The organism is Campylobacter troglodytis (assembly GCF_006864425.1).
GTDB classification, from domain to species: Bacteria; Campylobacterota; Campylobacteria; order Campylobacterales; family Campylobacteraceae; genus Campylobacter_D; species Campylobacter_D troglodytis.
The window spans coordinates 1-40,663 of record NZ_QHLI01000024.1 but is presented as its reverse complement, the minus strand read 5'-3'; the positions used below and the strand labels follow the sequence as shown (position 1 = coordinate 40,663).

Sequence of the window (40,663 nt, the reverse complement as noted above, 5' to 3'; positions counted from 1 at the left end):
AAAACAAATCATCGATTAAATTTGCAAGGCTTTAAATTCAAGCTTTTTTAAAAGATTTAGCTTTAAAATTAAAGCTTGAATTTAAAATGAAAGCTTTGAATTTGCAGAGTTTGAATTTAAAAACGCAATCTTTGATTTTATAGAATTTAACTTCAAAGCAAAATGTTTAAATTTACAGCATTTAAACTTCACAACAAATCATTCAAATTCGCAAGGCTTGAATTCAAAAAATCAGCATTTAAATTGCAAGGCTTTAACTTCAAGCTTTTTTGCAAAATCGAGCTTTAAATTCACGGTAATTAAACTTCCAAACAAGATCTTTGAATTTACAGAACTTGAATTTAAAAGCAAAATGTTTAAATTCTCAAGGCTTGAATTCAAAACAAATCATCGATTAAATTTGCAAGGCTTTAAATTCAAGCTTTTTTAAAAGATTTAGCTTTAAAATTAAAGCTTGAATTTAAAATGAAAGCTTTGAATTTGCAGAGTTTGAATTTAAAAACGCAATCTTTGATTTTATAGAATTTAACTTCAAAGCAAAATGTTTAAATTTACAGCATTTAAACTTCACAACAAATCATTCAAATTCGCAAGGCTTGAATTCAAAAAATCAGCATTTAAATTGCAAGGCTTTAACTTCAAGCTTTTTTGCAAAATCGAGCTTTAAATTCACGGTAATTAAATTTCCAAACAAAAGCCTTGAATTTGTAGAGCTTGAATTTAAAACAAGACAGCCAAATTCACAAAGCCTAAATTCAAAAGCAAACCGTTTAAAATCGCAAAACTTAAATTCACAACAAATCATAAATCAAAAGCTCAAGGCTTTAACTTCAAGCTTTTTTGTAAAATTTAGCTTTAAATTTAAGGCTTGAATTTAAAATCAAGCCTCATCTAATGAAGCAACAAATGCCATCTAAAAGCCAACTTAAATCTAAGAATTTTCCATTTTAAATCCACAAAAATTCATAAGAATGAGGTTTCCACTCTAAATTCACAAGAATTCACAAGAAACCACAAAAATTCACAAAAATAAATTTTCCACCTTAAATTCACAAGATCTCACAAAAATTCAAAAGAACTCAAAAAAAATTCACAAAAATTCACAAATTTTGCCATTAAAACTCAAAAAAATTCAAGTTTTTTAAAATTTTAAGCTTACTTTAAGGGGGGGGGGGGTAAACTTATATGAATCTTAAATTTAAGGAGTAAAAATGAAGAAGCAAATTATGGCTTTAAGTTTGGCCGGTTTATTTAGCACAGCTTTTGCTGAGCAAAACGGCTTTTTTGTCGGTATTGGTGGTGGTTTCTCAGGTATGAGTGAGAACTACGAGACCACTGATTATGTAAGGCAAAAGGCACCAGCAGGAACCATCTATGCCTCAAAGGTTGAGCAAAGCGTCTCAGGAGGATCATTAAATGTCATAGCAGGTTATAAAAATATGTTTGGTGATAATCAGGGTGCTAGATTTTACCTAAACTACGACTACAACCCAGTTACAGTTGAGATCCAAGAAGCAGGATCAGGAACAAGGCTAGATGAAAGAAGTGCTTCTTATAATGTCATAGGGCTTAATGCGGATTATCTTTACAATTTTAGTCAGAGCTGGGGCTTTTTTGTGGGTGCAAATTTGGGCGCCATTAAGTGGAGTGAGGAGCTTTATAAATTTGATCCTGGTCTTTTAGACGCTATGGACATGGAAATGGACTATAAGGACAGCTGGGGCTTTTATGCAGCAGCACAGCTTGGTGCTAGATATATCTTTGGTGCTACAAGGGCTCACAGCGTAGAGCTTGCGGTGAAGGTGCCTTTTACAGACTTTACAACACAATATCAAGCTCCAAATGGAGAAAAAATGGCTGAGAGAAAGCTAAGTAATACCTACAACGCAAGCCTTCGCTATGTGTTTAGCTTTTAAGCCTTGAAGATTTTTAGCTTTAAAGGTTTTAAGCTTGAAATACCCTTTCTTTTGAATACTAAGAATCCAAGCCTCTTGGCTTGAATTCTTGCTATACTGAAACCTCACATAAAAACTTCCTTGTTGCACTGAAATCTCAAATAAAAATTTCCTTGTCATACTAAAAATTTACATAAATTTTAAAGCTTAAAAAAATTGATTTCATAAAAACTTTCTACATAAAAACTATTAAATCTTTTTATCTTAGTTTGCTAAGTCTTAAAAAGCCTTGTCTTGCAATTTGTCGCGACAAAAGAGATAAAAATTCACAAAGCCTCCTTTGTTATTTTTTTGATGACAAAGGATATGAAAGCTAACCCCCTCTATCATATTTTTATGACAAAAGAAGGCTCGAAAAGTCTTTTATGTAATATTTGGATCACAAAAGATATGAAAGCTAATAAGGCTCTGTCATTTTTTGATGACAAAAGAGATAAAATTCACAAAGCCCCCCCTTTTTTTATTACATTGAGTCCGTGTTAAATACTTCAAATTCTTGTAATATTTATTGTGGTAAGTAAGGCTTTTAGCTAGATCAAAAGCCCTTAAAGCGAGCTTTCTATGATAAAATGATAGATTAATGTGGCTAATTAACACCGTTTTAAACAAGGTCAAATTTTTGTTTAAAATAAGGCTTTTTTTAAAGTGTTGATTTGTCATTAGCCTAGGGGCGAAGAAACTGTCAGTTCAAGGCATTTTTCTATAAATTCGTGGATACTTAGCACGCTTAGTATGACAAAGTGGTGTTTGAGTTTCTTTGTCCTCATTTTTAGAGCGACAAGGGAAGGCTTAAAATACTTAGTAACACTTAGTATGACAACTCTTGCCTTTGTCATTCTAAGCGAGCGTGAAGAATCTCTTTTTGAATTTTTATCATTTCGAGTTTTCGTAGAAAACGAAATATCTCTTTTTGAATTTAGAGATACTTTGCAATGCCTAGTATGACAAGGGAAGGCTTGAGATTCTTATCATTTGGCTTAGAATGACAAACATTACACTTCATCTAAAATCAATAGTATTTTAAAATATAGCCTAAAATAAATAAGATTAAGACAAAAAATTTGCAACAAATATGCTAAGATTAATTTATAAAAAAGCCCAAGAAAATCAAGATCTTAAAATATAAAAGCTTTAAATTCAAAGGAGTAAAGTTGGCATTAAAACTCAAAGAATTCAAGCTTTTTTTAAAATTTAAACTTGCTTTAAGGGGAAGATAAGCTTAACGGCAGGTGAATTTTTGTGTTAAAAGCGATACTATTTATAAAAAAGCCTAAGAAAATAAGCATCTTATAAGGATAAAAGTTCTAAATTCAAAGCAGGAAAGATAAAAGAGCTTTTTTAAAATTTAAACTTATTTTAATGGGGGAGGGTAAACTTATATGAATCTTAAATTTGAAGAAGGATAAAGCGATATGAAATTTAAGGAACAAAGATGAACTTTAAATTTAAGGAGCAAAGATGAAACAGCAAAATGCAGTTCTAGCGGCAGCCTTTTTGATGGCTACCTCTGCCATTGGACCTGGCTTTTTAACCCAAACAGCAGCCTTTACAGCCACCTTGCTTGCAAGTTTTGCCTTTGTGATTTTAGTTTCTATTGTAATTGATCTTATAGCTCAGCTTAATATCTGGCGCATTATAGTTTTAAGTGGCAAAAGAGCACAAGTTCTTGCAAATGAGTTTATTCCGGGTGCTGGTTATCTTTTAAGCTTCTTGGTTTTTAGCGGTGGCTTTGTTTTTAATATAGCAAACATAGCAGGAGCAGGACTTGGACTAAGTGTGCTTTTAGATTTAGAGCTTATAACTTGTAGCCTTATAAGCACCTTGCTTGCTATTTTTATCTTTGCCTTTAAAAGAGTGGCAAATTTAATGGATAGGGTTGTTATCGTGGCTGGGTTTTTAATGATCATTCTAACAGCCTTTGTTGCCTTTTCCTCAAAGCCTCCTGTGCTTGAAGCCTTAAAACAAAGCATAATGCCTTCACAAATAGATCTCATAGCCATAGTAACCCTAGTAGGAGGCACTGTGGGTGGATACATAGTCTTTTCAGGAGCTCATAGATTAATTGATACAAACAAGCAAGAAACTCAAAGCCTAGCAAGGATAGATAGATCGGCAATAAGTGGAATCTTACTAACAGCCTTGATGAGAATCTTACTTTTTTTGGCTGTTTTGGGCGTTTTAAATCAAGGCTTTGTCTTAGATCCTAAAAATCCAGCAGGATCAGCCTTTGAGGGCGCACTTGGGGTTTTGGGAGCTAAATTCTTTGGCGCTGTGCTTTTTTTAGCAGCCCTTTCTTCGATCATAGGGGCTGCTTATACCTCGATCTCTTTCATAGTATCATTTAACAAGCTTTTTGAAAGGCACAAAAGCTTAATTATCATTTGTTTTATACTGGCAAGTTTTTTGATCCTGTTTTGGCTTGAAAAAAGTCCAACTCAGCTACTCATACTTGCAGGGACCATAAATGGCTGGATCTTGCCTCTAAGCCTTTTTATAATGATTAAAATAGCAAACAAGCAAGGTCTGATTAACAAATACAAACACCCTAAACTGCTTAGTTTTTTGGGCTTAATTGTAGTGATACTAATGAGCTTTTTGGCACTTTATACTATGATAAGGCTTTTTTATGTTTAGTATCCATCATAGCGGATCAAATGCCATCTTACTTCGTTTCAAGCAAGAAATTTCAAGCTCTGTGCACTCTCAAGTGCTATCTTTAGAAGTTAGATTAAAACAAGCTTTTGAAAGTGGCAAACTTTGCGGGATAGAGGAGCTTGTTAGTGCTTATGCTAGCTTGCTTATTTATTTTGATCCCTTGCTTTTAAACATAAAAGATTTGTTTGAATTCTTAGAAGATGCCAAAAAGAATTTACAAGTAAAAGATCAAGCATCAAGGCTTTGCTTAGAGCTTCCTTGCTGCTATGATGAGGAATTTGGGCTTGATTTGGATTTTGTATGTAGGCACTGTAAATTAAGCAAAAAAGAGCTTGTAGCCTTACATAGCGAGGTTTATTATCTTGTTTATATGCTTGGCTTTATGGCTGGTTTTGCCTATTTAGGAGGACTTGACAAAAGGCTTTTTACCCCAAGACTGAAAGAACCAAGAGCTAAGATACAAGCAGGTAGCATAGGCATAGCAGACCGTCAAACTGGGATCTATCCTATATCAAGCCCAGCAGGCTGGCAGATCATAGCCAAAACCCCCTTGAAACTTTTTGATAAAACAAAAAAAGATCCCACCCTTTTAAAGCCCTCAATGCTTGTTAAATTTAAACCCATAGACAGGCTTGAATTTAAGCACATAGAAGAGGAGATAAAAAGCGGGGTTTATAAGGAGAGAATTTATGAGTATAAGGGTGATTGAGCCTTCTTTAAATTCAAGCTTACAGGATCTAGGCAGGAAGCATTATGCGCATCTTGGCATATCAAGAAGTGGGGCTATGGATGAGGATGCCTTGATACTAGCAAATATCTTGCTAGGAAACAAGCTAAATGAGGCTGGGGTAGAGCTATGCTTTAAAGGCGGTGCTTATGAGTTTTTAGATGATCATTTTTTTGTTTTAAGTGGGGCTGAATTTGAGGCTAGTTTAGAGGATGAGAGAATTCAAACTTATAAGGTATATAGGGCAAGAAGGGGGGATATTTTAAGATTAAAGTTCGCTAAGATGGGCTTTCGTGGGTATTTATGTCTGGCTGGGGGCTTTGAGGTGGAGGGCTTTTTGGGTTCAAAATCAAGTGATGAGGGTATGGGAGTAGGGGCTTTTGAGGGCAGAAATTTAAGAGCAAATGATATATTGTTGGCTAAAAACTTCTTTGAGCCCTTTAATGTAGAAAAAAGACAGATCACAAATCCTCTTTTAAATATGCCAAAACGCCCTCAAATACGAGTTTTGCTAGGAAGTAACGAGGATGCCTTTACTCAAAAAGGACTAGATACTTTTTTAAACACAGTTTATACAGTTTCTACAAAAAGCAGCAGGATGGCTATATACTGCGAGGCTAGCTCTTTAATAGAGCATAAAAAAGAAGCTGATATAATCACCGAAGCTGTTGTCTTTGGCTCTATACAAGTGCCTAAATCAGGCCTTCCCATAATCTTAATGGCAAACAGACAAAGCACAGGAGGATACACAAAGATAGCAACCGTCATTCAAAATGATCTAAGTTTCTTAGCACAAATGAGCTTAGGGGCTAAATTTAGCTTTAAAAGCCTTGAATTTGAAGAGGCTTTAAGCTTGTATAAAGCAAGGATGAGGGTCTTTAAGGAACTAGACGGTTTTGTGAATTTAAATTATGAAGAGCTGATTGTGTGAGAAAAATATAAGTGCTTTTGAATTTAAACTATGAGGATTTGACTGTGTGAGAAGTTTGTAAGCTCTTGTGAATTTAAAATCTAAGCATTTGATACTCTGAGAAGTTTATAAGCTTTTTTGAATTTAAAATGTGAGTGTTTTAAATTTAAAAACTAAACATTTGAATTTGAAATGTGAGTATTTGAATTTAAAAACTAAACATTTGAATTTAAAATGCGAGTGTTTGCTGATGCGAAAAAATTACTGCTTATCATTTTTTCTTGGTGTGAATTTGAGGGTTTTGACCTAAAAGACTTGTGCAAATTTATGCTTTAAAAAACCCTTTGTATTTTAATTTGTCCTTGTTTTTATAATTTTATACTTGCTAATTTACAAAACTTAGTTAATTTTGTGAATTTTATCTACACTAAAAAAAGCTTAAATTCAAGCCCTTGCAAAAAAATAAGCTTGAATTCAAGGCTTAAATTGAGAGCTTGAATTTAAGTTTAAAAACTAGCTTAAAATAAGATTTTTAGAAAAGAAAAAACCTACAAGGCTTTTAAATGAATATAAGTTCAAGCCAAGGGATAGAAGTTAAAAACTCTTTTTAAAAAGGTATTAATTTTAGATAAAAGGCTGTATTTGTCATTATAAGGGTATGCTAAGAATTCACAAACTTATAGAAAAATGCCTTGAATTTATACACTCTTTGCCCCTAAGAGTTATAAATCAACAATGTTTTGAAACAAAGCCAATGAAAAAAACCTTTCAAAGAATTCAAAGCCTTATAGATGCTAAATTCAAGCTCAAACAAAAAATCTAAGCAAAAACATATAAAAGCAAGTTCCCAAAAAGATACTAAGTAGGGCATTTTTAAACAAAAGTTGCATTAAAAGCACCAAAAAACAAGCCAAAAGCCCACTAAATCCTCCCCTAACAGTGCTAAAATCAAGCCCAAAAAGGGTGTAAAATACCAAAACTACCATTATGAGTAGGGGCATATTTTTTTGAATGAAAGAAAGATTTTTGCCTTGTCTTTCCTTGCGAAAAAGCAAATAAGGAGCTATCCTAGGAGTAAAGGTCGCCAAAAAGCCCATTAATACATACAAACCAAGCTCAGACATAGCGTCTTCCTAAGAGCAGTAAAAACAAGGCTAAAATTAGACAAGTAAAGAGCATATAGGACTTTGCTATGAATAAAAAGCCAAAAAGCCCTATGATTGCGCCAACTAAGAAGAGCTTAAAATTTGGATTTTGCCTATAAGCATCGTAGGCTATGACTATGAAAAGGGCATTGAGGCTAAATTCAATGCCTGAGTAATCAAAATTAAATCCCCTTTGAAAGCACCATCCAAGGCTAACCCCAAGCAGCCAGTAGCTTTGATTAAGAGCGCAGATTAAAAAAAAGCTAAGACTTCTTTTTAATCTATCCTTAAAAAATCTTTCCTTGTAGGCACAAAGTAGGGCAAAGCTTTCATCACTTAAAGCATAGATGACATAATACCTTAAAAAATTTAGCCCTCTTAGCTCGTTTAATAAACTTAAAGTATAAAAAAAATGCCTAAAACTCACCAAAAAAAGACTCACAAAGACGCCCAAAAGCCCCTCATTCATAGCTATAAACACTACCAATAAAAACTCAGCCGACCCACTATACACAAAAAAGCTTATGGCAAGGCTTTGTGCGAGGCTAAGCTCATTACTAGCAGCTAGGATCCCAAGTGCTACTCCAAGTGGGACATAGCCCATCATCACAGGCAAGCTTAGTTTAAAAAGTTCTATATATCTCATCTTCTAGCCTAAAAAATAGTAATTATATCTTAAAAAATTAAGCTTGTTAAGATCCTTGTTAATTTTTATGCATTATAATTTTAGGCGAAGCAAGTGCTTTAATTTATTTTGAAAGGATGAAAAATGAGTTCAGTTACCTTTAAAGGAGAAGCCGTAAATCTCAAGGGCAACTCAGTTGAAGTTGGCAGCGAGGCTGCAAGGGTTACATTAAAAGCACAGGATCTAAGCGACATAGTCATAGGAGAAACAGGCAAAACGCAAATTCTACTTACTATGCCAAGCCTTGATACCTCAGTTTGTGCTACTCAGGTGAGGGATTTTAACAAAAAAATATCAAGCTATCCTAGTGCTGAGGCCATTGTGATAACTCAGGATTTACCCTTTGCTATGGGTAGATTTTGCTCAACAGAGGGCATAGATAATATAAAGGTCGCAAGCGATTTTGTCAGCAAGGAATTTGGCGAGAAGTATGGAGTCTTAGTAGATAGCGGGGCTTTAAAAGGACTTCTTGCAAGGGCTGTTTTTGTTGTCAAAGACGGCAAGGTTGCTTACAAAGAGGTGGTAAATGAGATCACAGAGCTTCCAAATGCAAAGTCCTTGGATAACTTTTTTGGTGTGGGTCATAGCTGCGGTTGTGGTTGTGCTCACTGAGTGCGTGGCTGAATTTATTCAGCCCCCTTGTTTATTTTAACTTATGGGTTTAGTTGAATTGAATTTATGCTCATCAGTAAGCTTTTTTAACTTTTTTAACTTTTTTAACTTTTTTAACTTTTTTAACTTTTTTAACTTTTTTAACTTTTTTAACTTTTTTAACTTGCCTAGCTCAGATCATTCTAGTTTTATATTCACCTTCAATTTGCTTGAATTTAATTTTTTTAAAAAGAATTGAATTTTATCTTTCTTGGCAAGGTATCTTGTGATTTCAAAGAAAGATCTTTTTGTCTTTCTCGTAGATTCTAATATTTTTTGATGGCTAAAAATTGCTATGCAATCATTTTAATACTCTTTTGAAAAGGAGCTAAACACAACCCCCTTTTTTAGAAATTTATTTTTGTCAAAGAACTTAAAAAGACTTTACAAGCTTTAATATCACTAAATAAACGCTTTTTAGGCTGAATTTTTTACAAAATTCACAAAATAACAAAAAACACTCTACTTTTAAAAAACTTGCTTAAAAAGACAAAATCTAAGGCTTGTTGTAAAAATGAACTATTCTTAAAACTACTGCTTAAATTTCGATAATTTAACATATGACCTTGCAAAAGCTCATTTAAATTTGACTCAAGACAACTTAAACGGATTTTTTCTTATCAATCTGCTTTAAGTTTAATTTAGCCATTTTAAAACTTCTTTTAGCCAAGCCAACCTTTTAATCTAAAACTAAGTTGAAAGCTTAAATATAACTTTTTTAAATTTAAGACAGTTGCTCAAAACATCACAATCTTTTTAAAGACAAATTCAAGGTGCTTAATCTACTCCTCGCTTGTTATATTGATGCTTTTTAGGAAAAATTCACCGTATTTGCTATTTTGATCTATGTATTTGCAAGTTTGAAGCAAGGAGTAGTTATTTTTCAAGCAAAAAAGCAAGAGCTCAAGCACAAAAACGCCATCCCTTGGATCTATATGAGGTGGGCATTCTTTGGCATTTGTATAGTGTCTATGAAGCCTTTTTATAAGCTCGTTGTTTCTTGTTTCTACTATCAAGGTTTCAATTGGAGCCTTAAAAAACATCCTTTGTTCCTTGATATTTATAGAGGTATAAAAAAGATCAAGTCCGTAAATTTTCTTGCTATAAGAGTCAAAAAAGTAAAGAGATTTTGCCAAATTATCCCTAAAAGTTTCTATTACTAGCTCTAAAATTTGAATTCTTTGCTGCTTTGTGTAGAAATTTCCTATGCGAGAAAAGGCAAATTCAAGCAAGGACTTGATGGAATACCACTCACTCACACTAAAAGAAAAATCCCTCATCTTCTCTCCTCTTTTCTTGCGGTAAAGATCCACAAGAGGATCATTGTTTTGCTTGTAAATAAGAGGCACTATGAAGTCTCTGTAGGCTGGATTTGGAAAGCTTGGATGTATGATTAATGAGCCCTCATCTTCATTTTCATATATATACTCAACACTTGCCTTGTAGCTTTCATCTATCATTCTTAGCTCAGTAGTATGCACACTTTCAAGCAAGGAGTTAAATTTTTTCTCATCGCAGTGCCAAATTTCTTGAGGGTATCTAAGTGTCTTTGCTATGGCTGTTTTTGCGTTTAGGCTTAACTCTTTTTCAGAGCTTAGCCAAGACACAACAGTTCTTCTATCTTTTTGTAGCATCTTTGCAAATTTGGCTATGCTAAGTCCTGATCTATTTATAATCTTTTCAAGTCTTTGTTTGCTGTTCATTGTTTTCCTAAAAATGTAACTTTTAGTAAGATAAATTTTACTGTAATTATAATAAATTTGTAAAAAGAAGATCAATTTTTTGTATAAAAAATATACATTTTGTCAAAAATACCTACAAGATAAAAATAAATGGGTGTTTTTTTTAGAATTTGATGAAAAATTCAGCCTTGTAAAATATAAACAATTTGTTTATTATATTTTAAAAATATTTTTTCAAGGAGGTAAGATGAGTTCGTATGATGAAACCTACAAGCTCTCAATAGAAAAGCCAGAGGAATTTTGGGCTGAGGCAGCCAAGAAGGTGCATTGGTATCACGAATGGGATAGGGTTTTGGATGATAGTGGTGAGCATTATAGGTGGTTTGTTGGAGGTTGTATGAATACTTGCTACAACGCACTTGATCTTCATATACACAACGGCAGAGGCGATCAGCTTGCTCTAATCTATGATTCACCTGTTACAGATACTAAGAAAAAATACACCTACAAACAATTAAGAGACAGAGTAGCCAAAACAGCTGGCATACTAGCTAGCAGAGGGGTTGTCAAGGGCGATAGGGTCATCATTTATATGCCTATGATACCAGAAGCGGTGATTGCCATGCTTGCTTGTGCTAGATTAGGAGCCATTCATAGCGTGGTATTTGGAGGCTTTGCAGCACACGAGTTAGCGATGAGAATAGAAGACGCCAAGCCTCGCATAGTAATGACAGCAAGTTGCGGCATAGAAATAAGCAAGATAGTCGAGTATAAGCCCATTTTAGATGAGGCCATTAAAAAATCCCAGCACAAGCCAACCACCTGCATAGTATGGCAAAGACCACAGTATCAAGCAAGTATGCTTCCTTGGCGGGATGTGGATTGGGAAGCAGAAGAAGAAAAGGCTCATCCAGCAGAGCCTGTGCCTGTGATGGCAACAGATCCTCTTTACATACTCTACACCTCAGGCACCACAGGCACACCAAAGGGCGTGATTCGTTCAAATGGGGGGCATTCTGTGGCTATGAAATGGTCAATGGATAATATCTACAATGCCAAAGAAGGAGATGTCTTCTTTACAGGCTCTGATGTTGGCTGGGTTGTTGGACATTCTTACATAGTGTATGCCCCTCTTATGTGCGGATGCACAACCATTGTATATGAGGGTAAGCCTGTTAGAACGCCTAATCCAGCAGCTTACTGGCGACTTATAGATGAGTATAAGGTAAATATCATCTTTGCTGCTCCAACTGCCTTTCGTGCTATCAAGCAAGAGGATCCAAAGGGTGAGCTAATTAAAAAATACAATCTAGACTCCCTTAAAACAGTCTTCGTAGCAGGTGAAAGATGCGATAGCGATACCCTTAAATGGATAGAAAAGATCACAAATAGACCTGTAATTGATCACTGGTGGCAAACAGAAACAGGCTGGGCTATAGTTGCAAATTTTATGGGGCTTGATCCTATGCCTGTTAAGCCAGGAAGTCCTACAAAACCAACTCCAGGCTTTAATTTAAAGGTGCTTGATGAGGAAGGAAATGAATTAAAGCCAGGCAAAAAGGGTGCTTTGTGCCTCAAACTGCCTTTGCCTCCTTCTTGCTTAATGGGAATTTGGGAAAACGAAGAAAGATACCGCAAGGGCTATTTGGATCATTTTAAGGGCTATTATCTTACAGGAGATACAGGCTACATAGACAAGGATGGCTATGTTTATGTACTTGGTAGGATGGATGGGATCATAAATGTAGCAGGGCACCGCTTATCCACAGGAGAAATGGAAGAGGTTGTCTCAAAGCATCCTGATGTGGCTGAGTGTGCTGTAATAGGCGTAAATGATGAGCTAAAAGGAGAAATCCCCTTTGGTTTCATAGTGCTTAAAAAGGGCATTGAAAGGGATCACGAGGGCATAATCGAAGGTGTAGTTTCTCTTGTAAGACACGAAATAGGTGCTGTTGCCTTCTTTAAAACAGTAGCCATAGTAAAGGCCTTGCCAAAGACAAGAAGTGGTAAGATTTTAAGAAAAACTCTGCGTGAGATCGCAGATGGGGTGGATTATGTAGTCCCTGCTACCATTGAGGATATGGCTGTTTTGGATTCTTGCAAGGAAGCCATCACTAAGCTTGGCTATCCACACGCTAAAGCCTAAATTAAGGAGCTTAAATGATAAATTCAGCAGGTAAAAAATTTAAAGAAGCACTCAAAGAAAACTCCCCCTTACTCATAGTAGGCACACCAAATGCCTACTCAGCCTTGCAAGCTACAAAGATAGGACACAAGGCTATTTATATCTCAGGATCAGGCGTAGCAAGTGTTAGCTACGGACTTCCTGATCTAGGCATAGTGGGGCTAGAGGATTTTTGCATAGATGTGAGAAGAATTACCTCCCGGGTGGATACTCCCTTATTAGTTGACTGCGATACAGGCTTTGGTGGTGCTTTTAACATAGCTAGAACCATAAAAGAGCTCATTAGAGCCGGTGCAGCAGCTACTCACATAGAAGATCAAGTAGCTCAAAAAAGATGCGGACACAGACCAAACAAAGAACTAGTAAGCACAGGAGAAATGTGCGATAGAATCAAGGCTGCAATGGATGCCAAGATAGACGGCGACTTCGTGGTAATGGCAAGAACAGATGCCCATGCCATAGAGGGACAGCAAAAAGCCATTGAAAGAGCAATTGCTTATGTAGAAGCAGGAGCTGAGATGATCTTTGCTGAGGCTGTGCATACCTTGGAGGAATACTCAGCCTTTGTCAAGGCTGTGAAGGTTCCTGTCTTGGCAAACATCACTGAATTTGGAAAAACCCCTTATTTTAGTGCCGAGGAGCTAAAAGGTGTAGGCATCTCAATGGTTCTTTATCCTCTTTCAGCCAACCGTGCTATGAGCAAGGCGGCAAATTCAGTGTATAAGTCCATTTTGGCAAAGGGACATCAAAAAGAGGTGCTAGATCTAATGGAAACAAGAGAGGAGCTTTATGCTATGCTTGATTATTACAGCTTCGAGCAAAAGCTTGATGAGTTGTTTAAGAAGTAGGGGTATTGCCACACTGTCATATTAAGCGTAGCCAAGATTTTCAAGTCTCGCATTGTAATTATAAGATAAACAAGTCTAAATTCTAAAATGCTTGAGAGCTTTTGACAAGCCTTAATATGACACAGTATAAAATTCAAATTTTAAAATCAAAATAAAGGAGAAAAGATGAGCGTCAGTGAAGCGAGTAAAAAGACAGGAGGCTTAGCTGGGATCATAGCCGGTCAAAGTGCGATTTGTACTTGCGGGCTTGGAAATGGGCTAAATTATTATGGCTATGCCATTGAGGATTTGGCTAATAACTGTGAATTTGAAGAGATTGCATACTTACTTCAATATGCAAAGTTGCCAAATTCAAGCGAGTTAAAAGCCTACAAAAAAGAGATCATAGCTCAAAGGAAGTTGCCAAAGGCTTTAAAAGAGATCTTAAAACAAATTCCAAAGGGCATTCATCCTATGAATTTAATGCAAATGGCAGTTGCAGCCCTTGGCACCATAGAGGGTGAGAAGGATGATTTTAGCGATCAGGATGAAAAGATCATTCGTTTGCTTGGAATTTTACCCAGTGTGCTTTGCTTTTGGCATAATTTTGTAGAATTTGGCAAGGAAATAGACTTTGAAAGCAAAGAAGATAGCATAGCTGGATATTTTTTAGAAAAGCTACAAGGAAGCACACCTAAGGCTGATTTTGTAAAGGCTATGCATTGTTCTTTGATACTATATGCAGAACACGAATTTAACGCCTCAACCTTCACAGCAAGAATTTGCGCCTCAACAAGAAGTGATATATTTTCAGCCATAGCAGCTGCTATCGGTGCTTTAAGAGGACCCTTGCACGGAGGGGCAAATGAGGCTACTATGTATTTAATCGAGCAGTTTGATAGCGTTGAAGCAGCTCTTAAAGAGGTTAATCACAAGCTAGAAACAAAGCAGCTTTTAATGGGCTTTGGGCATAGAATTTATGGCACAGGAGGGGATCCTAGAAATGCCTTGATTAAGGAGTGGAGCAAGAAGCTTGGAGGAGATAAGCTCTTGTTTAAGGTAAGCGAAGCCATTGAGGCATTGATGAAGGAAAAAAAGCCAAATTTACCTCCAAATGCAGACTTTTACAGTGCCTCAGCTTATCATTTCATGGGCATACCGACAGAATACTTCACCCCCATCTTCATAATGAGTAGGGTTTCAGGATGGAGCGCACATGTAAAAGAACAAAGGGCTAATAACAAAATAATTCGTCCAAGTAGCGAGTACATAGGGGTAGCCCCAAGAGCCTTTGTAAGCATAGATAAAAGATAAAAAGGAGAAAAAATGAGTGGTGATATGGGAATCTTAGAGGCAAAAAGACCTGAATTTGACGAGCTTTTAACAAAGATCGCTCGTTATGCGGCTGAGTATGAGATTAAAAGCGATCTAGCCTTTGAAACGGCTAAATACTGCCTTATGGACACCATAGGTTGTGGGCTTTTAGCATTAAAATATCCAGCTTGCACCAAGCTCTTAGGACCTAGCGTTGAGGGTGCTGAATTTAGACCACTTGGAGCGAAAATTCCGGGCACAAGCTATCAGTTAGAGCCTATTCGTGCGGCATTTAATGTGGGTGCTATGGTTAGATGGCTTGATTTTAACGACACTTGGCTTGCTGCTGAGTGGGGACATCCTAGCGATAATTTAGGTGCGATTTGGGCTGTGGCTGATTATATTAGCCGTAAAAATGTAAGCGAGGGTAGGGATCCTTATAGGGTATTTTGTGTGCTAAATGCTATGATCAAAGCGCACGAAATTCAAGGCATTCTAGCATTAGATAACTGCTTTAACAAGGTAGGCTTAGATCATGTGCTTTTGGTTCGCATAGCAAGTACGGCTGTGGCTGCTCAGCTTTTAGGATGTAATTTTGAGGAGATTAGAAATGCCGTCTCACAAGCCTTCATTGACGGAGGTGCTTTAAGAACTTACAGACACGCACCAAATACAGGCTCAAGAAAGAGCTGGGCTGCAGGGGATGCTTCAAGCAGAGGTGTAGATCTTGCCTTAAAATCAAAAAAGGGAGAAATGGGCTATCCCTCAGCTCTTAGTGCTAATTTTTGGGGCTATCACGATGTTAAGATGAAGGGGCAAAAGCTTACAATTCCTCAAGAATTTGGTAGCTATGTAATGGAAAATGTGCTTTTTAAAATAAGCTTTCCAGCTGAATTTCACGCTCAAACCGCAGTTGAAGCAGCCTTGAAACTGCACAGCGAGGTTAAGGATAGATTAAATGATATTGAAAAAATCATCATAACAACTCAAGAATCAGGACATAGAATCATAAACAAGGTAGGCAAGCTTGATAATCCAGCAGATAGGGATCACTGCATTCAATATATGGTGGCTGTGCCTCTTATCTTTGGACGCTTGGTGGCTGATGATTATGAGGATAGTGTAGCAAGTGATCCTAGAATCGATGCTTTGCGTGAAAAAATGGTAGTTGAAGTAGATGAGCGCTACACAAGAGAGTATTTAGAAGCCGATAAAAGAAGCATAGCTAACGCGGTTCAGATCTTTTTTAAGGACGGATCAAAAACTCAAAAGATAGAGGTTGAGTATCCTATAGGTCATAAAAGAAGAAGAAGCGAGGGCATCCCCTTGCTTGTTAGCAAATTCAAGGCAAATTTAGCAACCCGCTTTAGTCAAAAACAGTGCGAAAAGATCATAAAGCTTTTTGAGGATCAAGAAAAGCTTTTAAAGACGAATTTTAATAGATTTAGCGATCTTTTTGTCTTGTAAGTCTTGTCGTGCATTTTGCACGACAAACTCTTCCTTTGTTAAAATCATTCTTTTCTAAAATTTATCATTTTAAGCTGCCTTGCTATGTTAAGATGGACAAGATTTAATGCCATAAAAGCTCTTTTATTAAAAATATGGCTTAAGACACTTTAAAAAGATTTTCCCTTATCAACTTTAATAAATTTTGATAAAAATTTTGTCCTAAAATTTTTGTCTTAATTGCTTTTCTTTTAAATGAAGGACAAAATTTTCTCTTTTGTGCTTCTAAATTTGGCAAGTCTAAATTTCGCAAACTGCTACTACGCAGTTGCAAGAGTATGAAGTAAAAATATTCATAATCTCATTGATATGATTTAGTCCCTTTGCACAAATTTTCATTCTTGATCTTAGAACTAAATTCACTCTCTTTCAAATGTAAGGTAGAAAAATTCCTTTGCCGTGAAACTGACCTGAACTAGCATTTGTAAGGTCCCCAGAAATTCACAATTTCGTTGATGTGGTTATGCCCCTTTGCAAACTCGAATTTGGCGTGCTTTACCCTAATAATGTGCCTTTGCTCCTTCTTGTAAAGTTGCGAGCAAAACGAAGCAAAAAATCCACCAAGCCATCATAAGCTTTCCAGTTATCGCTATAAATTGTGGTGTTTTCTACATCGGTAAAGTCCCTTATGATAGGCAGCAGCTCTTTGGCAGAGCAAGTGTTTGAGTGTATAAACGTAGCCGTTGCGTTTTAGCATTCCTTCTCGCAAAGGGACGAATGCATAGCACGAAGTAAAAACAAAAATGTTTTTTAAATGCTCCTCATCCACGCTTTTCTCTTACTCTTTTTGCACCTTCTGCTAGCAGTTGCAAGACGAAACGAAGTAAAAAATAACTTTCATCAACTTCGATTTCACCGCTCATTTTCTAAAGAAACTTCGTTTTGCTGATTTTTTCGCATTCTTTTGCCATTAAGATTCTACTGTGTTTTATGATTTTATGGACACTTTGGCTAGAAATTCCACTTAATTTTGCAATTTTAGAGGCTTTTAATATCAAGGTTTCCTAAAAAATTGCAAGTAAAACAAAGCAAAAAAATAGAATAAAATTTACCTAAATTTCTTTTAAGACAATTAGAGAATGAACCATATATTTGTTTTTCATCTAACTCTTTATACCTTAAAATGATCTTGTATCAAATTAAAATATCTTAATCCTTTATTTTTTCATCGCTGCAATAATAACTTAAAGCTTCTTTATGTTGGTTTAAGTTAAAGTTAGCTAAAGATTTATTAAAATTGATAATAAAAAATTCTGTTAGGTTTGATTGAGCCTTTACTTTTAATCAAGCAGATCAAAAAGGCTAGTTTCTTTTGTATTTTTAGTGAAAAGCTCTGTAAAATCGCTGTAATTAGCCTTTACAAGACAGTAACGAAAGTCAGTAAAGCCTCGCAACTCGCTTAAATCCTTGTAGGCAAAGTCGCAAAAAAGGCTCTCACGGTTTGCGATTTTAAAGCCTTGAATGTTTGATAGCACCTCGCTTAAAAATGCAAAATGCCGCCCGTCTTGTACCACTATAAAAGCACGGCTACTTTTTCCAAAGTCTGTGATGAAATTTTCCTCATTTACAAAAAAGACCTGATAAAAATCAAGCTTTTTTTCATTTAATATAAATTTTTTGCCTTTAAGCAAGATAAAATTAGCAAAATTTGTAAAAAGATCTGAGTAGGCAAAGCAAAGTTTAAGTTTTAATATTTTATCATTTTTTAGTTTAATTTGAGAGTAAAATAGTGAGCCTTGAGGGCTTTTTGCCAAATTCTCACCCTCAATTGCCTCATAGCTAGCACAAAATTCAAGCAAGTACTTGCTATTATCAAAGGCAAAAAGGCTTGAATTTTTGGCATTTATAAGCAGATCAAAATCCTCGTAAATGTCTCCGCCAAGCTTTGCCACGCCAAAAGCCTCGCAAAGATCCATTTCCAAGCCCTTGCAAAGCAAAAACTCTAAGTTTTTCTCCTCGCTTAAAAATCTCAAAAGCTTGAAAATAGACCTTTTAAGTGAATTTGTTTGAAGATAAAACACCTCTTTATCGACTATTTCGCAATCTTTTTCACTTACAAGGACGAAGGCACCGCATTTTGTGGCTTCTTTTAGCTCCTCCTCATCGTTTGAAAAAAAGGCGTAGCCTTGTTTTAGCTGTGAAAGCTTCCTTGCAAAGCCTAAAACGCTAGAGGGTGAGCCTTCATTAATGATTTGCGTTTGTAAAAGCTCGTTTAGGCTTGATATATTCATAGTTTAAGCCTATGCCTAACCCACGAAAGAGCCACTTTCTACAAGCTCTTGAGGACTTATAAGCACTATTTTGTCGCCACTTTTGGCTGAAAGTATCATTCCATCGCTTTCAATCCCAAAAATCTTGGCTTTTTTAAGATTTGTTAGTACGCAAACTTGCTTGTTTATCAAGCTTTGTGGCTCGTAGAATTTGGCAATTCCTGATAAAACCTGCCTTTGTTCGCCATTTTCAAGCTCTAAGATAAATTTTAGTAACTTCTCGCTACCCTCAACCCTCTCGCAGTGCTTAACTGTGGCTATTTGAATGGTAATTTTTTTAAAATCATCAATTTTGATTTTTTCGCTTTTTTGGGCTAAATTCACTGAATTTTCGTGGATTGCCACACTAGGCTTCGTCTCGTTCGCAATGACACCTTTATTTTGTGAATTTTTTTGTCTATTTTCGCCTAAAATTTCATTGTTTGTTTTCAAAAGCGGCTTTTCAACCCTCACAAACAAGGGATCACACGCAGCTTTTGCCTTAAAATTTATTAGCTCATCCCCTAAAATCAGCCTTTTGTAATTTTGTGTATTTAGATCAAAACCCAAATTCTCGGCGATTTTCGCACAAGATTTTGGCAAGACAGGGCTTAAAAGCAAGGCTACACGAGCTAAAATGTTCGCACACAAGGCTACAAGGGCATTTGCCTTGTCTATTTCGCCTTTTTTGATTAAGCCCCAAGGCTCATACTTGCTTATGCTTGAATTTGCAAGGCTTAAAGCCTTGAAGAGCTCTTCTAAATACCTATTTGTTTGCAAGATCTCTAAAAAATTCAAAGCATTACTTAAAAATTCCTTGCACTCAGCAAGTTCTACACCAAAAAATTCACACACCTTGCTTGAATTTATAGTGGAATTACTATACTTTGCTGCCATTCCTATGAGTCTGCTTTGCAGATTGCCTAATTCGTTACAAAGCTCGGAATTTATACGACTCATCATAGCCTTTTCGCTAAAATCCCCATCATTTCCAAAGGGCACCTCACGCAGGATAAAATACCTAAAAGCCTCCAGCCCATAGGCATCTGCAAGTTCTTTTGGCTTAATCACATTGCCCTTGCTTTTGCTCATCTTTTCCCCATCCCTTGTCCACCAGCCATGTGCTGCGATATGTTTTGGCAGCGGCAAACCCACGCTCATTAAAAAAGCAGGCCAATAAATAGCGTGAAATTTCAATATATCCTTGCCTACAAGGTGCAAGTGTGCTGGGAAAAAGCGAGTATTAGCCCCTTTGCTTATGTAGTCAAGCGAGGAAAGATAGATAAAAAGGGCATCGAGCCAGACATAGATTATGTGTTTATCGTCATTTAGGGACTTTGGCAAGGCTATGCCCCAGTCAAAGCCCGTGCGGGTGATGGATAGATCCTTTAAACCTGTGCGGACAAAATTTACAAGTTCTTGCTTTTTATTTTTTGGTAAAATGGGATCACAGTCCTCATACCATTTTAAAATTTTATCCTCATAACGACTTAGTCTAAAAAAATAGCTCTCTTCTTTTAATAAATTCGTCTCTTTGCCACAGTCCGGACACTGTTTATCTGACACCAGCTGAGTCTTAGTAAAAAAGCTTTCACAAGATATACAGTAGTATCCCTCATACTCGCCCTTGTAAATGTCGCCTTTTTCGTACATTGCCGTGAAAATCGCTTGCACGGCTGCTATGTGGCGAGCATCCGTGGTGCGTGCGTAAATATCATAGCTAATGCCAAAGTCATCCCACAAAGCCTTGAATTTAGCACTAATCTCATCGGCATATTTTTTGGATGTGTAGCCTCGCGTTTTTGCTGCTTGTTCGATCTTTTGTCCGTGTTCGTCTGTTCCTGTAAGAAGTAGGGTTTCTTCGCCTTGTAATCTATAAAATCTTGCCATAGTATCGGCTATGATGGTGGTGTAAGCGTGTCCTAAGTGAGGCACATCATTGACATAGTAAATGGGGGTTGTTAGATAACGCATCTTTGTCCTTGTTTTATGATAGTGTGTGAATTTTAGCGTATTTTTGTGAATTTTTAGCCTCTTAGTCTTGGAGGATAAAGCATTTTTGTGTGGTTTATTTCTTGCAATTTTAGATTGTGCTTAGCAAAAGTGAGTTTTAGTTCAAGTTTTAGTTTTAAAGATCACGGTTTTAGCTAAAAATTCAAGAAAACTTGAATTTAAGCTTAAATAATCTTTTGTGAAGCCTTAAATTCAACAAGCAAGCTTGAATTTAATTTTATTTTGCGAGGCTTTAAATTTAAAATATAAGCTTGAATTTAATCTTAAATAATCTTTTATAAATTTGTAATTTTAAAAAGTAAGCTTGAATTTAAGCTTTTGTTGCGAAACTTTAAATTTAAATTCACATTTTTGCAAAAGCTGTATTTACTAGTTCCGTATTCTGTTTTAGCTTAGACTTTGCAAAAGTGAGTTTTAAACTTTAAATACCACTGTTTTAACTCAAAATTCAAGCAAATTTGAATTTAATCTTAAATAATCTTTTGCGAAGTTGCAAATTTAAATTCACATTTTTACAAAAGCTGTATTTACGAAATTATGTACTCCGTACTCCGTAATCCGTCATCAGTACTTATACCCAACTTGCAACCAAAACTGCCTTCCCACTTCATAGCCAAGGCTAGGTGCATAGCTAGATCCTGCATAATCTGCTTGATTTATGGTGGTGTTTTTAGAATCAAGGACATTAAAGATGTCTATGTTAAAATAAATGCTATGTTGCCCATAGATCTTCCTTGCATAGCCAAGTCTTAGATCATAAGTAAAAGCAGAGGGTATCTTATATTTGCCATATTGCTTGTAGGCTCTAAATTCAGGCCTATACTGAGAGTAGGCAAGGCTTCTTGTGCTAGGATTAGAATTAGCATTTGAGATCAAGGCTATAGCGTCATAAGAGGAGCGAAATCTAAAAAAATTATTCAAGCTTATGAGATTTTTGCCAAATTCAAAAGAGTGCATAGTGCTTAGCCTTGCTGTGTAGGGCTTTGCAAAGTTACTAACAGGTCTTTGTGAGCTGTAAATTAGCTTTCCATCATAAACTATAAGCTCATCTTCCTCTCTACTTGCTATTTCATTATAGGATAGATAATTTCTCTTGGTTTGAGTAAAATCAAGGGCAAATAAAAAGAAATGATGAGTGCTAAAAAGACTTAAAGGCTCGGTGTTTTCAGCACTAAGGGTGATGATCTTGCTTGTTGATTTGCCCTCATTTGTGTAGGTGTAGTAAGTGCTAGCATAATTGCTGTCAGCTTCTAGGTTTCTATAATCTGATCTAATTCTTCTTAAATCATCCTTACTTTGTCTGTAAATGTATTTTGCTCCCACTTTAAGGCCTAAGATATTTTGCTCTAAGCCAGCCATAAACTCATCCACAAAAGGAACTTTAAGTTTTTCAAATTTGGTGGAGTTCTTGTAGCTTTCATAGCAATTTGTCCTTGAAATTTTATTTCCATTTGCATCATAATACACCCACTCGTTATTTGTAGCGTTTCTACCTGTTAGGGCATTTGTATAGCTTGTGCTTTTTCTTTCTCTTCTAGCGTAGGCTGGGCATTCTTGATTTATTTCGTCCCAAGACTTATTAGGGCTATCTCTATAAAGGGTTCTTTCTAGGCTTTCTATGCCGTCATTTAAAATTAAGGCTGTGATGTTTCTTCCGTAGTAGCGATTAGCCCCTAATGTTACTGTGCTATCAAAGCCATTTTGCCAAGGTGCTACGTAGGTTAAGGCAAAGCGAGGTGCGACAGTAAGCTTTGACATAAGACCCTCGTAATCAAACCTCACCCCAGGTCTTAAATTCAACTTACCAAAGTCCGAAAGCTTAAACTCCACATCATCTTGCAAGAAATAAGCAAGGCTCTTGCTACTTACTTTGATCTTCTTGCTAGAATCAAAGCGGCTTAGACTGTTGAAATATTGCCCATATTTCCAAACAAGATATTTGCGTCCATCATCCATGGTTTCTATCTCAAAGGGGGACTGATCTTGTGAGTAGGCAAAGGCTTCAAAGCCTCTTGGATCATAAGCTCTTGCAGTGTCGCACCAGCTCATATCCGTAGTTTGACAAAGGGCTTGTTTGGCTTGGGTCATAAAGGTGGAGGTTTTAACTGCGCTGTCGTAGGGCTTTGAGTATTTAAAGCTTGATCTTTGATAGCTTAGTTCTAGCCCTGTGCTTATGGTGTGGGTGCTTGGTCCTAAGTTAAAGGGGATAAACTCTTGCGAAATGGTATTTGTGATGGTTTCTTGCAAGGACCTACTTGGAGCCCAGCCTCCGCTTCTAACCCAGGTAGCCCAGTTGCTCCATCTTTTAGAATCTGAGATCTGCCAGTACTTCGTGGCATCAAAATTCGTCTGGGCTGAGTTTTCAAGCAAGGAATAGCTTATGACATTGCTTAAATATCCCCAAGCATTGTACCACTCAAGCTTTGAGGAGGCTTGATGCCCTCCTGATTTGAAATTATAATAATCCCCCCTTGTTCCAACTATAAATCTAAAATCATTTTGAGGAGCATACAAATAAGAAAGATCAAGCCTTAAATTCTCGCTAAAATCCCAATAGCCCTTTATGAAGTAATTATAAATCTCTCTTTTTTGATCCTGCTTTGCGTATGAGGAATCAGCAGGATCAACAGGAGAGGACTGTGAATTTCCAGAGCTACTCTTATAGCTATCATCGCTACTTCTTAGAGGGATGATGCTTTTTGTGCTAGAAAAGGAACCTATGAGAGAAAATTTATCATTTATCTTACTTTCAATGCTAGCCCTCATTAAATGCTTGGTGAAATTTGGCTGATTATCATCGTCATAGGAGTTTAAAAACTCGTCTAGATCCTGATTTTCATAAAGATGATACTTAGTTAGAGATATTTTGCCCATCTTAAAATGCCTAAGATCAAGCCCTCCATCAGCCTTGCCATTGGTAATTTGATAGCTTAGATCTGCTGAAAAAGGCTTTGAAGGTCTTTTGGTAGTAGCCTCTACAACCCCTCCCATAAAGCCCCCATAAGCTGCACCTATGTTGGAATCTTGCACCTTAATGCTTTCAAGCAAACTTGTATCTATGGCAAGTCCTTGAGAACGGCCTGGTGCTTTGGTAGTCCAAGAACCAGAGCCTGCTGGATCTAGATCATTATTCATATTAACCCCATCAAGCATAAAATTGTTTTGATAATGAAGTCCTCCGCTGATTGAAATCCTTGCTGGATCTATTTCTCCTGGAGTGCTTGATTTAAGCTGGGAATTGTCAAATTGCACATTTGGCAGGATCCTAAGCATACTTCCAAGATCCCCATTTCCACTAGGGCTTGTTTTAAGAACTTGCTCATTTAAACTTAGCCCTGCTTGATAATGCTTGTTTTCATAAAGATTTGCCTCTATAAGACTGGCTTCAAGCTCATATTTAAGCTCACTGTTTGAGGCTTCATTTTGGGCTAAATTTTGAGAACTACTATCTGTGGGGGGGGGGGTTAGACTGTGAATTTGATATATTTGCTAGGGCAAAAACTGCTGATATGCTAAGAAAAAAGGCTTTTTTCAAGGATCTTCCTTTAATGAGTTGCGGTGAATTTCTTTTGACATTATAAGAATTTAAATTTAAAATAAAATAAATTTATTATTAATAGTTATCAATAGTAATCTTATAAGCTTATGTTAAAATTCAAGGCTTTTTAAATTTTTTGTGAAAGTAGGGGGGAGATAAATTACAGCTCTTAATTTTCTTTAAAGTGAGAAAATTTGTAACAGTTTTATCTTCTTTGCAACTATTTTAAGCTTGATCGAATTTGGCTTTTGAAACATATAAGCTAAATTTAAAATCAAAAATAAGCTTTATTTAAAAGCATTTTTGCGAAAATAAGCAAGATTAAGAGTGAAATTTAAGGGCTATGAATTTTAAAGCTTTTATAAACACTCACAAGCTTAAAATTTAAAAGTTTCTTTTTAAAATTCAAGCTTTCTTTTTCAAGTTAAGCAAAGACAAAGAATTTTGCCTTTTAAACCGCCTTTGTGAATTTATACAAAGAAAAATCCTAAAAATTCAAGATTTGCTTGTGAATTTTATCAAAAACTAACTGAGGGCTTGAAGTTTAAATTTTTAAAAAAGCATTGCCTTGTCCTTTTAACCATTTTTGGCGAAGGGATGCATAAATTCAGGCTTAATTAAACTTAAATCAAAGGACTTTTAAGTTAATTCTATTAAAAACAAAAATCCGCTTCCAAATTGTCTTACAAAAATTTTAAGGAATTTTGAAGTATTTTTTACTTCGCTTCTCCCCCTCACTTTGCAATAATACCTTGATTTAAATGCAAAAAATTGCCAAACTTTGTCCAATGCCTAATCAAAATTTGTGCAAAATTTTCAAAAAAATTCACATTTTGATAGCCAAAGAATGCAAAAAAATATCTAAAATGAGTGCTGAGATTGAAGTTAATGAGGGTTATTTTTTTACAATGCTAGGCTCGCAACTGTGTAGTAGAAGGAGCAAAGGCTCATTACAGGATCAAGTGTGTTAAATTTGAGTTTGTAAATGAATGAAATCACACAAGTGAGACTGTGAATTTTTTACTTCGCGCTCTTGCAACTGTAAGCAAAAGGGGGCTACGCGAAATTGAAGCTTGCTAAATTTCGTAAAATTAAAAAAGAAAATTTTATCCCTCACTTAAAAGCAATATAATTAAGATGAAAAATTTAAGGCAAAATTCTCATCAAAATTTGCTGAAATTGATAAAAGAAAATCCTGTTAAGTTTAATTGAGCCATTTATTAAAATTGATAAGTCAAAATCTTATTAAAGCATATTGAGCCAAAATTATAAAGGAAAAACCGCAAGAATCAAATTTATTTGATGAATTAAAAGGTGCTGAAAATTTTTGATTTTTGTTTGTAAAAAATTCACAAAATTTCATTTAAAAACATCAAAATAAGGGCGAAAATTCACTCTCAAAGCCCAAATTAACTCAAAAATTTCACAAATTTCAATGCCAAAAATGTTAAAATCAAAGCGTTTCCGAGGGCGAAGTATTTTGAGTAAGAAAGTGCTTTTATGGGATTAAACAACTTAGTTTATTAGGCTCCGCAAAAGTGCTTTACCGGCAAAAGATAAGCCAGATACGCTAAAATTAAGGTGTTGATTGTGTTATAAAATTCAAACACAGTTAACTAGCCAAATAACGTCAAAAATTCACTAAAATTCACAAAAAATGCTAAATTTTCGCTAAAACTCAAAGCCCCCGTCTGTCTTACCCTTTGACATACTATCATAGACAGCCTTTACATAGTTGCTTCTTGTTTCACAGTTAAAGATACTCTCGCACTCATAGCAAGAATTTGAGTTTTTACTTGCCTGGCATTCTTGCAAGAGGGCTTTTTTTTCATCTAGGGCTAGCTCAAAGCTATCTTTTTTAATGTTTGCTATCATTTTTTATCCTTGTAAATTTGAATTTTAAAAATATAAATTCACCCTTGAAGCTTGAATTTTTAACATTTGAATTTTCATCAAGCAAAGGTGAATTTTTCAAGCTTGAATTTAACACAAACAAAGTGGCATTTTTCAATAAAATTTTAAAGTTTGAAATTTTGCCAAACAAAGATGAATGTTTCAAGCTTGAATTTTCTCCAAACAAAGGTGAATTTTTAAAGCCCACTTTTTCAGCCAAAAAATTCAAGGCTTGTGTTAAATGGACTGAGTTTTTTTGCAAACCAAGCTTAAATTCCACTTTAAAAGCCTTGAATTTTTCATTTTTATCCCACCTTGTAAGCTGTTTTTAACTTGTCTATCTCATAAGCTGAGCCAAAAAAGCAAGGCGTGGTAGCGTGAAGTTCTTTAAATTCAAGCTCCAAAAGGCTATCACTCACTCCGTCAGTAGTTTTACCGCCCGCATTTTCCACTACAAAAGCCATAGGCAAAACCTCAAAAAAGGCTCGAAGCTTGCCATTTGGGGACTTGCTAGTAGCTGGGTAGCTAAAAAGCCCACCACCCTTGCATAAAATCTGATGAAGATCGCTTACCATAGCCCCGCTATAACGAAGCCTATAACCCTCGTCAAATAGGGCTTTGATGAAGTTTGCGTGCGTTTTGCTCCACTCCCTTTGAGTGCCTCCACACGCGTTTATCTTGCCTTTTTGCGACATTTTAAGCTCTTTGATAAGGGCAAATTCCTCATTTTCTAGTAGTCTGTAAAGTTTTGGCAAGGAATTTGGCTCGCAAATGACAAGTTCTAAGCGTGCGGAGTAAATGCTATATGCCGCAGCTCTTAAATTCTTTGCACTTGCCTTGCCCTCGTAAATGCCAAAGATTGAGCCAACAGCGAAATTCACATCAAACAAAGACGAACCATCAAGCGGGTCGTAAGCTACGACATATTTTCCGCTTGAATTTAGCTCTAAAAGCTCACTTTTTTCCTCGCTTATGAGTGCCTTTATCTCGCCGCACTGCCCTAAAATTTGCGTGATTAGCTCATCGCTTTTCAGATCAAAGCCAAGCTGGGTGTCTCCTGTGGCATTTTGGCTGCTCTCATAGCTAGTATCAGGAAATTTCATCAATTTTGAAATCTCCACAACCGCTTGTTTTATGTGTTTGAAAATGTCTTGCATATACTCTCCTTTTTATAATATATCCTTTAAGGGTGTTAATCTTAGTGCATAAATTTGTTATTTTAAGCCTTTTGAAAGGGGGTTGCTTACTGTCTTGTAAGCAAGATCCCTTTAAAAGAGCTTTTAAATAAAGCTTGTTTTAAGCCTTGAAATACTTAGGCCTGATATTTTAGCCACTAAAATAAAGAGTGATTTAAAAAAGCCTTAAATTATATCCTTAAATAAATTTGGCTCAACTTCTTTTTTCTCCGCATTTAATCTAAACTCATCCCTTATTTCACCCTTTCTTTCAAGCCTATCTTGGATCATATCAAAATAGGGCTTATGAAGCTCACAGCTTAGCCACTTGCGTTTAAGCTTCTCGCAAAGCATTATCTCCCCACCACTTCCTCCAAAAAGCACAAAAACAGAGTCTCCTTCTTTGGTGCAAGATTTGATAAACATTTGAGTTAAATTCGTAGGAATTTGACAAGAATGAAAGGTCTTGTCCTTGCTTACATTTTTAACCAAGTCAAAATAAAACCAAGAATAAGGCATCCTGCCCTTGCATCCTTTTGCCATCCTTTGTATGATTCGTTTATCTTTTAGATTTTGATAGGGTAGGGCGATCTCATCCTTATAAAACTTGCTTTGCTTTGTCTTTGTGGCGTGCAAGATGCTTCTGTGGGCTGTGGTGAAACGTTTAGGGCTGTGTCCAACATTTGTATTATAAACCCAGACATAATCTTGCACATCATAAGCTAGTTTGTCAAGGCAAAGCACACGCAAATAGGCATTTTGCTTTGGATAGTTCATCATAAAAAGATTGCCACTAGGCTTTAAAACCCGCATGCATTCACTCGCAAGCTCACAGTACCAAGCTATATAATCATCCCATTTTTGAGTATATTTACTGCCATTATAATTTATGCCTACATTATAATCAGGATCCCCCCAGATCATATCAATGCAGTTTTCATCTAGGCTTTTTAGCACTGTTAGGCTGTCTTCATTGTGAAGTTTAAAATTCATCTTATCTCCTAAAAGCTCCTGTGAAATTTGTGTTAAAAACCTTGAAATGACTCTTTATTAACATGATCTTAACAAAATATTTCTCATTTTAGAAAAATGCGTAAATTTTATGGCAACAAACCTTGAATTCATAGCTTTTTTGCTAGTATCACAGACTTAAAATAAAAAATTCAACACTGTTTTAACAAAACTAAAAATTAAAGAAAGCTTATATTTTAAAAGCATCTTGTGAATTGTGTATTTTTGCACTAAATTTTTAAGAAATACAAAAGGCTTTTTAATAAAATTATAATACAAATGAGTTAAAATAAGCTAAAAATTCAAGGAAGGCTATGAAAAAGGCTTTTTCATCTTTTGCTATCTTTTATGCCTTGCTTTTTGTTTGTCTTTTTTTGACAGCTTGTGTGGATAAAACCCAGAGCACAGAAGCACTTAAAAAGCAGCTTTTAATGCACACCCAAAAGGCTAGATTTACCAAGAGGGGCGAAAATAAGATCATCATCTTGTCTTATCTTAATCCTATCTTAAAAGGGGAGTTAAAGAGGGATTTTTTTCTTTTAAGTTTGGCTCCAAAACAAGCTCAGGCTTTGAATTTAAGCGCCTTTATGGATGAGCAAGAAGCAGTAATTACACCACTTGAAGAAGAGGATGAGTTAAGAAAATACCTCATAGATAGCACCTACTCAAGCCATTTTAAGCTAGATTTCCCATTTAAAAATGTCCCAAAGCTCACAGTTAAGCTTTGCTTTGAGGCTAATTGCCTTGAATTAGACTTTCAAAAATACTCGAAATCTTTGTATTACCGTTCAGTAGATGTAGATACACAATATAATTAGAAAGCACCCTCTTTGCGTAAATTCTACTCTCAGTAAAGGTAACTAGCTCCATAGACAAAAAAGGCTCGTATTTGCCTGGCTTAAAAAGACCGTTTTTTAGCATCTTGTTTGTAAAGCCTATGCCTCCGTTGTAGGCGTAGGCTATTAAAATAGGGGATTTTAGCTGTTTTTCAAGATAATCTAAGTGATGATTTGCAAAGAAATAAGCCGTCTTTGGCTCAAACATATCATCTTGATCAAAATTTGCAAGCTTTAACTCGTTTTTAGCGATGGCATTTGCCACAAAGGGCATAAACTGCATCATCCCAAGTGCATAAGAGGTTGAAACCGCTGTGGGGATGAAGCGGCTTTCTTGTCTTGCTATGGCTAAAATTAAAGCCTGTCTGTTTATGTCATAGTCTTTTATATACTCGTAATAGGGCATTATGAAGTAATTTTTGTTGAAGTTGTGAATTCTTTCAAGTATAAAGGCATAAATTGGCAAGGTATTTGGAGCATTGAAGTTTTTAGCCATCTTTTCAAGCTTAGCCTTATCTGCTTTTTGAATTTCTTTCAACAAACTTTGCCACAAAAAGGGATCTCCCATATCAAAGCTTGCATCTTTTTTATTCTTCATCTCTAAAAATGTGAAGCTATCTAGCTTTTTGTTTTTTAACTCCTTAGCCCAAATGCTATAAATATTTAAAGAAGAGCTATTTGCAAGAGCGTCTAAGTCCTTTTCATTTCTTGCTATTTGATAGATCCAAAACAAGGCATTGTCCTTGTCATATCTTTTTTCATAGCTTTGATATGCCTTGTTAAAAAAGCCAAGTGCTATCTGATCCTGCTTGAAAATTAGGGCATTTACCCCAAGATAAAAGGCAGCCTCGCCCTTTGGCTTTTGAGGATCTATTTGTAAAAAAGAGGCCTTGAATTTAGGATGGGTGTTTTTAATGATCATATTCCTTGCAAAGTCTTTAAAGGCATTTTCTGCGGCTAGTTTATCTAAATAAGCCTTGTCTAAACTTAGATCAAGTTCTTTATAATAGCTCCAAAGCTTGAAAAAATGCGCTGTGTTGCCATTTTCTATTATATAATTTAAAGGAGATATGCTGTTGTAGGCATTTAGCAAGATGTTTAAATTTGCGTGAGAGGCTTTTAGCTTGTTTGCTAGCTTTGTCCTTGTGGCATTATCCATTCCTATGATAAAGGGCAAGGAATTTAGCCTAAATACCTGACAAGTAAGATTTGCATCAAGTATGGTTTTGTTTGTGTAATTATAGCATTTTGCATATCTTTGATCTGCCACAGCCTTTCTTGGAGCAAGAGCGTCCATACTTTTTTTCATCTTTCCTGCATATCTAAAAATATGTCTATGAAGTCCTTGGGCTTCTTGTTTGGAGATCTTATTTTGCTCTAAGAGCCTATGTATGTAGTAGTCCTTAGCCAAGGAATTATCCTTTTTTTTAAGGCTTTCTAGATCATATATGGCAGCATTTGCAAAGACACAAAGCAAGATTAAAGAAAGAATTTTTTGCATTATAAGCCCCTTGTTAAATTTGAGATTAGTATGTTGATAAACTGTAAGATTATGATGATTACAAGCGGTGCTAGATCAATGCTACCTATGCGAGTAGGTATAAAGCGAACAAGACGGTAAGCAGGTGCTGCTAGCTTGTAAAGAAGCTGGACTATGGGATTGTAAGGATCAGGCTGCACCCAAGAGATCAAAGCAGCTATGATGATGATCCACATATAAACATTAATCAAGATAGAAATCACCGAAATGATAGACAGTAATAAAGAATCAACTACAAACATTTACAACCTCGCTATTTCTTTGATAAAGGATCTTATTAGAGGATAAAGCTTTTCTAGCTCTGGTCCGTGAGCTCTACCAGTAAGCACCAAGCGCAAAGGCATAAAAAAGCTCTTGCCCTTAAGTTTTGTCTTAGCCATCAAAGCCTTTTTAAAATCCTCATAATTTTCAGCTAAATTCATCTCACAAAGGCTTTGTGAGATTAACTCTCTTTCCTCTTTAAATTCATCAATTTGCTTTTTGCTAAAAATAAGCTCTAATTTTTCTCTAAGCTCGTTTATGGTACTTGCCTCTTGGGTGTAAAATCTCGCCAAAGGGGCTACATTTTTGCCTATAAATTCAGGGCATATCTTTGAATTTTTATTTATATTATTGAAAGGGCTTGAATTTTTTTCAACTATCCTTGAATTCTTGTTTGAAGGGCTTGAATTTTTGTCTTGCTTGTCTGTGATGCTTGAATTTTCTTTACCCTCAAGGCTTGAACTTATGTTTAAAGCCTCGCTTTCTTTTTGTGTAGGGCTTGAATTTTTATTTATTTCAGGGCTTGAATTTTTTTCAACTATCTTTGAATTTTGGCTTAAATTGTCGCTTGTTTTGCTTTTAGAGTTTGTAATTTCGTTTATATCTTGTGCAAGTAAATTCTTGTTATTTGCCTTTGTAGGGCGCAAATTTTCACCATCTTTTTTGATGGAATTTGAATTTTTTAACTTACTTACACCGTTTAAATTCTCAGCCCTAAAGCCTAAAAGCTCGTTTAAACTCTCATCATCTAAGAGTTTGAGATGTTCTCTATTAATTTGCAAAAGCTTTTTCATATCAAAGCGAGCAGGGGATCTTGATAGCTTTTTTATGTCAAAAAACTCCACAGCCTCTTCAAGAGTAAAGATCTCTTTTGGGGTTTTATTGCCAAGCATTATTAGATAATTTGCCACCGCACCTGGCAAGATGCCTTGCTCTAAAAGCCATTTTACGCTTGAATGAGCCTCTCTTTTGCTCATCTTTTGCCCCTCTTCATTTAAAATGATGGGCAAGTGTGCGTAAATCATAGGGCTTTCATAGCCTAAACTCGCGCGGATATGTTCTTGTTTTGGGGTATTTGAGGTGTGATCCTCTCCTCTTACAATGCAAGAAACCCCCTCTATCATATCATCAACAGCACAAGCAAAATTATAAGTAGGGGTCTTATCCGCACGCATTATCACAAAGCTATCTATGTTTTCAGGCTCAAAATGAAGCTTGCCTTTTATCAAGTCTATGAATTCCATAGCTTTTTTGGGCTTTTTAAGGCGAATCACAAAGGGATTGTCATTTTCAAGCACCTCACTGTCGCTTAATCCTTCACAAGCTCCATCATAGCGGTAAGCTTTGTTTGCCTTTTTTGCTGCTTCTTTTTTTTGCTCTAAAACCTCGCTCGTGCAAAAGCAAGCAAAGGCTTTTTTTTCAGCTACTAGCCTTAAAGCCATTTGACGGTGTTGCTTTAAATTTGCACTTTGAATATAAAAATGCTGCCAAGAAAGCCCAAAGATCCTTAAAAGTTCTTTGATCTCCTCGTCCTTGCCCTTGATATTTCGCTCTTTGTCCGTATCTTCTATACGCAAGATAAAGCCCTTGCCTTCTTTTTTAGCACTTAGATAGTTAAAAATAGCCGCTCGTAAATTGCCTATATGCATATCCCCTGTTGGAGAGGGTGCAAATCTATACATTAAATACTTGTCCTTGTTGTGAAAATATTGCGTGATTATATCAAAAAAAGGTTAAGGCTTTTAAGCTTAGTTTTAAATTCAAGCCTTCGCTTTTAAATTCACATTTGTAAATTACATAAAAAAGCCTTGCTTTAAACTCAACTTTTTGCTTTTAAATTCAAGCCTTTTAAAATGCGTGAAAAGTTTTTTTAAATTCCAGCTTTATTCTTTAAATTCAAGCTTTTTAAAATATATAAAAGAGCCTTGCTTTAAATTCAAGCTGTCGCCTTTAAATTCACATTTGTAATTTGCATAAAAAGTTTTCTTTAAATTCAAGCTGTCGCCTTTAAATTCGCACTTGTTATTTGTGGCGGAGGGCAGAATGCGGATTACGGAAAATGGAACACGGAATATGGACGAAGTGGCTTGAATTTAAATTCAAGCAGATTTGATTTATTTGTCATTTTGAGTGTAACGAAAGGGCGGGTTGGGTAGCCGAAACAAAATATCTCTTGTCATATTGAGCGTAGCGAAAAATCTCTTGTCATATTGAGCGTAGCGAAAAATCTCTTGTCATATTGAGCGTAGCGAAATATCTCTTGTCATATTGAGCGTAGCGAAATATCTCTAAAATTTATTTGAGCTTCTTCGCCTTGCTATCGCAAGGCTCGCAATGACAAGGTAAAAACTTGCAATGAATGAGTGGGCTTGAATTTAAATTCAAGCAGATTTGATTTATTTGTCATTTTGAGTGTAACGAAAGGGCGGGTTGGGTAGCCGAAACAAAATATCTCTTGTCATATTGAGCGTAGCGAAATATCTCTTGTCATATTGAGCGTAGCGAAATATCTCTTGTCATATTGAGCGTAGCGAAATATCTCTAAAATTTATTTGAGCTTCTTCGCCTTGCTCTCGCAAGGCTCGCAATGACAAGGTAAAAACTTGCAAGGACGAAGTGGTTTGAATTTAAATTCAAGCAAGTGCTAACAGACTACGGATTACGGATTACAAAACACGAAAATCACTGTTTAAATTCAAATAGCTTCAAGAAGCACTGAATAGCAGGATGTCAAGCCTTGCTAAGTTCTTAAAAAATAAATTTGCAAATTTTTTAAAAGAGCTTGTGAATTTTTGTAACCCTTAGTAACTACAAGCACAAGTTTTTTCACAAAAGAAGCTAGAACACGAAATAATTGCACTTTTATAGCTAAAATAAATTCAAATTTAAATAATAAAGGACCTTCGATGAAAGAAAAACCCACCGTTAATGCCCTAGATAGATCCTTTGTAGGACATCCAAAACCCCTTTTCTCACTCTCAATGACAGAGCTTTGGGAGAGATTTTCCTTTTATGGCATTCGTCCCTTGTTGGTGCTTTTTATGGCAGCTGCCATCTTTGAGGGAGGACTTGGCATCGCAAGAGAGCAAGCTGCTGCCATTGTAGGTATATTTGGAGGCTGTTTATACCTTGCTACCTTGCCAGGAGGATGGCTAGCTGATAATCTCTTAGGACAAAAAAAAGCCGTGCTTTATGGTGCCATCATCATAGCCCTAGGGCATTTATGTATAGCCTTGTCTTTATTTACTCAGGCTATGTTCTTTTTGGGGCTTTGCTTCATAGTCATAGGCACGGGGCTTTTTAAGACCTGCTCTTCTGTGATGGTGGGTATGCTTTATAAGGACGAGGATCCTAGGAGGGATTCAGGCTTTACTATCTTTTATATGGGTATAAATTTAGGAGCCTTTGTTGCACCCTTGCTTTGTGGGACGGTTCAAAAGGAATTTGGCTGGCATTTGGGCTTTGGCATAGGTGGGCTTGGGATGTTGTTAGCTGTTTTAATATTTTATTTTAAAACCATTAAAGACTTTAAAGAATTTGAGCAAGGACTAAGTGCTAAGGTAGATGCTCCCCTTAAAATCAACAAATTCGCCCTTCCTTTGATCTATATCTTCTTAGCTATCTTTGTAGTACTTTTCTTGCTTTTTTATTTTAAGCTTATCATCATAGATCCTGTATCCTTTTCAAAGAATATGATCCTAATCATAGTCCTTGCCACAGGGATCTATTTTTGCTATCTATACTTTTTTTGCAACTTAAATGCCAGCGAGAAAAAAAGTCTTTTTTTGCTGGTTTTATTATATCTAGCAGCGGCCTTGTTTTGGTCAGCCTTTGAGCAAAAGCCAACCTCTTTTAATCTCTTTGCCCAAGATTTCACAGATAGGATCTTTTTTGGCTATGAAATTCCAGCAGCCTTTTCTCAGTCCTTAAATCCGCTTTTCATCATAGCCTTTGCCCCCTTGATGAGTATGCTTTGGATCTATTTGGCAAAAAGAAACTGTGAATTTAGCTCCTTGACTAAGTTTATCCTTGGCATCATAGGTGCTGGCATAGGCTTTGTGATTATGATCTTTGCTGCAAATGCTGTGCTTAAAACAGGACAAACAGTTTCTGCTTGGTGGCTTGTTTCTAGTATATGGTTTTTAACCATGGGCGAGCTTTGCCTTTCTCCTGTGGGGCTTTCCATTATGAGTAAGCTAGCACCCTCTATCATAAGAAATCAAATCATGGGACTTTGGTTTGTAAGCTCAGCCCTTGGAAACTTCATAGCAGGACTAATAGGAGGTGGGGTTAGGGCTGATAATATAGAGCATTTGCCAGAGCTTTTTATGCAATGTGCCCTTGTGCTTTTTGCCACAGCCATTGTGCTTTTTGTCATAGCCAAGATAATGAGTAAATTTTTAGCCTTGAAGGGCTGAGCTTTTGTAAATTTGTGAATTTGTTTTTGCAAATTATGTTTTAAGGCAAAGCTTTGTGAATTTTATTTTAGGGGCTGGGACTTGTGAATTTATAAATTTGTGGCTTTGTTGTAAAAATTTGTGAATTTAAAGCTTTGTTTTGTGAATTTGTGAGTTTATGGCTTTGCTTTTGTAAATTGTATGTTAGGGCGTTGTGAATTTATAGATCTAGCTTTGAGAGCTAAATGTCTTGCTTTGAATTCTTGTAAGAGGGCTTAAAATTTGGCAAAAATATTGTAGAGATAAAATCAGTCCGAATTTAAGCTTCGCTGTAAAGCTTCAAGTATTTTGTTTTAAATTCACAAAAGCGTGAAGGTTTAAAAAAATTCACACTTTTGTGAATTTTTGCAAGCTGACCCTTTTAATTTTGCAAAAAGGGTTTAATTTAACTTAAATTATCCTAAAAGCCTTTTAAGTCCTAATTAAAGCTATAAAAAATAAAACCTTGTTTTCAAATTTCGCATATACAAAGGAAGTTTAAGTTAGTGCTATGAATTTGTAGCTGTATAAAAGGATGTACACTAAAGCATTTATGCTCTAATTAAAGCTTTACTCTGCAAAAGAGTTCTTGTCCTACAAAGTAAAATCTAAAAAGCCTCCATTTGTCATATAAAGCGAAGTAGGGGGGGTATACAAGGTGTAGCAAATTCAAGTGCAAGGTTTTTTGCTTAAAAGAGAGAAAATTTAGATCTAAAAACTCAAAGGACACAGTTTATATCAAGTTTCACTAAAATTGATAAGAAAGATTCACTTAAGATTAGTCTAAAAAATTATTACAAATACCACTTAATGTAAATTTAGCAAATACCATCAATTTTAATTGAACTATATATTTTATGCCTTGAATTTATGGTTTTTGCTTATATGCGGTTTTGAAGCTTAAAGCTAAGAACTTCCCTAACTAACAGCCAAAATGCTACAAAAATGATATTTTGCCACGCAAAGGCCTTTGCATAAGAATATTTTTATGCTTTTTTTAAACTGTGAATTTTATATTTACGCATCTGCTACACAAACTCGAACAGATGAAATAAATGATTTTAAGAAGGGACATTCTAAGGAGATTAAGCAGTGTTTTTGAATTTAAGTAAGAGTTAAAGATTATTGTTAAAAAAGTATTGATTTTAGACAAAATTTGTTATGCTAGAAGAAGCTAGGCATTTTCGTAAGAAAATTGTTATAAACTAAAAGCTTTGAGCATCTTTTTATCTAAAACAAAAATACTTAAAAATTTCCCTAAATTATATCTATGAAATTAAGACAAAAATTCAAGCAAAAATGTGAATTTGTTAAGCTTTTGTGCCACAAAGGGCTATGACAAAGCAAGATTGTTGCAAAAGTTTAGTTAAAGCTAATAGCAAAATCGCAACTTAGAGTTTAGGCTCCAAGTTGCTAGTTTTCTTAGAAGGAGTAGATATATCTAAAGCCCATTTGATAAGGCTGAGTTACCTTAGAGGTTATCCCAGCTGCCTTGGCTTCTTGATTTAAAAAGCCTAGTCTGGTGTAAAATTCCAAGCTGTGATTATTAAAAGAACTTGCCCTTAAACCAAAATTCATAGCCAGATCAAAGCCTTTTGGCTCACTGCTTCCAGCACCTCTCCTACCTACTGAGTGGGTAACATAGCCAAGGGCTAAACCAGCAAAAGCCCCATACTCTAAGTCAGCATCTTGGGCGAAATTATATAGCACATCTACATTGGCATATATGTTTCTAGTTGTGATTTGAGGGTTGTTGTCGCCCTTTGTGTATTTTGTGCCTAGATCCAAGCTTCCATAATATCTTAGTCCCATCACACCAACATCTGAATCATAAAACTGCTTGTAACCAGCCAAAAGTCCATACCTAAAGCCTGTAAAATTGCTACCATAGCCAGAAGGAGTAGCTGTTGCATAAGCAAAATTACCACCTACAAAGGCTCCTGATTCCTCAGCCAAAATAGAACTTGTAAACAAGGCAGAAGCCAAAGCCACACTAGTTAAGATCTTTTTCATTTTTTTTCCTTAAATTAAAGATGATTTTCTCAAAATTTTAACCTAAAAATTTAAACAAAATTTTAAAAATGAGTAATTTTTTAAGGGATTTTAAAAGAAGAAAATAGGGCAGATAACTAAGTCAAAAAATATCATTTAATTAAATATATGATAAAAAATAAAAACTTAATTTAAAATTATTTAATTTTTTAGGAAAATCATAACTTTTCTCAGTGCATAAAAATCAGCAAAATGATCATAGAAATTCTTTGCTAAATTTTATGGATAAATTTAAAACACTCAAAAGGTAAAAGCTATTAAAATACTATATATTAAGCTTTAATGAGTTTTAAAAGAGGGCGAGGAGTTAAAATATAAAAAAGTTTGAAAATTATAGTTTTCAATACAAAATGACAAATTCAAGTCAATTTTACCTTTAAACTCATTTTTATGTGTAGCTTTTAAGTTATATTTTATATTGTATTTTTAAGCTTTTTTAAAATTATTGTTTCGCTTGATTTGAGAGATTTTTATAAAATTTATTTGCCTTTTTGAATATTTTTTCATAGCCCTTTTTTGAATTTAAGCTCTTGTTTTTCTATGCTTTTTTATGGCTTTTTTGTAATATAGTTTTCAATACAAAATGACAAATTCAAGTCAATTTTACCTTTACAAGTTCTTATGTTTTGTAAAAAAAAGCCTTTATGAAACACTTAGTTCTTAAAACTTAGACAAGCTCAAATTTAAAATCATCACGGTTTAGACCTAATCCACTCGGATCGCCCTACTTTGTCTAAATTCACATAAAAAGCTTTTCAAGCTGAAAATCAAAGCCATATTTTAAGCATTTATTAAATAAAAGTTTGAAAATCACACTTTTTTTAATCATTTTTCTACAAACTAAGTGTTTATAGCCTCTTTGTTATAAAAAATATACTAAAATATTTAATAGTTTTCAAAAGAAACTTAAATTTAAGATTTAAATTCAGGCTTTGAAAGAGTTTTGAAAACTAATTTATTAAAAAACGCATTTTGCGTTGTAGATTTGCAAGTGTGGGTTAGTGTTTCGCACGGACACCACGTCGCCTGCTGTTGTAGGCTAGAAGTGACGAATTGCCAGTATTTTGGCGTTACAAAAATGCTATATATTAAGGTAAAAAGAAAGGAAAAATATGAAATACCCTCTCGACTGCGAAGCATCTTTCAGCGAGTCCCTACTCTTTTGGCTGTGCCGATACTCTAAATTCAAGCTAAATTCACTCTCAAACAAGGAGCTGAAAAACCCACAAGAACTCGCCCAGGTAAATTTCGCTCTCTCAAAGGGCGTTAAAAACATTGACGAGTTAGATGCCCTCATCAAAAAAGCTCGAAACACAGGGCTTATCGGCGTGAATACCTACTTCAACCCCTTGAAAAAACTCTATGACTATCTCGTGCTATACAAGTTATACTCGATGACACAGATAGATGAGGAACTTTTAGTGGAGATACTTGCGAGCATTACGGCATCTTTAAGCGATGCAAGCAAGAAAAACTACCGCATAGCCGTGATTAACTTCTTTGATTTTTTGGATAAGCAAAACGAAGAGGAAGGCAAAGCCCACATTTTCGACATTTCACTTAAAAGCTGGGCTGGCGTTGTGGGGGCCAAAGGTGCGAAACTGCCTGAATTTATGAGCGAGGATGAGCTTACAAAATTCCTTGACGGCGTGGAAAATGCGGACTTTAAGAGCAACACCATCCGCAACAAGCTCATTATCAAGCTCATCATATTCACAGGTATCCGTGTGAGCGAGGCTATCAATGTCAAAATGGGCGACATCAGCGAAGAAAATGACCTTTATGTAGTGCGGATTCGCGCCAAAGGCAATAAATATAGGGTTGTAATGATAAAAAAACACCTCATTCAAAGCTTGCTTAATAATTTGCAGATAAATTATGCGAACAAAGATTGCTATCTCTTTACGAACAAAAAGGGAACCCCGCTCACACAGGCTTATGTGAGCCGCATAGTCGAGCAAATCCTCTTTCGTGCTGGCATTCGTAAGCAAAAAAACGGCGCACATATGCTCCGACACACCTTCGCCACCCTACTCTACAAAAAACAAAAAGACTTAGTGCTAGTCCAAGAAGCCCTAGGACACGCAAATCTTAACACCTCACGCATTTACACGCACTTTGACAGCGACAAGCTAAAACTAGCAGCCCAAGTAGCTGAGGATCTAAGCGAACAAAGAGAAATTGAACCTTTGCCTTGATAAGTTGAATTTTTTTGTAAAAATAAGGTTGATCTTATAAGATCTAGTTTATGTGGTGGATTTGGCGTTTTGTAAGATGCAAAATAAAATTCACAAATTCATATCTTAAAAAGCGTGAAAAAGCCCCTTTATTTCAATTGTGGCAAAAAAAGACTTTTACCGTGAATATGAATTTAAGGACTTTGTTGTAAAATCACCTTAGCTCACTTTAACTTAAACCAACATAAAGAAGCTTGAAGTTATGATTGTAGCGATGAAAAATAAAGGATCAAGATATTTTAATTTGATACAAGATCATTTTAAGGTATAAAGAGCAAAATGAAAAACAAGTATATGATACATTCTCAAATTTTGCAGATATAATTTAATGAATTTTTAAGTATTTTTTGCTTCGTTAAGCCTATTGCAACTTTGCAAGAAGCCTTGATTTAGAGGCTAAAAGACACTCAAATTTGCAAAATAACTCGTGTTTGTGTGAATGCAATTGTGCTAGAAATTCGTATTTTAATTGCAAAAGAGTGTGAAAAAATTAGCAAAATGAAGTTTCTTTAGAAAATGAGCACTGAGTTTGAATAGAATGAGAGTTATTTTTTGACAATGCTAGGCTAGTAGTTGCGTAGCAGAAGGTGCAAAAAGAGTAAGAAAAAAGCGTGGATGAGGAGCATTTAAAAAACATCTTTTACTTCGTGCTACGCATTCGTCCCTCTGCGAGAAGATATGTTTAAGCAAAATCGCACGAGTTTATACCCAAATCGTTAAGAAAGGCTCTGCTAATGAGCTTTTGCCTAATTGTGAGCTTCTAACAACTTGCAAGAATCTAGCATTTATAGTGATTGTTGGGTTGCTTATGAGGGTTTAGTAGATTTTGGTTAAAGTGCAAGACCCTATAAAACATAGCAAAAATGAATTTACCAAAGGCACAAATCATATAAGTGGCATCGAAAACTTCTTATACCATGCCAAACATAACTTAGTTAAAATTAAAGAAAGCAAAAAGGGCAATTTCTTGCTTCATACAAAAGAAACAAAATTTAGATCTAATACGAAAATTAAAGAACAAGATGTGCGTAAAATCTCACTAAAAATGATAAGAAAAAATTCGCTTAAGTTTAATTAAGCTAAAATACAGCTTTGGCAATCTTTTCAAACTTTGTATCAAACAAAAGCAAAAGAAAGGATTAAGTTTAGACTATATTAGAAAAGCAACTTAAATACACCA

At 35.5% G+C, this 40,663-nt stretch carries 32 protein-coding genes and 2 pseudogenes; 16 read left to right on the top strand and 18 right to left on the bottom strand.

Going from position 1 to position 40,663, the window contains the following annotated elements; all coding sequences use genetic code 11:
* Window positions 1-231: 231 nt before the first annotated feature.
* Window positions 232-381 (bottom strand): hypothetical protein, encoded by a 150-nt coding sequence (locus DMC01_RS13410; RefSeq protein ID WP_185908791.1) that lies wholly within the window; start codon window positions 379-381, stop codon window positions 232-234.
* 215 nt (window positions 382-596) lie between these two features.
* Here DMC01_RS13410 and DMC01_RS06505 point away from each other — a divergent pair, with 215 nt between their 5' ends.
* Both DMC01_RS06505 and DMC01_RS06500 read left to right on the top strand, forming a co-directional pair.
* Window positions 597-872: a hypothetical protein gene (locus DMC01_RS06505; protein ID WP_142693461.1), complete on the top strand. Its 276-nt coding sequence runs from the start codon at window positions 597-599 to the stop codon at window positions 870-872.
* A 339-nt stretch (window positions 873-1,211) separates the two neighbouring features.
* Window positions 1,212-1,916, top strand: coding sequence for an outer membrane beta-barrel protein (locus DMC01_RS06500; protein WP_142693460.1), 705 nt, complete (start codon window positions 1,212-1,214; stop codon window positions 1,914-1,916).
* Window positions 1,917-2,614: 698 nt separating this feature from the next.
* Here DMC01_RS06500 and DMC01_RS13405 read toward each other — a convergent pair.
* Complete coding sequence (locus DMC01_RS13405; protein ID WP_185908789.1) at window positions 2,615-2,791, bottom strand: hypothetical protein; 177 nt, start codon at window positions 2,789-2,791, stop codon at window positions 2,615-2,617.
* 622 nt (window positions 2,792-3,413) lie between these two features.
* On the opposite strand from DMC01_RS13405, the gene DMC01_RS06495 reads away from it, so the two are divergent.
* The 4 genes from DMC01_RS06495 to DMC01_RS13400 all read left to right on the top strand — a co-directional run bounded on the left by DMC01_RS06495 (window position 3,414) and on the right by DMC01_RS13400 (window position 7,070).
* Window positions 3,414-4,589: an NRAMP family divalent metal transporter gene (locus DMC01_RS06495; RefSeq protein WP_142693459.1), complete on the top strand. Its 1,176-nt coding sequence runs from the start codon at window positions 3,414-3,416 to the stop codon at window positions 4,587-4,589.
* Window positions 4,582-5,319 carry a 5-oxoprolinase subunit PxpB gene (pxpB, locus tag DMC01_RS06490; protein ID WP_142693458.1) on the top strand — a complete coding sequence of 246 codons (738 nt, stop codon included), beginning with the start codon at window positions 4,582-4,584 and terminating at the stop codon, window positions 5,317-5,319. Before DMC01_RS06495 ends, pxpB begins: the two co-directional genes overlap by 8 nt.
* Entirely contained in the window at window positions 5,300-6,268 is a 969-nt protein-coding gene (locus DMC01_RS06485; protein WP_142693457.1) for a 5-oxoprolinase subunit C family protein, read from the top strand. Before pxpB ends, DMC01_RS06485 begins: the two co-directional genes overlap by 20 nt.
* Before the next feature lie 637 nt (window positions 6,269-6,905).
* Entirely contained in the window at window positions 6,906-7,070 is a 165-nt protein-coding gene (locus DMC01_RS13400; RefSeq protein WP_185908787.1) for a hypothetical protein, read from the top strand.
* On the opposite strand, the gene DMC01_RS06480 is transcribed toward DMC01_RS13400, so the two are convergent.
* Both DMC01_RS06480 and DMC01_RS06475 read right to left on the bottom strand, forming a co-directional pair.
* Window positions 7,054-7,371, bottom strand: a complete 318-nt coding sequence (locus tag DMC01_RS06480; protein ID WP_142693456.1) for a branched-chain amino acid transporter permease — start codon at window positions 7,369-7,371, stop codon at window positions 7,054-7,056. The two genes, DMC01_RS13400 and DMC01_RS06480, sit on opposite strands and share 17 nt — an antisense overlap.
* The gene (locus DMC01_RS06475; RefSeq protein WP_142693455.1) at window positions 7,364-8,038 is read right to left on the bottom strand and encodes an AzlC family ABC transporter permease; all 675 of its coding nucleotides are present in this window, start codon (window positions 8,036-8,038) and stop codon (window positions 7,364-7,366) included. Before DMC01_RS06475 ends, DMC01_RS06480 begins: the two co-directional genes overlap by 8 nt.
* A gap of 123 nt (window positions 8,039-8,161) precedes the next feature.
* On the opposite strand from DMC01_RS06475, the gene tpx reads away from it, so the two are divergent.
* Complete coding sequence (gene tpx / locus DMC01_RS06470; RefSeq protein WP_142693454.1) at window positions 8,162-8,689, top strand: thiol peroxidase; 528 nt, start codon at window positions 8,162-8,164, stop codon at window positions 8,687-8,689.
* 821 nt (window positions 8,690-9,510) lie between these two features.
* Here the strand turns inward: tpx and DMC01_RS06465 are convergent.
* Window positions 9,511-10,431: a hypothetical protein gene (locus DMC01_RS06465; RefSeq protein ID WP_142693453.1), complete on the bottom strand. Its 921-nt coding sequence runs from the start codon at window positions 10,429-10,431 to the stop codon at window positions 9,511-9,513.
* A gap of 226 nt (window positions 10,432-10,657) precedes the next feature.
* On the opposite strand from DMC01_RS06465, the gene DMC01_RS06460 reads away from it, so the two are divergent.
* From DMC01_RS06460 to prpD, 4 genes are all read left to right on the top strand, one after another.
* Window positions 10,658-12,556 (top strand): propionyl-CoA synthetase, encoded by a 1,899-nt coding sequence (locus DMC01_RS06460; RefSeq protein WP_142693452.1) that lies wholly within the window; start codon window positions 10,658-10,660, stop codon window positions 12,554-12,556.
* Window positions 12,557-12,570: 14 nt separating this feature from the next.
* Entirely contained in the window at window positions 12,571-13,443 is an 873-nt protein-coding gene (prpB, locus tag DMC01_RS06455; protein ID WP_142693451.1) for a methylisocitrate lyase, read from the top strand.
* Window positions 13,444-13,608: 165 nt separating this feature from the next.
* Window positions 13,609-14,736, top strand: a complete 1,128-nt coding sequence (locus DMC01_RS06450) for a citrate/2-methylcitrate synthase (protein WP_142693450.1) — start codon at window positions 13,609-13,611, stop codon at window positions 14,734-14,736.
* 12 nt (window positions 14,737-14,748) lie between these two features.
* Window positions 14,749-16,203 (top strand): 2-methylcitrate dehydratase, encoded by a 1,455-nt coding sequence (prpD, locus tag DMC01_RS06445; RefSeq protein ID WP_142693449.1) that lies wholly within the window; start codon window positions 14,749-14,751, stop codon window positions 16,201-16,203.
* A 340-nt stretch (window positions 16,204-16,543) separates the two neighbouring features.
* Here the strand turns inward: prpD and DMC01_RS15025 are convergent.
* The 4 genes and pseudogenes from DMC01_RS15025 to DMC01_RS06425 all read right to left on the bottom strand — a co-directional run.
* Window positions 16,544-17,234 (bottom strand): annotated as a pseudogene (locus tag DMC01_RS15025) (hypothetical protein); the annotation flags it as partial.
* A 288-nt stretch (window positions 17,235-17,522) separates the two neighbouring features.
* A complete protein-coding gene (locus DMC01_RS06435; RefSeq protein WP_142693447.1) occupies window positions 17,523-18,473 on the bottom strand; it encodes a hypothetical protein in 951 nt (316 codons plus the stop codon).
* 15 nt (window positions 18,474-18,488) lie between these two features.
* Window positions 18,489-20,465: a methionine--tRNA ligase gene (gene metG, locus DMC01_RS06430; RefSeq protein WP_142693446.1), complete on the bottom strand. Its 1,977-nt coding sequence runs from the start codon at window positions 20,463-20,465 to the stop codon at window positions 18,489-18,491.
* Window positions 20,466-21,068: 603 nt separating this feature from the next.
* On the bottom strand, window positions 21,069-23,879 hold the full coding sequence (locus DMC01_RS06425) for a TonB-dependent receptor plug domain-containing protein (protein WP_282432270.1): 2,811 nt from the start codon (window positions 23,877-23,879) through the stop codon (window positions 21,069-21,071).
* Window positions 23,880-23,914: 35 nt separating this feature from the next.
* Here DMC01_RS06425 and DMC01_RS13395 point away from each other — a divergent pair, with 35 nt between their 5' ends.
* Window positions 23,915-24,085 carry a hypothetical protein gene (locus DMC01_RS13395; protein WP_185908786.1) on the top strand — a complete coding sequence of 57 codons (171 nt, stop codon included), beginning with the start codon at window positions 23,915-23,917 and terminating at the stop codon, window positions 24,083-24,085.
* 1,628 nt (window positions 24,086-25,713) lie between these two features.
* Here DMC01_RS13395 and DMC01_RS06415 read toward each other — a convergent pair.
* From DMC01_RS06415 to DMC01_RS06400, 4 genes are all read right to left on the bottom strand, one after another.
* On the bottom strand, window positions 25,714-25,917 hold the full coding sequence (locus tag DMC01_RS06415; RefSeq protein ID WP_142693444.1) for a hypothetical protein: 204 nt from the start codon (window positions 25,915-25,917) through the stop codon (window positions 25,714-25,716).
* Complete coding sequence (locus DMC01_RS06410; RefSeq protein ID WP_142693443.1) at window positions 25,901-26,215, bottom strand: hypothetical protein; 315 nt, start codon at window positions 26,213-26,215, stop codon at window positions 25,901-25,903. Before DMC01_RS06410 ends, DMC01_RS06415 begins: the two co-directional genes overlap by 17 nt.
* A gap of 25 nt (window positions 26,216-26,240) precedes the next feature.
* On the bottom strand, window positions 26,241-27,092 hold the full coding sequence (locus DMC01_RS06405; RefSeq protein ID WP_142693442.1) for a class 1 fructose-bisphosphatase: 852 nt from the start codon (window positions 27,090-27,092) through the stop codon (window positions 26,241-26,243).
* A 204-nt stretch (window positions 27,093-27,296) separates the two neighbouring features.
* The gene (locus tag DMC01_RS06400) at window positions 27,297-28,103 is read right to left on the bottom strand and encodes a DNA-methyltransferase (RefSeq protein ID WP_142693441.1); all 807 of its coding nucleotides are present in this window, start codon (window positions 28,101-28,103) and stop codon (window positions 27,297-27,299) included.
* A gap of 332 nt (window positions 28,104-28,435) precedes the next feature.
* On the opposite strand from DMC01_RS06400, the gene DMC01_RS06395 reads away from it, so the two are divergent.
* Window positions 28,436-28,939 carry a hypothetical protein gene (locus tag DMC01_RS06395; RefSeq protein WP_142693440.1) on the top strand — a complete coding sequence of 168 codons (504 nt, stop codon included), beginning with the start codon at window positions 28,436-28,438 and terminating at the stop codon, window positions 28,937-28,939.
* On the opposite strand, the gene DMC01_RS06390 is transcribed toward DMC01_RS06395, so the two are convergent.
* The 4 genes and pseudogenes from DMC01_RS06390 to gltX form a co-directional block, all read right to left on the bottom strand.
* Entirely contained in the window at window positions 28,857-30,458 is a 1,602-nt protein-coding gene (locus DMC01_RS06390) for a lytic transglycosylase domain-containing protein (RefSeq protein WP_142693439.1), read from the bottom strand. The two genes, DMC01_RS06395 and DMC01_RS06390, sit on opposite strands and share 83 nt — an antisense overlap.
* Window positions 30,458-30,739: a YggT family protein gene (locus tag DMC01_RS06385; protein ID WP_142693438.1), complete on the bottom strand. Its 282-nt coding sequence runs from the start codon at window positions 30,737-30,739 to the stop codon at window positions 30,458-30,460. Before DMC01_RS06385 ends, DMC01_RS06390 begins: the two co-directional genes overlap by 1 nt.
* Window positions 30,740-31,051, bottom strand: coding sequence for a hypothetical protein (locus tag DMC01_RS15020; RefSeq protein WP_246059067.1), 312 nt, complete (start codon window positions 31,049-31,051; stop codon window positions 30,740-30,742).
* 240 nt (window positions 31,052-31,291) lie between these two features.
* Window positions 31,292-32,440, bottom strand: a pseudogene (gene gltX / locus DMC01_RS15015) (glutamate--tRNA ligase); the annotation flags it as partial.
* Window positions 32,441-33,664: 1,224 nt separating this feature from the next.
* Between gltX and DMC01_RS06375 the strand changes: the two are divergent.
* Together DMC01_RS06375 and DMC01_RS15905 are read left to right on the top strand one after the other, a co-directional pair.
* Entirely contained in the window at window positions 33,665-35,176 is a 1,512-nt protein-coding gene (locus DMC01_RS06375; protein ID WP_142693436.1) for a peptide MFS transporter, read from the top strand.
* A 988-nt stretch (window positions 35,177-36,164) separates the two neighbouring features.
* Window positions 36,165-36,296, top strand: a complete 132-nt coding sequence (locus DMC01_RS15905; RefSeq protein ID WP_282432269.1) for a hypothetical protein — start codon at window positions 36,165-36,167, stop codon at window positions 36,294-36,296.
* Between the two features lie 320 nt (window positions 36,297-36,616).
* On the opposite strand, the gene DMC01_RS06370 is transcribed toward DMC01_RS15905, so the two are convergent.
* Window positions 36,617-37,207 (bottom strand): outer membrane beta-barrel protein, encoded by a 591-nt coding sequence (locus DMC01_RS06370; RefSeq protein ID WP_142693435.1) that lies wholly within the window; start codon window positions 37,205-37,207, stop codon window positions 36,617-36,619.
* A gap of 1,151 nt (window positions 37,208-38,358) precedes the next feature.
* Between DMC01_RS06370 and DMC01_RS06365 the strand changes: the two genes are divergently transcribed.
* A complete protein-coding gene (locus DMC01_RS06365) occupies window positions 38,359-39,444 on the top strand; it encodes a tyrosine-type recombinase/integrase (RefSeq protein WP_142693434.1) in 1,086 nt (361 codons plus the stop codon).
* The last annotated feature ends 1,219 nt before the right edge of the window (window positions 39,445-40,663 follow it).

Excerpts from the sequence above, each read along its gene's own strand:
- pxpB (WP_142693458.1), top strand. The coding sequence starts at position 4,582 with ATGTTTAGTATCCATCATAGCGGATCAAATGCCATCTTACTTCGTTTC.
- DMC01_RS06475 (WP_142693455.1), bottom strand. The coding sequence starts at position 8,038 with ATGAGATATATAGAACTTTTTAAACTAAGCTTGCCTGTGATGATGGGC.
- DMC01_RS06395 (WP_142693440.1), top strand. The coding sequence starts at position 28,436 with ATGAAAAAGGCTTTTTCATCTTTTGCTATCTTTTATGCCTTGCTTTTT.
- prpB (WP_142693451.1), top strand. The coding sequence starts at position 12,571 with ATGATAAATTCAGCAGGTAAAAAATTTAAAGAAGCACTCAAAGAAAAC.
- DMC01_RS06450 (WP_142693450.1), top strand. The coding sequence starts at position 13,609 with ATGAGCGTCAGTGAAGCGAGTAAAAAGACAGGAGGCTTAGCTGGGATC.
- DMC01_RS06365 (WP_142693434.1), top strand. The coding sequence starts at position 38,359 with ATGAAATACCCTCTCGACTGCGAAGCATCTTTCAGCGAGTCCCTACTC.
- DMC01_RS13405 (WP_185908789.1), bottom strand. The coding sequence starts at position 2,791 with ATGACAAAGGCAAGAGTTGTCATACTAAGTGTTACTAAGTATTTTAAG.
- prpD (WP_142693449.1), top strand. The coding sequence starts at position 14,749 with ATGAGTGGTGATATGGGAATCTTAGAGGCAAAAAGACCTGAATTTGAC.
- metG (WP_142693446.1), bottom strand. The coding sequence starts at position 20,465 with ATGCGTTATCTAACAACCCCCATTTACTATGTCAATGATGTGCCTCAC.
- DMC01_RS06370 (WP_142693435.1), bottom strand. The coding sequence starts at position 37,207 with ATGAAAAAGATCTTAACTAGTGTGGCTTTGGCTTCTGCCTTGTTTACA.
- DMC01_RS06500 (WP_142693460.1), top strand. The coding sequence starts at position 1,212 with ATGAAGAAGCAAATTATGGCTTTAAGTTTGGCCGGTTTATTTAGCACA.
- DMC01_RS13400 (WP_185908787.1), top strand. The coding sequence starts at position 6,906 with ATGCTAAGAATTCACAAACTTATAGAAAAATGCCTTGAATTTATACAC.
- DMC01_RS06465 (WP_142693453.1), bottom strand. The coding sequence starts at position 10,431 with ATGAACAGCAAACAAAGACTTGAAAAGATTATAAATAGATCAGGACTT.
- DMC01_RS06375 (WP_142693436.1), top strand. The coding sequence starts at position 33,665 with ATGAAAGAAAAACCCACCGTTAATGCCCTAGATAGATCCTTTGTAGGA.
- DMC01_RS06485 (WP_142693457.1), top strand. The coding sequence starts at position 5,300 with ATGAGTATAAGGGTGATTGAGCCTTCTTTAAATTCAAGCTTACAGGAT.
- DMC01_RS06415 (WP_142693444.1), bottom strand. The coding sequence starts at position 25,917 with ATGATAGCAAACATTAAAAAAGATAGCTTTGAGCTAGCCCTAGATGAA.
- DMC01_RS06460 (WP_142693452.1), top strand. The coding sequence starts at position 10,658 with ATGAGTTCGTATGATGAAACCTACAAGCTCTCAATAGAAAAGCCAGAG.
- DMC01_RS06495 (WP_142693459.1), top strand. The coding sequence starts at position 3,414 with ATGAAACAGCAAAATGCAGTTCTAGCGGCAGCCTTTTTGATGGCTACC.
- DMC01_RS06435 (WP_142693447.1), bottom strand. The coding sequence starts at position 18,473 with ATGAATATATCAAGCCTAAACGAGCTTTTACAAACGCAAATCATTAAT.
- DMC01_RS06390 (WP_142693439.1), bottom strand. The coding sequence starts at position 30,458 with ATGCAAAAAATTCTTTCTTTAATCTTGCTTTGTGTCTTTGCAAATGCT.
- tpx (WP_142693454.1), top strand. The coding sequence starts at position 8,162 with ATGAGTTCAGTTACCTTTAAAGGAGAAGCCGTAAATCTCAAGGGCAAC.
- DMC01_RS06480 (WP_142693456.1), bottom strand. The coding sequence starts at position 7,371 with ATGTCTGAGCTTGGTTTGTATGTATTAATGGGCTTTTTGGCGACCTTT.
- DMC01_RS06405 (WP_142693442.1), bottom strand. The coding sequence starts at position 27,092 with ATGCAAGACATTTTCAAACACATAAAACAAGCGGTTGTGGAGATTTCA.
- DMC01_RS06385 (WP_142693438.1), bottom strand. The coding sequence starts at position 30,739 with ATGTTTGTAGTTGATTCTTTATTACTGTCTATCATTTCGGTGATTTCT.
- DMC01_RS06400 (WP_142693441.1), bottom strand. The coding sequence starts at position 28,103 with ATGAATTTTAAACTTCACAATGAAGACAGCCTAACAGTGCTAAAAAGC.